Source organism: Marinilactibacillus kalidii (assembly GCF_017599325.1).
GTDB classification, from domain to species: domain Bacteria; phylum Bacillota; class Bacilli; order Lactobacillales; family Carnobacteriaceae_A; genus Marinilactibacillus; species Marinilactibacillus kalidii.
This window is the reverse complement of record NZ_JAGFVM010000037.1, coordinates 57672-107300: the sequence shown is the minus strand read 5'-3', so window position 1 is coordinate 107300 and position 49629 is coordinate 57672. Positions and strand designations below refer to the sequence as shown.

41 protein-coding genes (1 of these 41 cut by a window edge) are annotated in these 49629 nt (G+C 36.8%); 8 read left to right on the top strand and 33 right to left on the bottom strand.

Annotated elements, in window-relative coordinates:
• Nucleotides 1-142: 142 nt before the first annotated feature.
• The 4 genes from cbpB to racE all read right to left on the bottom strand — a co-directional run bounded on the left by cbpB (nucleotide 143) and on the right by racE (nucleotide 2809).
• Nucleotides 143-628, bottom strand: a complete 486-nt coding sequence (gene cbpB / locus J5J05_RS09425) for a cyclic-di-AMP-binding protein CbpB (protein WP_208560434.1) — start codon at nucleotides 626-628, stop codon at nucleotides 143-145.
• Nucleotides 629-841: 213 nt separating this feature from the next.
• Nucleotides 842-1354, bottom strand: a complete 513-nt coding sequence (locus J5J05_RS09420) for a metallophosphoesterase family protein (protein WP_208560433.1) — start codon at nucleotides 1352-1354, stop codon at nucleotides 842-844.
• 17 nt (nucleotides 1355-1371) lie between these two features.
• Nucleotides 1372-1986: an XTP/dITP diphosphatase gene (locus tag J5J05_RS09415; RefSeq protein ID WP_208560432.1), complete on the bottom strand. Its 615-nt coding sequence runs from the start codon at nucleotides 1984-1986 to the stop codon at nucleotides 1372-1374.
• Nucleotides 1973-2809, bottom strand: a complete 837-nt coding sequence (gene racE / locus J5J05_RS09410; RefSeq protein ID WP_208560431.1) for a glutamate racemase — start codon at nucleotides 2807-2809, stop codon at nucleotides 1973-1975. Before racE ends, J5J05_RS09415 begins: the two co-directional genes overlap by 14 nt.
• Before the next feature lie 280 nt (nucleotides 2810-3089).
• Here racE and J5J05_RS09405 point away from each other — a divergent pair, with 280 nt between their 5' ends.
• Nucleotides 3090-3518, top strand: coding sequence for a DUF2507 domain-containing protein (locus tag J5J05_RS09405; RefSeq protein WP_208560430.1), 429 nt, complete (start codon nucleotides 3090-3092; stop codon nucleotides 3516-3518).
• Between the two features lie 161 nt (nucleotides 3519-3679).
• Here J5J05_RS09405 and J5J05_RS09400 read toward each other — a convergent pair whose 3' ends face one another.
• From J5J05_RS09400 to J5J05_RS09330, 15 genes are all read right to left on the bottom strand, one after another.
• The gene (locus J5J05_RS09400; protein WP_208560429.1) at nucleotides 3680-3964 is read right to left on the bottom strand and encodes a hypothetical protein; all 285 of its coding nucleotides are present in this window, start codon (nucleotides 3962-3964) and stop codon (nucleotides 3680-3682) included.
• Between the two features lie 375 nt (nucleotides 3965-4339).
• The gene (gene trxA / locus J5J05_RS09395) at nucleotides 4340-4651 is read right to left on the bottom strand and encodes a thioredoxin (RefSeq protein ID WP_208560428.1); all 312 of its coding nucleotides are present in this window, start codon (nucleotides 4649-4651) and stop codon (nucleotides 4340-4342) included.
• 118 nt (nucleotides 4652-4769) lie between these two features.
• A complete protein-coding gene (locus tag J5J05_RS09390; protein ID WP_208560427.1) occupies nucleotides 4770-7157 on the bottom strand; it encodes an endonuclease MutS2 in 2388 nt (795 codons plus the stop codon).
• Nucleotides 7158-7287: 130 nt separating this feature from the next.
• Nucleotides 7288-7863, bottom strand: a complete 576-nt coding sequence (locus tag J5J05_RS09385; RefSeq protein WP_208560426.1) for a CvpA family protein — start codon at nucleotides 7861-7863, stop codon at nucleotides 7288-7290.
• A gap of 40 nt (nucleotides 7864-7903) precedes the next feature.
• Entirely contained in the window at nucleotides 7904-8170 is a 267-nt protein-coding gene (locus J5J05_RS09380) for a cell division protein ZapA (protein ID WP_208560425.1), read from the bottom strand.
• Nucleotides 8171-8391: 221 nt separating this feature from the next.
• Nucleotides 8392-10809, bottom strand: coding sequence for a phenylalanine--tRNA ligase subunit beta (gene pheT, locus J5J05_RS09375; protein WP_208560424.1), 2418 nt, complete (start codon nucleotides 10807-10809; stop codon nucleotides 8392-8394).
• 6 nt (nucleotides 10810-10815) lie between these two features.
• Nucleotides 10816-11862, bottom strand: a complete 1047-nt coding sequence (gene pheS / locus J5J05_RS09370; RefSeq protein ID WP_208560423.1) for a phenylalanine--tRNA ligase subunit alpha — start codon at nucleotides 11860-11862, stop codon at nucleotides 10816-10818.
• Between the two features lie 332 nt (nucleotides 11863-12194).
• Entirely contained in the window at nucleotides 12195-12545 is a 351-nt protein-coding gene (locus J5J05_RS09365; protein WP_341868519.1) for a winged helix-turn-helix transcriptional regulator, read from the bottom strand.
• 111 nt (nucleotides 12546-12656) lie between these two features.
• Nucleotides 12657-14021, bottom strand: coding sequence for a magnesium transporter (mgtE, locus tag J5J05_RS09360; RefSeq protein ID WP_208560421.1), 1365 nt, complete (start codon nucleotides 14019-14021; stop codon nucleotides 12657-12659).
• A 425-nt stretch (nucleotides 14022-14446) separates the two neighbouring features.
• Nucleotides 14447-14971: an HD domain-containing protein gene (locus tag J5J05_RS09355; RefSeq protein WP_208560420.1), complete on the bottom strand. Its 525-nt coding sequence runs from the start codon at nucleotides 14969-14971 to the stop codon at nucleotides 14447-14449.
• 191 nt (nucleotides 14972-15162) lie between these two features.
• Nucleotides 15163-15921 carry a TrmH family RNA methyltransferase gene (locus tag J5J05_RS09350; RefSeq protein WP_208560419.1) on the bottom strand — a complete coding sequence of 253 codons (759 nt, stop codon included), beginning with the start codon at nucleotides 15919-15921 and terminating at the stop codon, nucleotides 15163-15165.
• 140 nt (nucleotides 15922-16061) lie between these two features.
• Complete coding sequence (locus J5J05_RS09345) at nucleotides 16062-17510, bottom strand: peptidoglycan DD-metalloendopeptidase family protein (protein WP_208560418.1); 1449 nt, start codon at nucleotides 17508-17510, stop codon at nucleotides 16062-16064.
• Between the two features lie 348 nt (nucleotides 17511-17858).
• Nucleotides 17859-18683: a carbohydrate ABC transporter permease gene (locus J5J05_RS09340; protein WP_208560417.1), complete on the bottom strand. Its 825-nt coding sequence runs from the start codon at nucleotides 18681-18683 to the stop codon at nucleotides 17859-17861.
• Nucleotides 18683-19531, bottom strand: a complete 849-nt coding sequence (locus tag J5J05_RS09335) for a carbohydrate ABC transporter permease (protein ID WP_244244697.1) — start codon at nucleotides 19529-19531, stop codon at nucleotides 18683-18685. Before J5J05_RS09335 ends, J5J05_RS09340 begins: the two co-directional genes overlap by 1 nt.
• 22 nt (nucleotides 19532-19553) lie before the next feature.
• Complete coding sequence (locus J5J05_RS09330; RefSeq protein WP_208560415.1) at nucleotides 19554-20864, bottom strand: ABC transporter substrate-binding protein; 1311 nt, start codon at nucleotides 20862-20864, stop codon at nucleotides 19554-19556.
• A 503-nt stretch (nucleotides 20865-21367) separates the two neighbouring features.
• Here J5J05_RS09330 and J5J05_RS09325 point away from each other — a divergent pair.
• Nucleotides 21368-22132 (top strand): GNAT family N-acetyltransferase, encoded by a 765-nt coding sequence (locus J5J05_RS09325; RefSeq protein WP_208560414.1) that lies wholly within the window; start codon nucleotides 21368-21370, stop codon nucleotides 22130-22132.
• A 3-nt stretch (nucleotides 22133-22135) separates the two neighbouring features.
• Nucleotides 22136-23179: a GNAT family N-acetyltransferase gene (locus J5J05_RS09320; protein WP_208560413.1), complete on the top strand. Its 1044-nt coding sequence runs from the start codon at nucleotides 22136-22138 to the stop codon at nucleotides 23177-23179.
• A 62-nt stretch (nucleotides 23180-23241) separates the two neighbouring features.
• Here the strand turns inward: J5J05_RS09320 and J5J05_RS09315 are convergent, their stop codons facing one another.
• Nucleotides 23242-24939 carry a M3 family oligoendopeptidase gene (locus J5J05_RS09315; protein WP_208560412.1) on the bottom strand — a complete coding sequence of 566 codons (1698 nt, stop codon included), beginning with the start codon at nucleotides 24937-24939 and terminating at the stop codon, nucleotides 23242-23244.
• Between the two features lie 250 nt (nucleotides 24940-25189).
• Between J5J05_RS09315 and J5J05_RS09310 the strand changes: the two genes are divergently transcribed.
• Together J5J05_RS09310 and rpoN are read left to right on the top strand one after the other, a co-directional pair.
• Nucleotides 25190-26653: a PTS transporter subunit EIIC gene (locus tag J5J05_RS09310; RefSeq protein WP_208560411.1), complete on the top strand. Its 1464-nt coding sequence runs from the start codon at nucleotides 25190-25192 to the stop codon at nucleotides 26651-26653.
• A gap of 156 nt (nucleotides 26654-26809) precedes the next feature.
• The gene (rpoN, locus tag J5J05_RS09305; RefSeq protein WP_208560410.1) at nucleotides 26810-28093 is read left to right on the top strand and encodes an RNA polymerase factor sigma-54; all 1284 of its coding nucleotides are present in this window, start codon (nucleotides 26810-26812) and stop codon (nucleotides 28091-28093) included.
• A gap of 53 nt (nucleotides 28094-28146) precedes the next feature.
• On the opposite strand, the gene J5J05_RS09300 is transcribed toward rpoN, so the two are convergent.
• The 13 genes from J5J05_RS09300 to J5J05_RS09240 all read right to left on the bottom strand — a co-directional run bounded on the left by J5J05_RS09300 (nucleotide 28147) and on the right by J5J05_RS09240 (nucleotide 43979).
• Nucleotides 28147-29100 (bottom strand): PTS system mannose/fructose/sorbose family transporter subunit IID, encoded by a 954-nt coding sequence (locus tag J5J05_RS09300; RefSeq protein ID WP_208560409.1) that lies wholly within the window; start codon nucleotides 29098-29100, stop codon nucleotides 28147-28149.
• 19 nt (nucleotides 29101-29119) lie between these two features.
• Nucleotides 29120-29917 (bottom strand): PTS mannose/fructose/sorbose transporter subunit IIC, encoded by a 798-nt coding sequence (locus J5J05_RS09295; protein WP_208560408.1) that lies wholly within the window; start codon nucleotides 29915-29917, stop codon nucleotides 29120-29122.
• Nucleotides 29918-29940: 23 nt separating this feature from the next.
• Entirely contained in the window at nucleotides 29941-30921 is a 981-nt protein-coding gene (locus tag J5J05_RS09290) for a mannose/fructose/sorbose PTS transporter subunit IIB (RefSeq protein WP_208560407.1), read from the bottom strand.
• Nucleotides 30922-31089: 168 nt separating this feature from the next.
• Nucleotides 31090-31575 carry a mannose/fructose/sorbose PTS transporter subunit IIB gene (locus tag J5J05_RS09285; protein ID WP_208560438.1) on the bottom strand — a complete coding sequence of 162 codons (486 nt, stop codon included), beginning with the start codon at nucleotides 31573-31575 and terminating at the stop codon, nucleotides 31090-31092.
• A gap of 258 nt (nucleotides 31576-31833) precedes the next feature.
• Complete coding sequence (locus tag J5J05_RS09280) at nucleotides 31834-34689, bottom strand: sigma-54-dependent transcriptional regulator (protein WP_208560406.1); 2856 nt, start codon at nucleotides 34687-34689, stop codon at nucleotides 31834-31836.
• A 661-nt stretch (nucleotides 34690-35350) separates the two neighbouring features.
• Nucleotides 35351-36760 (bottom strand): cryptochrome/photolyase family protein, encoded by a 1410-nt coding sequence (locus J5J05_RS09275; protein WP_208560405.1) that lies wholly within the window; start codon nucleotides 36758-36760, stop codon nucleotides 35351-35353.
• Nucleotides 36761-36945: 185 nt separating this feature from the next.
• A complete protein-coding gene (locus J5J05_RS09270) occupies nucleotides 36946-37410 on the bottom strand; it encodes a glutathione peroxidase (protein ID WP_208560404.1) in 465 nt (154 codons plus the stop codon).
• A 51-nt stretch (nucleotides 37411-37461) separates the two neighbouring features.
• Nucleotides 37462-38325, bottom strand: a complete 864-nt coding sequence (locus J5J05_RS09265) for a VOC family protein (protein ID WP_208560403.1) — start codon at nucleotides 38323-38325, stop codon at nucleotides 37462-37464.
• Between the two features lie 70 nt (nucleotides 38326-38395).
• Nucleotides 38396-38896: a glycosyl-4,4'-diaponeurosporenoate acyltransferase CrtO family protein gene (locus J5J05_RS09260; protein ID WP_208560402.1), complete on the bottom strand. Its 501-nt coding sequence runs from the start codon at nucleotides 38894-38896 to the stop codon at nucleotides 38396-38398.
• A 14-nt stretch (nucleotides 38897-38910) separates the two neighbouring features.
• Entirely contained in the window at nucleotides 38911-40038 is a 1128-nt protein-coding gene (locus J5J05_RS09255; protein ID WP_208560401.1) for a glycosyltransferase family 2 protein, read from the bottom strand.
• A 70-nt stretch (nucleotides 40039-40108) separates the two neighbouring features.
• Entirely contained in the window at nucleotides 40109-41620 is a 1512-nt protein-coding gene (locus J5J05_RS09250; RefSeq protein WP_208560400.1) for a phytoene desaturase family protein, read from the bottom strand.
• A gap of 25 nt (nucleotides 41621-41645) precedes the next feature.
• On the bottom strand, nucleotides 41646-42470 hold the full coding sequence (locus J5J05_RS09245; RefSeq protein ID WP_341868518.1) for a phytoene/squalene synthase family protein: 825 nt from the start codon (nucleotides 42468-42470) through the stop codon (nucleotides 41646-41648).
• A 315-nt stretch (nucleotides 42471-42785) separates the two neighbouring features.
• Entirely contained in the window at nucleotides 42786-43979 is a 1194-nt protein-coding gene (locus J5J05_RS09240; RefSeq protein WP_208560399.1) for an L-lactate MFS transporter, read from the bottom strand.
• A gap of 594 nt (nucleotides 43980-44573) precedes the next feature.
• Here J5J05_RS09240 and J5J05_RS09235 point away from each other — a divergent pair.
• The 3 genes from J5J05_RS09235 to J5J05_RS09225 all read left to right on the top strand — a co-directional run.
• Complete coding sequence (locus tag J5J05_RS09235; RefSeq protein WP_208560398.1) at nucleotides 44574-46337, top strand: methyl-accepting chemotaxis protein; 1764 nt, start codon at nucleotides 44574-44576, stop codon at nucleotides 46335-46337.
• A 425-nt stretch (nucleotides 46338-46762) separates the two neighbouring features.
• Nucleotides 46763-48511 carry a methyl-accepting chemotaxis protein gene (locus tag J5J05_RS09230; RefSeq protein WP_208560397.1) on the top strand — a complete coding sequence of 583 codons (1749 nt, stop codon included), beginning with the start codon at nucleotides 46763-46765 and terminating at the stop codon, nucleotides 48509-48511.
• Nucleotides 48512-48898: 387 nt separating this feature from the next.
• Nucleotides 48899-49629 carry the 5' portion of a methyl-accepting chemotaxis protein gene (locus J5J05_RS09225; RefSeq protein WP_208560396.1) on the top strand. The gene runs 1027 nt beyond the window's last position, so the window shows 731 of its 1758 coding nt (coding positions 1-731); it begins with the start codon at nucleotides 48899-48901; its stop codon lies beyond the right edge, outside the window.

Here is a 49629-nt window from a genome sequence, read left to right as displayed (position 1 = left end):
AAAATGAAACCTAAAAAAAGAAGACCTATCGAATGAAACCGATAGATCTTCTTAAGGGTAACTAATGTTACCAACACCAGTTGACACAGAGCCAATAATCAAAAAGAGGAAAAATCGTTTTAAACGATTTTTCCTCTTTTTTTTAGCTTGTTGCTTCTGATGGCGATTTTTCTTTTACATCATATATTCTTTCAAATTCGTGGGCAATTCGATTAGTACCTTTTAATATCTCGCTTCTCGTAATAATTCCTTTGAACGTTTTTTCTTCGTCGATTACTGTAATGAATGCATGATTAACTAGCATTCGCAATACATTTTCTAATTCGAAATCTTCATAGACAAATGGAAAGTCCGTTTCCATTATTTCTTCTACATTGATTTCTCCAAGCTTTTCAAAATGAACATCTTCAATTTCCATAATCGCGTGCATGATTGAAGGCATTGAGACGAGTCCCATCATTCTTGATTTTTCATCTATAACAGGAACTACTGAATATTTATCCGTTGTAAGTAAAAGTAAAGCATGGTTCAAACGATTTTTAGTGCCGACGACAGCAATTTGATCTGCCGGTTTGACGAGTTGATGATCTTGATCAATTAGTAAGGACTTTATTTTCTCACCAATCATAATTTCACTCCTTGTGAATTTTGTTATCCACACATTATTTTACGCTTATATACGCTAATCCCCTAATCATTCTTCGAATTAAAAGAATATTCTTAGATAAATTTAACATAATCAGCTTTTTCATATGCTACATAGTGATAGTTGTCTTCTATTCATCTACGCACATAAAAAGAGAGTAGACGGATCTACTCTCTTAAAGATTCCGTAAACAGCTTATAACGTTATCTTCTGTGACAGTTGAGGGATCGCATTGTGATCTGTGTCATAAAAATTGACCTCTCCTGTACTACCTTCAATATCCAGTATAGCATAGCTACCTTTGTTAATGGGCCCTCTTGGTTGTGTTAAGCTTCCTGGGTTAATAAAGTAAATATTATCAACCTTGTCTACTCTCGGAATATGTGTGTGACCATAAAACACAAATTGCGCATCTACTTTTTCTGCTTCTTTTTTCAGATCTTCAAATGACGACTTAACATTATGCAAATGTCCATGAGCAATCAATAGTTTATGATCATAAAATTGTTCAACTCTGGAATCTGGAAATGCATTTGTTCTATCCATATTTCCTTTTACGGTATAATAACTTTGCCATAAAGGGTTTTGTTCACTGAACTCCGAATCACCGCAATGAACCCATACGTTGATTTGTTCTGAATAAATAGATAAAATTTCTTCCATTAAGTAACTATCACCGTGATTGTCACTTACTGCTAATAATTTCATTGATTCCACTCCTCGAATTAATTTGAAATCCACTCACCTAAAACGTTTTCCAGTTTTCTAACAGCAATTGCTCGATGACTGATTTCATTCTTTTCAGATTGAGATAGTTCTGCTAGGCTTTTTTCTTTTTCTGGAACGTAAAACAACGAATCATAGCCAAATCCATTTTGACCTCTTGGAATCCCGAGAATGATACCTTCTAGTTCTCCCTCAATGGTCATGCTCTCTTTATTCGGCGCCGCTAAAGCTAGCGTACAATGGAACTGAGCTGTTCTTTCGCTCTCAGGTAATTCCGCCAATTCACCTAATAATTTAGCATTATTTCTAGCATCATTTTTATCTTCTCCAGCAAATCGTGCCGAATAAATCCCGGGCTGACCATGCAGTGCATCTACTTTAAGCCCAGAGTCATCTGCTAAAACCATCGTATTTAAAGACTCAGCGATACTTTCTGCTTTTAATAAGGCATTTTCAGCAAATGTTTCACCTGTTTCTTCTACACTTTCCAATGCCGGAAAATCGTGAAGCGTACGAATTTCTAATCCTTGTTTTTCAAATATTGACTTGAATTCTGCTGCTTTACCTTTATTTTCAGTCGCAATCACAATATATTTTTGTTTAGGTTCTTTCATTATCTATAATTCCTTTCAATCTAGCTATGGAGACCTGTTCCACTTCAAGCTCATTCAATTCCAACCAGTCAGATGCAATTTCTTTAAACATATTGACTGAACCAGTGGTATAAAATTTTCTTTCGTTGGGTTGTTCAGATTTTTCTTCTGCCATATCATAGTAATCCAGTAGTACACTCACTTCATTAACCGTTTCAGCACCAGAATCAATCAAAGTCACTGTATCTCCCATAACGTTCTGGATTAATGGTCTTAGTAATGGATAGTGCGTGCACCCCATTACAAGTGTATCCACTTTTTGCTTACGTAATCCTTGTAAACTTTCCGTAACCACCTTTTTAGCGATTGCGCTACTAAATTGGTTACTTTCAATCAAAGGGACGAATTTTGGGCATGCTTGACTAAATACAGACGTATTGGCTTGCTTTTTCGTGATAGCTTTCTTATATTCTCCAGAAAGGATTGTTCCCTCAGTTCCAATAATTCCTATACGATTCATTTGAGTCGTCTTGATCGCTGCGCGGCTACCCGGAAGAATAACGCCGATAACAGGAATATCGAGCACTTTCTTTAATTCGGGCAAAGCCGCAGCTGTAGCCGTATTACAAGCTATAATAAGCATTTTTATGTTTTTCTCTAATAGAAACTTGGTTAGATCCCAAGTAAATTCTTTCACTTGCTCTTTTGGTCTTGGTCCATATGGACATCTAGCTGTATCTCCGATATAGTAAAAAGATTCATTTGGTAGTTGCTTCATTGCTTCTTTCATTACGGTGAGTCCACCAACACCTGAATCTAGTAATCCGATTGCTTGCTTTTTCATATTCTGACAACCTTTTTAAACCATACGCTGATCAGTCAGGCGATCTCGTATCGTTTTGTTCTTAACTTCATTATCTAAATAAGTCATTTTAATGATACACTATATTTTCTCTTTTTTACATAAAAATCGCAAGCAGAACGATGTTTAAATTTAGATAAGTATCATAAAATTTAGATTAATAAATGATTTTCTCAGTGTATTTTTTGATTTTATTAGAAATGCTCAGGCATGTACGTTATAATACTGAAAGTAAAATAGTTTACGTTGAGGTGAAAGTATTTTGATAGAAGAGAATCAGATGAAAGAGATCAAGCCCTTGATGCTACTTAGAGAGCAATTACTTCCAAATCTATTAGGTGAAGAAATGGATGATATTTTATACTGGGCTGGAAAAGAATTAGCGAGAACATCAATTGTTGACGATGAACAGTCTCTTATTCAGCTGTTCGAGGATAACGGATTTGGCCATCTTTCTTTAGCTAATGAGAAGAAAAATAAAAAAGAATATGTCTTGTCGGGTCTAATTGTAACGGCAAGGTTAACAGATAGAAATGTCGCTTCATTTTCACTTGAAGCTGGGTTTCTTGCTCAACAACATCAAGAAATTCATCAAATCTTTACAGAGGCCATTTATGAAGTAAACGAAAAAAAAGATCAAGCTGTAATTTATGTACAAACTGATCCTAACGAACCACTTACGCATCATTAGTATCATGCCAATCCTTATCGTCCTTTGACGCATACAGGGATTGGTTTTTTTGTTTTGTCATTTAAGCAAAAAAAAAGTATTCAAAAATAAAGCTAAGGCGTTCATAGCTTAATTTTCAAAAACTCTTGATTATTATACTATTCAGTTTTTTTAATCAAGTCCTACAAGTTTACATTTAAACATACACTATTTAGAGTGATTTCAGTATGATTATCATCAAATTGGATGAACCTAACTTCTCTAGCATCCCAAGACATAAGATCTTGTAACGAATAGTCATTCTTTCTCAGTACAACATCCAAGGGACAATCAATCTCATCATCGGCGTTCCGGAAAACATCCCTTGCTTCTACTGAAAGATGCACGGTTTTATCTTTACATTCAACAACATAGCCATACTTCAACGCATCTTCTAGTTCGGTCTTAAGGGTTCTATTTTGGGTCATTATTGCTCACTCCGTTTCTTCCCTAAGTGGACATATTACGGACATCACTTGCTTAAAAATAACAAGTTGTATAAAATCGAAATCGGACTATATTAACTTTGTTATACTCCGGACGAATTTATCTCAATTTTCCAAGTACATATATCATTACATTCAGTTTAGCTCAAATCGTTTACAATTGATACCCATTGGGAGAAATTGACCTCATTTGTGAATTCGCTGTTGAAAAACTGACACATTTAAAATCGATAAATCTTTGAAATTTTAGCACTAAAAAAACAGTCCGTTATTTAATGTTTCTGGAACAGTGACTAGTTTACTAGCCAATCCAGGACAACACTTAAATAAGGACTGTTTCTCGGTAACGGTTAAGTCTTACTTATGTTTTGCTAGTGTAGACTCAATTTGTTCTTTACTGTGATAGCCAATTAATTTTTCCACAACTTCGCCGTCTTTTTTAACAAGTAGTGTAGGAATACTCATAATGCCAAATTTACTTGGTGTTTCTGGGTTAGCATCAACGTCCATTTTATAATAAGAAACGTCTCCAGTTGATTCTTCATCTAATTGATCGATAACTGGTGATTGCATGCGACAAGGTCCACACCAAGTAGCCCAAAAATCAACGAGTGTTAGTCCTGATTCTGTTTGATCTTCAAAAGTATTATCTGTTAATTCTTTTACCATAATAAAATCCTCCTAGTATCAACTTATAAAAAGTAAGTTTTATTGCAACAAAAACAGTATACCAAAGATTAGATAAAAAATCTAATCAATACGCCTTTTTTCATAAATCCGTATTTGTTTATTTGAAAGTAACGTTTGTTGCCCCACTACCACCTTGATTAGCAGGGGCATCCGAGTAGGTCTTCACTTGGGTATGCTTTTTAAGATACTCATGTACACCTTTTCTAACTGCACCAGTCCCCATTCCATGAATAATCGTTACCTTGGGATAATTAGAAAGGATAGCTTGATCAAGATACTGATCCAAGCGATTCAGTGCTGCTTCTACACGTTCTCCTCTCAAATCGATTTCCGTAGAAACCGAGCCAACCGAATGAGATCTCAGTGACGCACGACTTTGCTTAGGCTCTTTCTCTGCTTGTGTGAGGGTCAAATCACTTTCAGCTAATTTCATCTTCAGCATACCCATTTGTACGACCCACTGTTTGTTTCCGGCTTTCTCGACAATCGTTCCTTTTTGACCTAACGACTCTACTTGAACTGAATCACCTGTTTTCAATTCATTTTTGCGCTCATTTTTGCGTTTTTGTTTTTGAAGCACTTTATTTTTCTTAAGAGCTGCTTCTTCCGATCTTAAATTTGACAATTTAGTTTGCGCATCGATGAACTCATGCTCTTTAACATTCGCACCCGATTGTCCTTCAAGTTGTCTCTGTCTAAGGTCTTCAATGATTTTATTAGCATCTTTTTGAGCTTGTTCAACAATTTTATTGGCTTCTGCTTCTGCTTTTTCTTGGAGTCGTTCTTTTTCTGAAGCATAATCACTAAAAGCCGTTTTTAAATCATTGTGGATTTTTTGTGCATCTCTTAATTCTTTACGCGCATGCACAGTTTCTTGATCAGCCTGTTTGCGTTTAGCTTCGAGATCTTGAATCATCTCATCGACACTTTGACTTTCACCACTCATGAGTTGTCTAGCAGAATCGATAATCGGTTCTGCTAACCCTAAGCGTTTGGCGATTTCAAACGCGTTACTTCTCCCTGGAATCCCAATCAATAAACGATAAGTAGGACTTAATGTCTGAACGTCAAATTCCATACTTGCATTGATCGTTTGCGGTCGATTGTATCCATAGGCTTTTAGTTCAGGATAATGAGAAGTGATCAACACGTAACTTCCTTTAGCGGCTATTGCATCTAGCATCGCAATCGCTAAGGCTGCACCTTCTTGAGGATCGGTTCCGGCGCCAAGTTCATCTAGCAAAATCAAACTATTTTCATCAATTTTATTCAAAATATTAACGATATTTGTCATATGAGAAGAAAAAGTCGACAGACTCTGTTCAATGGACTGTTCATCTCCAATATCTGCAAATACACTAGAAAATACACCCATGACACTTTCTTCCTCTACCGGAAGCTGTAAGCCTGACTGTCCCATCAATTGAAGTAATCCAAGTGTTTTTAAAGCGACCGTTTTACCACCAGTATTCGGTCCAGTGATGATCATTGTTTTATAATTTTCTCCAAGAATCAAATCATTTGCAACAACATCTTTTTCTTCTAATAAAGGATGTCTCGCTTGCAAGAAAGAAACATGATTTTCTTTACTAATTAAAGGTCTGACACCTTTGACTTCTCTTGCATACTTCGCTTTTGCATTCACAAAATCCAAAAGCGTGAGTACCGTCATATTCTGTGCGATCTCCTCTGTATGCGGCATGATATCGTTCGTCAATTCTGCTAGAATTCTTTCCACTTCTGTACGTTCTTCACTTTGATATTGTTTTAATCGATTATTTAAATCGACAACACTCTGTGGCTCAATAAATAACGTCTGACCAGTCGAACTTTGGTCATGCACAACACCGCCAAAAGTTGTCCGATTTTCATGTTTAACAGGAATGACATAGCGGTCATTTCGCATGGTGATAATGGCATCTGTTAAAAACCTTGCTTGACTTCCTCTAACAATATTCTCAAGTTTTTGGCGCACACTACTCTCAGTTCGTTTAATCGCTGTTCGAATACTTCTTAACTGTGTACTAGCGTCATCCAAGACGTAGCCACCTTCATCCACCACGGCATCAATGGCTCTTTCAAGCGGTCTTAATGATACAAACTGATTCGTAACTTTGTAAAGTTGATTCAGCTCGATTTCATCTTCTTTGAGTTGCTCAAAAAACTGGCTGATTTCTCGAACACTGCGAATGACTTTCCCAATCTGAGCAATCTCTTGTCCGTTTAGTGAAGCACCTATATTGGCACGTTTTAAATGCGGTCTGACATCTATAAATGGCGAGAGTGGAATACCACCTCTCATTTTCATTATGCGAACACCATCGTCTGTTTCTTCTTGTCTTATCTTGACTTCCTCATAGTCCGAAGAAGGTGAGAGTGCCAGCACTTTATCTTTTCCTAAGCTTGAAACTGCATGTGTTGCAAGCTGGTTCATTACCTTAGGAAAATCGAGTGTCTTAAATGATTTTTCGATTTCCATCTTCATTCTATCAAGCCTTTCTATTTCATTTTCGTTCATTACCGACAAAAAAGGTGTTGATAGTTACACGTTAGAAACAACGCAAACTGGATCAACACCATTTTATTCAATTACCTGATGCTATTTCAATTTACAATTATTCAGTTACGATATCTTCTTCTAAGCCTTCCGTGACCCACCAATCGTATACGTTTCTCGATAATTCTGGTGTGTCAGAGACAATTTTTCTAGCAATTGGACTAGCGTCGAATTGATTTTGAATCATATCAAGAGGGACTACCGACAGTAAGAATAAGATTAGAAAGATTCCTACGTATTGCACGAGTACGCCAATAATCGCACCACCGATTGCATTCAGTTGCTTCAATATAGGGATTTCAGTAATAAACTTCAATAATCCCCCAATGAAGCGTGTGGCGATCCAGCCTACAAGCAATATCCCTACAAATCCTACTCCATTATAAAAGGCTTGATCTAAGTTGAAAACTATTTCCTTACCATACAAAACAAAGGGATTATCTGTAGCAGATACAGGACTAGGGTACGGGACAAGTAATTTTACATACTCACTGATTTCTTGATAGTACTTTAAGGCAAAATAAAAAGAAATCGAATAACCAATCGTTAAGACTAACTGAAGAATCAATCCTCTTCTTGCCCCACTATAAAGGGAAATGAGTAATAATAGAATGATGATTAATGTTAATACCATGATACTTTACGCTCCTTAATGGCCAAACGATCGAGTCACTTTATGAACGTTCATTTTCCAGTTCTTTTATTCTTTCTTCTAGCTTTAGCATTTTCTTTTTTGTTTCAAGCTGATCAGAAACAGCATTGATTGCCATTAGCATGGCTCTTTTTTCTGGATCGAGACCTTTCGTCATCTCTTTGAGTTGGGTCATCTGCTCATCTACTGTTTTCGCAACAGTTTTCATATGTTCTTCTGAGCGTGGACCAACGATTGTGTAGGTTTCACCAGCTATTTTCGCTTTGAATCTTCTCTTTTCTTCAGGCATAGACCTGCCTCCTAGATATACAAATTCTCTATTATAATAACATGAAAGCGACAATCTTGCACCAATTGCTTATTATTTACATCTTCTACTATTGGATTACTCATTTTTTGATGCTTTCAACGCTATCAGCTACTGAATTTCTAGTAGCTGATTTATAGAAAAAGAGTTGGTCCAATGTATCTCTACATAGGGCCAACTCTTTTTATTTCATTCAATGGTTATTAACGAATTTCTGCATTTAATTTTTCAATCAATGCTTGTTTTACTTTTTCAAAGTCTTTATTTACTTCTTCTTCTTTTAATGTTGCTTCTGGATTCAAGTAAGCTAGTGAATAAGCAATCGATTTCTTACCTGATTCAATATGCTCTCCTTGATATAGATCAAACAGTTTTACATTTCTTAACCATTTCCCACCATTTTCTTCAATGGTTTCAATTACTTGATTATGCGTAACTTCTTCTTTTACAAGCAAAGCGATATCGCGAGAAGTGCCTGGATATTTAGGAATCGATTGATAACGAACTGGATCTTTATCTGCATCAATTAATGCATCGATACTAACTTCAAAGGCATAAACATCTTCTAAGTCATTATTTTGTGCAATCGCTGGGTGAATTTGACCAATTACACCAATGATGTTTTCACCAATTTTAATTTGAGCTGTTCTACCAGGATGGAAGTCTTCTTGTGTTTGCGTCGCTACAAATTCGATAACTTGGTTAAAACCGATTGATTCTAGCCACTCTTCAACGATTCCTTTAAGCATAAAGAAATCAACGGGTTGTTTTTTGTTCGCCCAAGTCTCATTCATCAGTGATCCAGTGATCAATCCGGCTACATGTTCTTCTTCGATAGGAAGTGCAGATTCAGGATTGTGATAGAAAATATGTCCAACTTCGTAAAGGGCATTATCTTTTATTTGACGCGCTGTATTGTATGCAGCGTTATCAAGTAATCCACTAATTAAGCTCAGTCTTAGTGTTTTGTGTTCCTCACTCATTGGCCAATCCAAATCAGTTGTTTCAGAAGCTTTCAAACTAAATCGTTTGGCTTTTTCAGGTGTCGTCAGTGCATAGCTGATTGTTTGTGCTAATCCACTACCTTCAAGGAATCTACGTGTATAGCGAACAAGGCGCTGTTTATCGTCCAACTCGCCAGGTGTTGATTCCATTACTGGAAGCGTGGAAGGTATTTTGTTATAGCCATAAATACGTGCAACCTCTTCTAATAAATCAGCTTCAATAGCGATATCCCATCTTCTTAAAGGAACCGTAACGTTAAATTGGTCTTCAATCAGCTGATAATCAAACTGTAGACGTGTAAAAATAGAGGCTACTTCTTCAATTGAAAGATTTGTTCCTAAAGAATGATTGATCTTTTCAACCGTAATCGATACCGTTTTTTCAGTAGGTTCAGCAGAACCAGCGTCTGCGATACCAGAGACAATTGTTCCATTACTAATTTCAGCCATTAATGCTGCAGCATGATCTAGTGCAGTTTCAATCGTTCCCAAATTCAATCCTCGTTCAAATCTTGAGCTAGACTCGCTACGTAAATTTAATGATTGGGCAGTCTTACGAATGAGCGAAGATTCGAAAACAGCTGACTCCAAGACGACTGTTTTCGTCCCTTCCGTCACATGTGTGTTCTGACCACCCATGACACCTGCTAGCGCTACTGGTTTTTCACCGTTCGTTACAACAAGGTTATCAGTCGTTAAGCTTCTTTCATGTCCGTCTAAGGTAATCATTTGTTCTTCTTTTTTCGCTCTTCTGACATGCAGTGTTTTCGTGCCTATAGCATCATAGTCGAATGCGTGCATCGGTTGACCATATTCAAGCATGATATAGTTGGTTACGTCTACAACAGAATCAATTGGTCGGATACCAGCAGTCATCAATCTACGTTGTAACCACAACGGACTTTCTTGCACGGTCACTTCTTTGACAATACGTGTTTTATAGTAAGGGGAATCTGTCTTGTCAGCTACTGATACACTGATCCAATCAGCTATTTTACTCGATTGATCTTCAACGATCTCAACGGTTTCAAAAGTAGGTACTTGTGATAAAATTGCGCCCGCTTCAAATGCTACACCGCGCATACTCATTGCATCTGCTCTATTTGGTGTAATATCTAAGTCGATCAGTGCATCATCCAGTCCGATATAAGACAGGGCATTTTCACCGACTACAGCATCAGCCGGTAATAAATACACCCCATCTTCTGCTCGTTTAGGAATGACGGATTCTGAGAATCCTAATTCGTCCAACGCGCAAAGCATACCATTTGAAACATGTCCTCTAAGTTTGCTTTTCTTGATTTTAAAATTACCTGGTAATCTAGCTCCAGGTAAAGCTACAATTACTTTTAATCCTTTGTCTACGTTAGGTGCACCACAGACGATTTGATAGAGCTCAGCTTCCCCTACATCTACTTGTGTAATATTTAAGTGGTCAGAGTCTGCCATTTTCTCAATCGACTTCACTTCACCTACCACAAGATTTTTAAGTCCTTGACCCATTTCAGTGACACTATCAACTTCGATCCCCGTCAAAGTGATTTGGTTCGCTAACGCTTCAGGCGTTGTTTTTTCTAAATTCAAATAATCTGATAACCAGTTGTATGATACTTTCATTTTATCCTATCCTTTCACCTTGAATTGTTCTAAGAATCGTTGGTCGTTCAAATAGAAGTTTCTAATATCTTCTACACCGTACTTCAGCATAGCGATGCGGTCAGGTCCCATTCCAAAGGCGAATCCGCCGTATACTTCTGGATCTACTCCAGACATTCTCAGCACTTCTGGATGCGTCATACCTGCTCCTAATATTTCAATCCAGCCCGTTTGCTTACATACGCTACATCCTGCTCCGCCACATTTGAAGCAGCTAACGTCTACTTCTACAGAAGGCTCAGTAAATGGGAAATAACTAGGACGTAATCGAATTTCACGATCTTCTCCAAACATTTTCTTAGCTAACGCTTCTAATGCACCTTTTAAGTCTGCCATTGTAATGTGTTTGTCGATGACAAGTCCTTCAATTTGGTGGAACTGATGAGAGTGTGTCGCATCATCTGTATCTCGACGATACACTTTACCTGGACTGATCATTTTAAGTGGTCCTTTTGAGAAATCATGGGTCTCTAAAGCCCGCGCTTGAACAGGCGAAGTGTGTGTACGCATCAATACTTCATTCGTAATATAAAAAGTATCTTGCATATCGCGTGCTGGATGATTTTTCGGAAGATTAACACGCTCAAAGTTGTAATAGTCTTCTTCCACTTCATTTCCTTCAACGATTTGATAACCCATACCTAGGAACAAATCTTCAATTTCTTCCATGATTTGCGTGATAACGTGTCCTTGACCTTTTTTCGGTTTCACGCCTGGCAATGTCACGTCAATCGTTTCTTCAGACAAACGTTTATCCAAGGCTGCTTTTTCAAGTAGCGCTTTTTTCTCTGAAAGTTGACTAGTAATTTCATCTCTTACTTTATTTCCTAGTTGACCAATAACTGGACGCTCTTCAGCACTCAAGTCTTTCATACCTTTTAATACTTGTGTCAATTTACCTTTTTTCCCTAGATACGTTACTCTTAACGTTTCTAATTCTTCCATTGAGTGTGTGTTGGCAAACTCAGTAGAGGCTGTTTCTGCAATTTCTGATAATCTGTTCTTTAAATCCATCTTCTCTCTCCTTTAGTTATGTATCTATTTTTAGTCAAAAAAAAGACCCCTTCCCTAATAGGGACGAGGTCAACACGCGGTACCACCCTTGTTCAAAACTAACGATTGCTAGTTTTACACTCTGCATAACGGCGCATACCGAGATTTCTGTTAAACATCGAAATCTACTTCTTCAAAAAGACAAGAATCAAATTAAAATCCTTTTGAATGTCGGAAGTGAACTTCACACAGTTTATTATTCGAATGCTTACAGCCAATGACATTCGATCTCTGAGATAGTCTACTGTGTTACTCTTTTCCAACAAAAGCGTTCATTTATAAAATTTGTTCATTTATTTGTTTAATGTTTTTTGACATTCTTCTGCACTGATCCATTGATCTGCCCAGCCTTGTACTTCTCTCATCACATTTTCAAGCGCTAATCCTTTAGTTGTTAGACAATATCCGGATCTTAGCTCACAATCTTCGTCAAGATTCTTGGTAACGATGTCGGCTTGTTCGAGTTCTTTTAGTCTCTCTACTAGCACACGATCACTTACATCAGGAATCGATTCCGAAAGATCTTTGAAACGACGAGGTCCATCCAATAAAACATCAATAATAAGCCCTGTCCATTTCTTTCCAAGAATAGAAAAAGTTTGCTCAAACTTTGGACAAATAATTTTATTTTGTGTTGCTTCAATCATGTATGTTCACCTCTACTTTCAAACAACAACAGTATATCATCAATAGGAACTTTTTGTAAGTAAATCTACAAAAAAGTTGAAAAATTGACATATCCTTTTAACGATTCTTTACAGATGTTCTAAGAAAAGTGTTGCAATTGAAAAGTAAATAAACAAACCTAAAGAATCATTAATTGTTGTAATAAATGGGCCAGATGCAACTGCTGGATCAATTTTAAATTTATTGATAATTACCGGAATAACTGTTCCAATAACCGTTGATGCACTTACTGTTAACAACATAGAGGCACTAATAATCAAAGCTAATACAGCATTTCCGTGTAGAACGAATGCGATTCCGCTCACTACAACTGCTGCTAAAATACCAATTAATATACCTGCACCGAGCTCGTTTTTGATTGTTTGAAATAAACTCACTTTATCTTGCTCATCTTCAATCGTCAAATTACGCACTGCTACAGCTAGTGCTTGTGTTCCTACATTCCCAGCAGTATCCATAATCATTGGAATAAAGGCTGCAAGCAATACAACTGATTGTAGGGTTTCTTCGAAGAAACTGATCAAACTTCCTGTAATCATTCCTAAGAATAATAAGATGACGATCCAAGGCGCTCTCGCTTTAGCAGTTTTGAAAGGTGTTAATTTCCTATCGTCTGTACCTTTTTTTATCGCCGCAAAATCATTAAAATCCTCTGTTACTTCGTCTTCTAAAATATCCATGATATCATCAACGGTAACAATTCCTAACATTGATCCATCATGAGCTAAAACAGGTAGTGCTAATAAATCGTAGTCTTGAATGACTCTAGCTACATTTTCTTGATCCTCATCTACTTTGACAGAGACAACCTGGCTGAACATGATATTCTCAACAGTTTCCGTTTCTTGCGAAAGCAGCAAGTCTCTAAGAGATAAAACGCCCATCAATCGATCTTTTTCATCTACAACATAAAGATAGTAAATCGTTTCTGCTTTCTTTCCAATACTTCTTAGCTTCTCGATGACTTCTTTAACGTGTAACTTATAATTTATTTTAATAAATTCTTTCGTCATGATCGATCCAGCTGTTTCTGGAGCATATGACAGAATTTCTCTAACACGTTCACTTTCACGGCTATCCATCATCGATAATAATGTCTGATTGTCTGTATCTTCACTTTCTGTTAAAAAGTTCGCGACATCGTCTGCGGCCATGTGATTAAATACTTTAGCCATATACTCATCAGGTAGATATTGGACTGCTGCTTCTTGGTCTTCCGTTTCCATCCATTCGAAAATTTCGGAAAATTCTTCTGGATCTAGAAAATGAGAAATCTTACTTTTTTTTTCTGGATAAAGTAAATGAAAAATTTCATGTTGATCACGGTCATGCAGTTTCAAAAATAAATCTCTAAATGCTTCACGGTCATCTCGCTTAGCTGCAGAAAAAATCTGCTCATAGTGTTCTTTTTTACTATTCTTAATAAATTCCATTCTTAATCATCCTTGTCTGTGTATACCTTTGGAGGCATCTTTTTTTCGTATGCTTTTACTTATTGACAAGAAACTGGGACTGGCATCCATTTGCCTCACCTCCAAATTCACTAGATCGGATACTACCTTAAAGACATGCTGTTAGCATGTCATTCAATCATTTTTATTCATTGAACGATCAGATTGCCATCGACAATTTATCATAGCCGATTACGTCATCTATTTCAAGACAGTAGTCACATTTAACGATACCTTATCCTTTTTTTATTTTCAACCGTTATCGCTTATTTCAGGGCATAAGTGCACTTCAGTGAGAAACCTGCAAAAGTATTGATAAAAGAAAAAGACATGATTGTTTTGGACTGTTGAGTGAATAAATACAAAATAAGAGCAAAAGCCAATGGCTTTTGCTCTTATTTTGTATTTTATGCATGCACTAATCGGATTTTAGAAATCCAAACTGCAAATTTAGCTTTCGTTTTTTCGCGTAATGGCTGAGAGACTTCGTTGATTGCGCAATATTTATCCACGCAAGTCACAATCATACTTTCTTTATAGCGAGGCAAACCAACTTTAGAGCATAAGAACATATGCTTCAAGATGATATCCTTTTCTAGCTCGCTCAGTGGTGTTATTTTTGCTGCATTCTCTACAGCGATTTTTGGATGCACGCAGTTATGTGAGCCCATTTCCATTGCAGCAATCTCTTCTCTATCTTCGTGGAAGAAATCGTGAAGGAGTCCTGCTCTCGCAACTGCTCTTACATCTAGATTCATTTTTTTTGCTATACGGTAACTAACATAAGAAACAAAAATAGAATGAGTCAGGCGTGTCGTGTAGTGATGGTGTGTAATGGCTTCAAGTTTAAGTAATTCTTCATTTTTAATTAAATCTTCAATTAAAGCTACATATTCTAGATCTTGCTCCCAGATAGATTGAACAAATTCCATGAAACGTCTCCTTTGTGCCGTACTTTAAAGTTACCCTCAAAGTTTGATCAGCGTCTTCTTACTTACGCTGTTTTCAGCTTATGTTCCATATTTTACTCCTAAACAATCCCAATTAAAAGGTTTTACACCTTTAAAAAGAGCTTAAAACTTAAAATAACGAAAATTGTCAAATTTCCGTTATAATTGGTTGTTTATTGATAGAGAGAAAACATCAAAATACTACCCGCAATAGCAACATTTAGCGATTCAGCTTGCCCTTTAATGGGAATATAAAGATTTTTGTCTGTCAGCTCTAATAACGCCGCTCTTACACCGGCACCTTCGTTACCAACGATTAACCCAAAGGGTTGATGTTGCTTTTCTCCAAGATAACTGACAGCTCGCTCATCTAGAGCCGTACCATATACACTGTACTCAGCGGTCTGGAAGTGATTGATCCATTCTTCAATTATCCCAGTGTACATTGCTATATGAAAGTGACTACCTTGTGTAGACCTCAGCGTTTTTGGATTATAGAGATCTGCGGAACCTTCTCCTAGCACGACGCCACCAAAACCTGCAGCATCTGCCGAACGAATCAAAGTACCCACATTTCCTGGATCTTGAACACCATCTAAAAATAAGTAGGGTTTATCGATTACTATTCGAGCTTCTTCAGGGATACCCACTACTGCAAAAACACCTTGAGTCGTTCCAGTCTCTGATAAAGCCATAGCAACATTTTCAGATACTTCAAAATACTCATTTGTTTCGATTTGTTTCATCCATTCAGTCAATTCAACATGATCGCTGATAATCAAACACTCAATGGACGCACCCGATTTGAATGCTTCTTCTATCAAGTGATGACCCTCTATAATGTACTGTTTTGCTTTCGTTCTACCCTTTTTTGTCAATAATTTTTTCCATTGTTTAACTTTTGTATTTTTTGTTGATTCAATTTTTTCCATTATTTTATCCTCTCACTCACTGATAATTTCAGTTTACCATAATTTAAGACTAGCATGACCGCCTATTTCAATTGGCTGTTATTCAAAAAAAGCGTGGACTACTTTGGTAGTCACACGCTTTTGCTCACTATTGAATGAAATTATCCACCAATATAAGATTTAGGATCCACTAATTGTCCACCAACTGTGATTTCAAAGTGTAAATGAACACCCGTTGAGCCACCTGTCGAACCCATCACACCAATCTGTTGCCCTTGTGATACGTTTTGACCAGGAGCTACTTTTAAGCCAGCAAGCATATGTGCATAAAGTGAAGTTGTTCCATCACCGTGATCGATTTTCACGTAGTAACCGTAGCTACTATTGAATGCAGCCGTCACAACTTTACCTGATTTTGCTGCAACGATCGGTCCGCCTCCAGCAATATCGATCCCTCTGTGAAGCTTGCGTTGACCGCTGATTGGATGGATACGATAACCGAATGGAGAAGAAATTCGTCCACTAGCTGGTCTAGTCCAACCACCGTTTGTACTTGGTGCAGCCGGAGCTGGTGCACTTGGTTTTGAAGGCGCTGGCGTGCTTGCTTTATTAGAAGATGAAGTTTGAACTTGATCTGCTTGATTTTGTTCAGCTTCTGCTCGAGCTGCAGCTCTTTGACTTGCCGCATTTTCTTCTGCAGCTTTATCAGCAGCGGCTTGTTCAGAAGCTACTCGTTCTGCTTCAGCTAGTTGGTATGCTTCTTCTTCTTCTCTCTGACGTTTTTCTTCTGCAAGACGCTCTTCTTCTTGAATTCTTCTTTGTTCTTCTATAATCCGCGCTTGTTCTTCTTGCATTTCAGCACTTAACGTACTTGTACGTTGAGCTACTTGTGATTGTTCTGATACAAAAGAAGCCTTTTCTTCTTCTGTCATATCGAAGCGTTCTGCTACTTGGATAATTTTATCATCAAGTTCTACTCGCTGTGCTATTAGATTATTTTGATCAACTTCTAATTGCGCTTTGACTGTTTGCACTTGTTCTTGTTCTTCTTTAATTGAAGCTTCGGCAGATTCTAAAGCTTCTTGATCATCGATTTGAGCTTGCATAATCGTTTTGTTAGCAGAAACGATTTGAGAGACCATTCCGATACGGCCAATTAAATCTGAGAAGTCCTCAGCTGAAACAACCATATCGATAATATCTGAAGCATTACCTTCTGTCTGAACAGATCTTGCTTGATTTTCTAACTGTTCATTTCTTTGTTCGATTTGCTTTTCTAATTTTTCAATATTAGCTTGCAGTTTTTCGATTTCTTTTTCAATTCGTTCAATTTCTTTTTCTTGTTCATCAATATTGATGACTAATTCATCAATGTTTTTTTGAAGACCACTGACTTCTTCTTCTAATCGTGTACGTTCTTCTTGGAGATTTCCCATTTGCTCATCTTTTGATTGAATTTCTTGATCTAAAGAACTATTTTTTTCATTTAACTCACGTTGCTCTTTTTTTAATTCTTCCATACGTTCAGATGCAGCTACATGGGTAGGTGCGAAGGCTGGTAATGTTAAGCATGATGCAGCTACTACGGCAAACAATTTCTTTTTAATCATTTTAACGACTCCTGTAATTTTTTTTAGTATGTGACTTGGTCACGTCTTGCTCTCTTGATGTCTGAATCAATCGTATCATGTTTCTGGGATTTTTAAGATTTTATTCTTGTGACAAATAACTAGGTATTTTGTTATATAATTGTATTGTTTGTCGAAAATTTGAACAAGGACTTCTCTTAAAAAGCCCTTTATGTAAGGATATACAGGGTACATGTATCATTTCTTTTAGGATTAAATGAAAATATAACCGTGAACACTTTTTGACAGAATCTTCATAGACCTTAATAGATTGAAAGATAAAACAACACAATGCAAGTTTCTGCATTGTGTTGTTTGTTTGAGTATTTATTAAGATTTCGTCGCACCTTCCGTAACGCCTTCGACGATATATCTTTGAAGAAAGATATAAAGAATAATGATTGGGATGATCGCAAGCACTAATCCTGCGAGTGCAAGCTCCCACTGAACTGTATATTCACCAAAGAAATAATACATTCTCAATGGAATCGTACGCATGCCATCTTTATTAACAACCAGTGATGGTAACAAGAAATCATTCCAGAGCCTAATGGCATTCAAGATAATCACGGTTACTGTCGTTGGTTTCAATATCGGGAAGATCACTTGCCAGAATATTTGAATAGGATTTCCACCATCAAGATAGGCTGCTTCATCTAGCGATATAGAGATTGATCTCATCGCACCATAATAGAGGAAAATTGACATACTTGTTGCAAAGCCCCAATTCATAATGACAAGCCCAAATCTATTTAACAAGTCAACTTGTCCAAACATGCTGACTAGTGGAATCATGACAGACTGGAAAGGAATCAACATCGTCAGTGCGCACATAAAATAGATTATGTTACTAGTTTTACTTTTTTTTCTAGCTAACGCATAAGCAGCCATTGAAGAAAAAATAACAATGATAATGATGCTGACTGTTGTGATGAGCAAGGAATTAAAGAAACTACTGGCAAATTCCAAACTATCATAAGCTTTTGGATAATTTTCTGTAATGACATCTTTTGGAATCCATAATGTATTCGTGAAAATTTCAGATCTGTTTTTGAATGATCCAAAAAGAATAATCACAAATGGATAGATCCAAGTCAATGATAAAATTGTTCCCATTAATAATACAAGTGATTTATGTCTTTTTACTGAACTCATTATAGGTCAACCTCTTTTCTCCGTGTAATCATGATTTGAGTTAAGGAGATCGCAGCTATAAGGAGTAAGAACACGATTGCTTTAGACTGTGCGTATCCTTGTTGATACTGGTAAAACGCTGTGTTATAAATATTCATCGCAACCATCTCAGTTGATCCATAAGGCGCGCCATTTGTCAGAGCCAAGTTTACATCATATATTTTAAAAGCGTTCGCTAATGTTAAAAATAAACTGATCGTAAAGGCTGGTGCTAGCATCGGAAACTTGATACTCCAGAATGCTCTCCAGTTACTTGCGCCATCCATGTAACCAGCTTCAATGAGTTCTTTAGGGATATTGGCTAGAAACGAAATATAGATGATCATAATATAACCACTCATCTGCCATAAAAACACAATGATCATTCCCCAAAATCCCGTCGTTGAATCGGACAACCAAGCACTGAAAAAGCTGAATCCTGTAGCTGAAGCAATTCCTTCAAAAGCTCTGACAAAGATAAATTGCCAGATAAAACCTAGAATAATGCCGCCTATCAAGTTAGGCATAAAGAATATCGTTCTGAATAGTGTACTAAATTTTCCGAGTTTTTGTGTTACCAAAAGTGCTAATCCAAGTCCAATCGCATTGACGAGGATAACAGCAACAAATGAGAACCTTAGTGTAAACCATAAACTATTTAAAAATTGTCTATCTTTTAATAAATCAATATAATTACCAAGACCAACGAAGGTAGCCTCGTACCCATCTGAATTGGTTAATGATGTTCCAATCCCAAGTAAAAGTGGAATTAAAATAATGATTGATACTGCTAATACTGATGGTAAAATAAACAACCAGTAATAGGCCATATTATGCTTCCCTTGCATTTAATCACCGCATTTCTTTAAAAGCTTCCGCTGTATTATTTTCAAAATCTTCCCATGATTGTTCACCTGTCAGATATTTCTGATATTCTGGATAAAGAACTTGCTGAAACCATCCGTCAGGGTATTGTTTATGTGTCATAGCACCCGTCTCTCCATCAAGAAGTGCTTGATAAAGTTCACTGGATACTGGATCTTTAATATCGCTTGGTTCATAACCTTCTTGAGCTGGTACGAAAGCTAAGTCTCCAACAATCATTTCTCTACCTTCGTCGGATAAATACATCCAATCTAAAAAGTTTTTAGATTCTTCTACAACAGCTTCATCTAAATTTTTATTTATTCCTACATAAAACGGTGCACCAGCAATAATTTTACCTTCTGTATCATTTTCTCCATAAACTGGAAGCAATCCAAGTTTCTCTTTTGCAAATGCTGGATCAATATCATTCAATGTCGGTACGATCCAAATCCCTTGATGCACCATAGCTACTTTATCATTAACAAACATTTCTTCAACCGAACGACTATAGTCTACCGTTAAAATTGGTTGAACATTATGTTCATTGAAAAGATCGGTATATTTTTTCATTTGATCGCCGTAGGTCCAATCCAATTCAGTCGCTTCATAAGATTCGATGATACTGTCATTAAATTCTGGACTCGTGAAATTGGCTGAGAACTGATTGACAATATAATTTTCCCCACCACTAAATCCAAATACAGCTTCTAATCCTAAAGCTTCTTTTTGACTTTCTAAAGTATCTACTGCTTCAGCAAAATCGTCGTAGGATTTAATCGCTTCTGGGTCAATACCCGCTTCTTCAAAAATCTCACGATTATACATCCATCCAAAACCTTCAATATTTAAAGGAACACCTAGTGGAACATCATCAATCGTCCCCCCTTCTAACATACCGTCAATAATCGTGTCGGAAACCTCAAGGTCTGTTACATCGAGTAGTGAATCGCTATAACGTTCAACCTCTGGTAGCCCCCCCAACATCATCATCGCTGGTTCTTCCCCAGAAGAAAAGCGTGCTTGTAAAGCAGCTGATCCTTCTCCACTACCGACAGTTGTGATGGTTACTTCTGTATTCCCATCAGATTGTTCTTCATACATCGCTGCTAGTTCTTCAAGTTGTGCAGTTATTTCTGGTTTTTGATTAAAAAAATCAATGGTAACTACGCCACCTTCAACTCCACTATCTGAATCAGTAGGTGCTGAGCTTGATTCTGATCCACCTGTTCCACATCCCGCTAATAATGTAGGGACTGTTAGTAACGAAAGCCACAAGATTGATGATCTTATTTTCATTCTATTTCACTCCTTAGAATAAATTTGTAAAATATTATCATAAATATGCAATTATGTATATTTAATCTGATAATCATTTTTTCTTTTTTAATTCTAACATAATGAACTGTAAAAGTAGTACTAGATAGACTCGGTAAGTCCGACATAACAACCAAAATATTTGAAAATGCTTATAGAATAAAGGCTTTTCATAACTGTCATGAAAGTTTTCCATCATTTATTTCAATAGCATAACCATCATTTGTTTAATACATCTTATGAAAAGCTCGCTTATCAGCTATAAACCGACCCAAATATTCGATTGAATAAGAATGTAATTAGATTACATACGTTATATAAATGGTTATTTAAGCATATAAGTTCATGAATATACAACTTTTACTTAATCTCTTTATGAAAAGATAGAATTCACGTATACTGTAACTTGTTCTATCCTTATTTAGTCGGCTGATAACGTTAAACAAAGGATAAACGTCTACTTTATTCAAGAAAGGGTGATGGTTTTGTTTACTTTCGACCATATTAACCACTATAGTCATTTAATTGATGAAAATGAATTTTTCAAACAGTACTTCAATCCTTTACTTCCTGGCCGGTATAACTCAAATTTCTTCTTACTCTCTTATCAGCCTTCTCTAGCAGAATTTGAGCTCATTGAAGAAATGCAATTGACTTTTCACGAAGATGAAGGACTTCAGCATCTAAAATTCTTCTGGCCACAAGATAAAGGATTCACACCTGAAATCGTTAGCTATTTCGAGCAAGAAGGCTATGAAATCGAAATGCTAGAGCTACTTGAAATTGATCCACGTGATTTCAAGGGAAGTCCTGTCTCTTCTATAGAAGTCATCACTATCGATCAAACAACGTTAGATGATTTCAAGCGATTAAATTATCCTCAGGACTTGAACTATGGCACAGCATTCGCAGAAACGAAGCAGCAATTATTTGATATGGTGCTGGATGATCAAAATAGCCATCTACTACTTGCTTATATCGATGGCGTACCTGCGGGTTCTTTGATTGCCATTGTCGGTTCTAAACATATAGAAATTGATGATTTATTCGTTAAAGAGTCCTTTAGACATCAAGGCGTCGCTACGAAACTTCAATCAGCAGTCATGCAATTAGCGATCCAACAGGAAAAGCACGTCATTCTTGTGGCTGACGGTGATGACACACCTAAAAATATGTATTTAAAGCAAGGATATCAACAATCTGGATATCAGCTTGCCGCGCAAAAACGTTTGGACAATCAGGAGGCATAGCTGGTGAATAAAGAGATTAGACAATTAAATAAATCGGACTTGGCTCAGTACAAGTCGATGCAAACAGGACTTGAAGAAGATTATATGCTTCCAATATTTCCTAGTTTAACTGATGGTGAAAATAGGTTGTATGGATTATTTGTTGACGGACAATTAGTCAGCACCGCCGGTTACAGCGTATTTTCTCATCACTTTGTCATGCTAGGGCGTTTAAGAAGCGATAAACGCTACCGTGGACAAAATCATGCGACCACTATTCTTGATTACACCAAGCAACAAGCTTTACAGGTTCCAAATGTAGAATTTGTCGGTGCTAATACTGAAAAACATAACAAACCTGCACAAAAGGTACTCAGCAAAATTGGGCTTCCTCATGTGGTGACACTCTATGGTGCAAAAGCGGTAGATCTCTCCTCTTTTCTATCAGAAGAAGCTGAAGAGTGGTATCTCTTAAGCGACCTGGGCCGTAAACGAGAATGGTTAAAACGGACGTACCTAAACGAAACATTTCCAAAGAAAGTCTTCCCTTTTGAAGCATACTATCCTTTCCCAATATCAGAAAATCTGTTTACTGATGCTTTATTAACAAAATGGTCGTTTTATGAAAACAAAGACCAAACACGCTTTGTTATCTTAACCGAAGAAGATAAAGGCGACCATTATTTACACGTGATCTATCCATGGCGTGACTTTATTGAACAGCCTAATTTATGGAAGACGATTGACTCTTTTTTTGAAGCGGTCAAGGAGACACTACCTGATACCGTTATATGGATGGATTTTACCAATGAGGAAGCAGCTTTTCTGCCGGCAACACATCCATTTGAACTATCCTCACCTTGGATGTTACATGGTATAAGCTCAGAAGCTACGAATGAATCCATTGACACTGCAAGTGTCGAATCTAAATTATCCGAAGCTTATCGCTCAATCGATGATTTAGAAGAAGAGTTAGCAGCACTTCATACTGAACTGGATCAAAAGTTGAATAAAACAACTACTCTTGAGGAAACCTTATCTCATATCGATTCGGATTTAGAAAAGTAAGAAAAGCGTAGAACGATTTCCCTTTTTTGGAAAACGTTCTACGCTTTTTATGTTTACTTATACTAAAGTGCTTTATCGTCTACTTGATCTAATACTACTTCAATCGCTTGAATCACGTCACTCAAAGAGCCTTCTTCAAATGGTGAACGCAAATTTGCTGTGTTGACGATTTCTAAAAAGCTTTGCGTTCCCCCTACTTTACAAATTGCCATATAGTCATCCCAAGCGGTATCATCTTGATCGATCAATGCTCGTTTCCAGAACTGTAATGCACAAATTTGTGCTAACGTGTAATCGATATAGTAGAAAGGCGATTCAAAAATATGACCTTGACGGTACCAGAAAGTTCCCTTATCCAAGAAGTCACTCTCTGAAAAATCACGTTCAGGTAAATACATTTTTTCAAGTTTTCGCCAAACTGCTTTTCTTTCTTCAATCGTGAATTCAGGATTCTCATATACTTCATGTTGGAAGTGATCCACGAGGACACCATAAGGTAAGAAACGAAGCGCACTACTTAAATGATCAAATTTGTATTTTTCAGTTTGCTCTTTAAAGAACAGTTCCATCCATGGGTAAGTAAAGAATTCCATACTCATTGAATGAATTTCGCAACTTTCATAGGTAGGAAAAACAATTTCAGGTTGTTTAATCCAACGTGATTCAAAAACCTGTAACGCATGCCCTGCTTCGTGTGTCAATACATCAATATCGGCAGAAGTACCGTTAAAGTTAGCAAAGATAAATGGTGAGGCATAATCCGGAATATACGTACAGTAGCCTCCGCCTGCTTTACCTTCTTTTGATAGCAAATCGACTAGTTCTTTATCAAACATAAAGTTAATAAAAGCCCCTGTTTCCTCTGATAATTCATGATACATTTTCTTACCCTGTTCAATAATATATTCCGGATCCCCTTGTGGAACAGGATTTCCACTTAAAAATTGAAGCGGTGTATCATAATGTTTCATTTCCGCGATACCGATGCGGTCTGCTTGTCGTTCAGATAACTTAGTCGTTACTGGTACAACATAATCAAGCACTTGTTTACGGTAAACTTCTACCATTTCACGATCGTAATCGTATCGTTTCATTCTAACGTAGGATAAAGCGACAAAGTCTTTAAACCCTAATTTTTTCGCGATTTGATCTCTTACTTTGACAAGCTGATCGTAAATGTCATCAAAGGTTTTTTCGTTTTCTTCGAAAAATCCCCACTGTGCATCAGAAGCCGTTTTACGAGTCGAGCGATTTGTATCTTGGAGATACGGTCCAAATTGAGAGAGATTCAGTTGCTTACCATCATAGGCAATATCTGCTGAAGCAATCAGTTTTTGATAATCACTACTCAACTGATTTTCTTTTTGCAGCAAGGCAATCACAGATGAATCAAAAGCGTCCAATTCAAACTGCATATTTTGAATAAATGTCTTAGGAAAATGTTCTTTGATTGCTTCATAATAAGAAGAATCAATGACAGCTTTATAAAATGCTGTATCTATTTCTTGGAAAAGCGGTGACTGCTCATTCCAGTACTTGTCTTCTTTTTCATAATAGTCATCTTTTGTGTTAATAGAATAGCGAATGGATGCAATATTCATCATTGTTTCGATTGAAGACATCTGTGCTGACATTTTCTCTATTGCTTCAATTACCTGCTCTACGGTCTCAGCTTCTTGAATAGTACGAATAATTTTCTGAGCATTCATTTTATAAGATTCAAAATTTGGACGCTCATATTGATATTCATTAAACTTCAAAGTTTTCTCCCCCAACAATCCTTTTTTATTAAAGATAGTATAGCATAGTCCTATTCGTTTCACACTGAAGATTCTAACCTTCAACCCCTACTTCACTTTAGAAAGTATCGTTAAAAGCTTATATCGTTTCGAAATTTTATTTCATTAAACATATATAAAAATGAAATAATTTTCATTGATTTTATTGTCAAATCTGATACGATTGTATTGTAGAGGTAATACATACAATTAACATAAGGAGGAGATACACATGGCAAAACACGATGAGAAGAAAATCGCTACTGAAATATACGAGCAAATTGGTGGCATGCAAAACGTCAATACACTGATCAACTGTATGACACGTGTCCGTATCGACATCAAAGACTATGCTAAAGTCGATGATGAGAAAGTCAAACAAATAAATGGTGTTCTCGGAACAGTGGAAGAGGATACTTATCAGATCATACTTGGACCTGGTCTTGCAGCAAAGGTCGCTAACGAAATGGGTGAAATGGCTAATCTATCTGTAGGTGAAGAATCTACTCCCTCTGAAGATCAAGCTTTATTTTCAAAAGATACACAGAATTTGGATCAATTAGCTGCCGAAAATAAAGCGGCTCAAAAAGGAAAACACAATCCTCAATCTCTCTTCAAAAAAATATTACGAACCATTGCGAGTATTTTCATTCCACTAATTCCTGCTTTTGTGGGTGCAGGGATTATCGGCGGTATTGCATCGGTCTTTTCAAATATGTTAGAAGCAGAAACCATTTCAGGCAATCATTGGGAATACCTTGTTTTAGTGGCTGGAATTATCCAAAGAGGACTTTTTGCTTATTTAAATATTTATGTCGGAATCAATGCAGCTAAAGTATTTAAAGGTACAGAAGGATTAGGCGGTATCATTGGTGGAGTTGTTTATTTAACTGGCGTAACCCCTGAGCTTCCATTACCAAATATCTTTACCGGTGAACCGCTAATAGCCAATCAGGGTGGGATTATCGGTGTTATTTTGGCAGTTTGGCTAATGTCCTTGCTCGAAAGACAACTACGTAAAGTCATCCCAAATTCGATCGATATTATCGTAACACCAACCATTTCCTTATTGATCATTGGGTTGGCGACTATTTTCTTAATCATGCCATTGGCTGGATTTGTTTCTATTAATCTTGTTGGTATGATCAATTGGATATTAGGTGTCGGAGGTGCTTTTGCAGGATTTGTTCTTGGGTCTCTCTTTTTACCAATGGTTATGTTTGGACTACATCAAGTCCTTACGCCTATTCATGTAACAATGATCGAACAAACAGGTTCGACTCAATTACTACCTATTCTTGCGATGGCGGGTGCTGGGCAAGTAGGTGCAGCACTTGCTTTACTTGTCAGAGCACGTAAAAACAAACAGCTTGTTACCATGATTAAAGGCGCTTTACCGGTTGGTATTCTTGGTATTGGTGAACCGTTGATTTATGCCGTAACCTTACCACTTGGTAAACCCTTTATCACTGCTTGTATTGGTGGCGGAATCGGTGGTGCTGTCATTGGTTTATTTGGCGGTGTTGGAGCCAGTGCGATTGGACCTAGTGGTGTTGCCCTAATTCCGTTGATCGTCAATAACTTATGGTGGGTTTATGTACTCGGTCTACTAGCAGCTTATACTGGCGGCTTCATTGCTACCTACTTCTTTGGCGTTCCAAAAGAAGCTATGGAACCATCTGTCGTTTCGCTATAATCAATTTTGTAAATGCACTGTTTCTATTTAGAAACAGTGCATTTTTGCTGTACTCGTTTCTAAGAGTCTTTGTTTTCTATTCGCTCTTTTGTGGTAAACTAGAGTGACGTATTAAAAATAAGATCGTGAACAGACACCTAAAAAGGAGTGAGCAAAATGGACTTGAATCAACATCTGAATCTTTCTCAACGACAGCAACTCAGTCCAGTTCTACTACAAAGAATACAAATGCTCAGTTTTAATCAGGAGGACTTACTTTCTTTTTTGAATAAAACAGCATTAGAAAATCCTTTTATAGAAGTTAACATACCCTATACTTCATCACATTCTATATCTGGTGAACAAGATATGAGTTGGATTCCAGATAACAAAACCTCTTTAAGAGATTATTTAATTGAACAAGTTTTACTGACCTATAGAGATACTTTGATTCGAGAAATGATTTTTTGGTGGATCAATCAGCTTGATCAAAAAGGTTATGTAAAGCAATCGCTCGAAGGCGCCATTGCCGAAACAAAAGTTGATGAGACTTTATTACTTGACGCACTTGTCTTGCTTCAACAACTTGAACCGGCTGGTATTGCAGCAAGATCACTTCAAGAGTCACTGATGTTACAGACAGAACGAGACGAAAATGCCCCCGAGACCGCTTATATCATTTTGGAAGAATCCTTTGAAGCATTAGTAGACCGAAAATGGCAATCAATTGCTGAGCAGTATAGAATATCGTTGCAAGACGTTCAGACTGTGTTCGATTATATTAAGCGCTTGGATCCTGCTCCCGGAGAGAGATTCCAGACTAGTCTGGACATGACGATTCGCCCAGATTTGATCGTTCAAATTGAAAATGAGCAGTTGATCGTTCAAGAAGCTAAACTAAATACACCTCTCTTATCATTTGATCAAGCGTATGTTACGGAGCTATCTCAGACCAAAGATGAGGAAGTCACTGCATATGTTAAAGAAAAAAAGCAAGAATATGATGCCCTTCAAACTAGCCTTCAGCAGCGCAATCAAACGATTCTCCGTGTCGGCACAGCCATTGTAAACAAGCAAAAAGATTTTTTCTTTGATCAGACACGCCCACTAAAACCATTGCAGTTAAAGGAGTTAGCTGAGAACCTTGATCTTCATGAATCGACGATCAGTCGTACTGTTAATGGGAAATTTATTCAGACAGCTACTGGAACATATGAATTCAAATTCTTCTTGTCTAGAAGTTTATCGAATGAGAACGAAGAGACTTTATCTACACATTCTGTACAACAAAAACTAAAAAAACTTGTTGATCAAGAAAACAAAGCAAAACCACTATCTGATCAAAAGATCGTTGATTTACTGGCTCAAGATAACATCCACATCTCTAGAAGAGCCGTCACAAAATATCGTAAACAGCTCAATATCCCAGCTTCATCTAAACGAAAACGATTTGATTCATAAAAAAATACGACCCTTCTTCAAAACGAAGAAGGGTCGTATTTTTATTTTTATGATTATTGTCCGAAGATTCCTAAAACGAAACCAATAATACCGACAACGAATAATCCGAAGATAATAGTGATTGGGCTAACTTTTCTACGAAGTAACCACACACAACCTAGTGTTAATAGTAACGGTGCAATACCAGGAAGCAATTGATCTAAAGTATCTTGAAGTGTTGTTACGTCCACTGGAGAAGTACTTAATCCTCCACGAACTTTTTCTGCGAAATCTCTTAAAACGTCCCCAGAAACTTCACCATTATTGAAGCGATCAGCCAATTCACCAAAATTGATAACATCATTAGGATCTAATTCAACTTCACTTAGTACTAACGGGAAGTTCATTGTAGTCCATCTAGGAACAAGAATCCCCATGATGAACATACCAAGAACTGAAGCACCTTGGGTCAATTTCTGCATCAAGCCACCACTCAAGTTTTGAGTAATGTTACCACCTTGTACATAACCTAATTCTTGTGTGTACCAAATGAATCCCATACGCAATAAGTTCCAAACCAAGAAGAAAATGATTGGCCCTAACCAGTTACCACCAAGAGCTAATGAAGCTGCAAAGGCACCAAGTACTGGACGAATCGTAGCCCAGAAAATAGGATCTCCAACACCAGCTAGAGGGCCCATCATACCGATTTTAACCCCTTGAATCGCAGCGTTATCGATGTCTCTACCCGCCGCTTTTTCTTCTTCCAACGTTAAGGTTACTCCTAAAATTGGTGAAGACAAGTAAGGGTGAGTATTGAAGAACTCTAAGTGACGTTTTAAAGCCAGTGCTCTATCTTCTTTTGAAGAATATAATTTTTTCAGTGCTGGAATCATCGCATATGCCCAACCAACGTTTTGCATACGTTCAAAGTTCCAAGAAGCTTGAAGGAATTGACTTCTCCATGCTACGTGCATACGATCTTTTTTCGTTAATTTATATTTACTTTTTTCAATATTATCTGCCATAATTTTCAACGCTCCTTTTCTAGTAGTCGTTCAAGATATCGTCTAGAGGATCTCCACCGCCGGAATTTCCTCCGCCTCCGCTACCTTGATTGAATTCAGGAGCGAATTGGATATAAAGTAATGCTAATACAGTTCCGATAATACCCATTGCAATTAAGTTTAACTCTGAAATTGCAGAAAGTGCAAAACCTAGTGCGAAGAAAATCCATACTTTAGGCGTTGCCATCATGTTGATAACCATTGCGTAACCTACGGCAACGATAAATCCACCACCGACTGCCATACCACCTGTTAACCATTCTGGAATGTTACCTAATGCGGTAGTTACTAATTCAGCTGGAACAGCTAAAATCAATCCTGCTGGAATTGCAATACGCAAACCTTGTAAGACTAAAGCTCCTAAGTGAAGCAATTCTACATTTCTAAACGATCCTTCTCTAGCCTGTCCATCAGCAGCATGCGCAATGGCTACAGTAGCTGTACGTACGAAGATTGTTAAAACTTGACCAGCGATTGCTAATGGAATTGCTAAAGCAATACCTTCAGAAACACTTGCGCCACGCATTGTTACTAAAATAGCTGAAGCGATTGATGCTAGTGCAGCATCTGGTGCTACGGCTGCTCCAATGTTCATCCAAGCTAAAGCAATAAACTGTAATGAACCTCCTAATAAAAGACCAGCACCGGGTTGACCAGTTGCTAATCCAATCAATGTACAAGCAATGATTGGTTGATGAAATTGGAATTCATCTAGAATACCTTCTACACCGGCAATAAATGCAATTAATAATACTAATACTATAGATATAATACCCATAATGATTCTTACCTCCTTATATTTTAAACCGTTCTAGTCATTTTAGACTTTTTGAGTAAATCCCACATGTTTTTACGTTGATCAGCTGGTACTTTACGTACATCAAACTTGATGCCGTGTTCTTTCAATTTTTCGAAAGCATCTACATCTTTTTGATCGACTGAAAGTACATTATTGATCATGACTTTACCTTCAGAGTGAGCCATAGATCCTACGTTCACTTCTTCAAGTTCTACGCCACCTTCAACAGCTCTAACAACATCTGTTGGGTTTTCAAACAATAATAATGCTTTTGTTTTACCGAATCTTGGGTCTTTAAAGACTTCAACCATCTTATCAACAGGTATAACATTCGCTTTTACTCCGGGTGGTGCAGCTTGAGTGATTAAAGATTTTCTCAGATCATCTTGTGCTACATCATCAGAAACAACGATGATACGTGTTGGATTAACATCTTTTGACCAAGCTGTTGCTACTTGTCCGTGTAACAGACGAGAGTCGATACGTGCAAGACCAATCTTAATTTTTCCATCACCGACAACTGTTCCTTCTGGTAAAGGCTGATTCGGTTCGCTACTTGTTGCTGCAGCAGTTGATGAAGCAGGTTGTAATTCTTCTGGTCTCACTTTAACGCTATCTTGTGCTACACCAATGATTGCTGATGCGATTTCGTGTGCTGATTCCATTGAGAATCTAGATGTATAAGCTTCGATAACCATTGGCAAGTTCATGCCGGCAACGATTGCCCACTTATCTTTATTGGCTTCAAACAAAGTGTTGGCTTGATTGAAAGGTGTGCCTCCCCATAAATCAACGATGAACAAAATTTCATCTGTATCAAATGAAGCAATTGCTTTTTCCATTTTTTTCCGAATATCGTCTGGTCCTTCACTCGGCATCAATGTAACAGCTGCTACATTTTCTTGTTCTCCGATGATCATTGATCCAGATTGCAATATTCCTTCTGCAAACTCTCCATGGCTTGCTAGGATTATTCCTACCATTGAGTTCCCTCCTACCTATAGCGATTGGTAGATACGCTATATTATTTTTAGTTTCTTTGATTGAGCCTTTTAAAAATCAACCAATTCCACTTTTATATTTTGAACACGGTTCATACACTATAATGCTGTCTTCTCAAGTACTTACTACATTTGGATAATGGCGCAAGCTTATTCTACTTTTTTGAGAATTTCAATTAAACTCTGCTTTCGATCACTTGGCACTTTTCTAATCTCTAGTTCAACACCCTGAAGACTCAGAAATTTAAAGGCCTCGATATCTTGATCATCAACAGAAATAAAATTCGTAATCATTTTTTTGCCTTGTGAAAATTTCATGCCGCCGATATTCACTGTTTCTAAATTGATACCGGCCTCAACCACTTCTGCTACATCTGTCGGGTTCGTAAATAAGAGCATGACTTTTACATTGTCTAATAATGTATGATCCGACACTTCGATGAGCTTACTGACTGTCATTACATTTGTTTTCACTTCTGGCGGAGCGGCTTGCATGAGTAAGAATTTTCTTAACTCACTACTTGCTACTTCATCGCTAACGACAAGTATTCTACTGATTCCCGTTATCCTCGTCCAAGTCGTTGCAACTTGTCCATGTACCAACCGATCGTCGATTCGGGCTAATTTGATATCCATCATACGTGATTACCCTCCATTATGATCTGATGGCATCCTCCTTTCGAAAGTCACTGAGAATGGAATGAAGTTCGCAACCTGTTTCGCTCGAGCGGCCACTTTTCCTATCCATTGACTGATTATCTGTGCTCACTATACTATAAGCAAGAAGCGTGCCAACTTTTTCGGCGTAAAAAAGCCCATTTAACAGCATTTTTGACAATACACTAAAAAAGACACACTACCGATACTGCTCGTTAGTGTGTCTTAGTGTTCTTCTTATTCTTCAAATAATGAATCAATTTGTTGGTCTTTCATATCATTTTGAGTACTTTCCAAGTAATGATATAAGTAAAAGTACTCACTATGGTCAATGGTGATATTTAGTTGCTGCTCTAATCTATGAACAATCACACGAACTTTTTGATATTTAGGATGTTCTTCGATAGCATCTGCATCCTTTTCAATCGTTAGTGCATCATTCAGTACTGCACGCTCAACAATCCCTGATAAGTGCATAATCAAATTGATATGGAAAGCATAATGGTCTTTCTCTTTGTTCGATAAAGCATAAAAATCTTGTGCAAACGTCCAAAGAGGTTCAATCACCTTAGCGGGATTGATAAACGTAAAACTTTCTTCTATAAAATTCTGACATAATTTCTTAGCACTTTGTTCGTCTAATTCTGGCTTAGCCTGTAATGCCTCATTATTCGTAAAAATATCTTTCAAGATTTGTTCGACGTCTCGTTCGATAAATTGTTCTAATGGAATAAAGGGTGCATCCATTTTCGGATTCAGTATACCTGTAGTTGCTACAACGGTGTATTCTTTCTTCAATTGTTCTCGTTTTTCTTTTAACTCCGCTACTGAGCAAGCAACCACGGACAAGTCAATCTCCATTTGTTGGTCAATGGCTTGTTCTACTAACTCTTTGATTTTTCTAGCCGTGCCTTCTCCACTTGCACAAACAGCTAAAATAATTTGCGGTTTTGAATCAATATAATTGAATGCGACCGGAGGTGATTGAACTGTATCCACATAACCCCTAAACTTTTTCAGCGAATCATATAAAGTAGTCAAGTCCGTATCAACAAGGGACGCTTTTCTAACAGCTTCTAAAACCACTGCCGTCGAGACCATATCGATGGTTTTAACTAACACGCCTGTCTCTTCTGTTAATTTCTCTCCAAAAGTAAATAATGATCCCATATCAACAAGCAGTAAAACACCATTTCCCTCATCAATATCGATCACGGCCTGCTTGACCCGTTCATAGGCAGTTTGTGGAGGCATATCTAGTGGCATATCAATCGCTTTAAGTTTCTCGATATCCAATAATTCTTCAACTACATTTGTCATACTACTAGCTGTAGAATGACCATGGGTAGCGACGATCACACCGACTTTCCCTTTAGCTTGCTCGTCTTTCAATGATACAAGCAACACCGTCAAGTAGTAAACTTCATTCTCTGGTATAGAGACATTTAATTCATTTGAAATAATTTCTCTGATTTCTGTAGCTACTTCGTATTCTTCCGGAAAGTCGATCGCCATTTCTTTTATATTATGGTTGATGTTTCGTTCTTCTCCTAAATAAATCTTCTTAAGAAATGAACTAATATGCAGACTCATCGCATAAATAAAATTTTGTTGAAATTCTGGACCAAGACGATCTCTGACTAAGTCATAAAGCATTCGTGTTAATTGAATCACTTCTACATTGACGAACTCTGCTAATTTAGATTCGGTATTGAATGAAAATCCATGATTGCGATAGTAAGATTTTAAATGCACGTTGATATCAGTCGATATATAATGGTTGATTGACTCTTGGTCTAAGCCTTCTGCTTTTAATAAAGCAGCTTTATCTCCAATAATGTCATAGAGATTGTAAGGCAATTCATAGGCATCTGCTTTCATTTTAACAAAGGACTCGTTTGGAGAAACAATAATTTCTGGTTCCAGATATTTAGATAATTCCGTATGTCCTTTTCTATCTGAAGACAATTGAATCAATCCAGATTTGATACCATCTGGTAAATCGATAACAGTTAAATTCACTTCATCTTTGTGCATCTGATGCATAAAACCTCTAGCACAAACTAGTTGAATATTCGACTTCAATTGTCCCACGTTTCCATAACCCACACTAGTAATCAACGCTTTAACCACGTCTTCTGTTAGACTGATTCGTCGTTGGATTCTATTCGCTTCAATCCCTGTCATCAGTTTAACAAGATCAATTTGTTCATTTGCTGGTCGTTGTTTAAATGAAGGTAAATGAATGTTGATTGGGATTCGTCTCATAAATGTATCTAATAATGTCGACCCAGGATCCTCTGTTGTTGCGCCAACAATTCGTACTTCCGCATCTCTTGTTTTACCGGTTTCACCCATACGGCTATACGTACCGTGATCCATAAAGTAGAAAATCATTTCCTGACCTTCTGGCGGTAATCTGTGAATCTCATCTAAAAAAAGCATACTTCCATCAGCTTGTTGAATCAATCCCTCTTTATCTGTTATCGCACCCGTGAAGGCCCCTTTCGAATAGCCAAATAAGTGACTCATCAATAACTCCGGATTATGTGCGTAATCTGCACAGTTGAAAACTACTAATTCTTTATCGGCATCTACCATACCATTCGACTGAGCAAAACGAAACATGGCATGCGCAAAAAACGTTTTTCCAGATCCGGTTGGCCCTGTAATCAGTGTGTTTAATCCTTTAGGGGGATATAATACGGCTGCTTTCGCTTGCTCAACAGCATTTTTCATACTGCCTGTTGCCCCAATCGTTGTTTGGAAAATATCTTCATCTGAAGAAAAATCAAAACTACGGACTCCGGTATCTGTTATTTTATCAGTTTCCTTGTAACTAGAAACATGTTTGGATAACGGTTTGTGTCTCATCAATCGAATATCGATGTATTTCACTGGTCTACCTTCGATTTTGTATAATTTCCCTTCACGTACGAGTGCGTTCAAATCTTTAGATACATTACTTCTCAATATATCTAAGTCATCAGAAAGCTCTTTAGTTGTGATGCCTTCTTTCATTTCTAATTCTTTTTTAGTGTATCCTTTTGTTCTAGATACAACGTAATCAAGTATACGATCTTTTCTTTTCATCGTTACGCTCCTTCCAAGGTGCGGTTATTCGAACGAAACTCCCCAGATAGTATACACCACAACACACAAAAATAAAACACACTAACCGAGATAAAGCACAATTATTGTGCTTTATCTCGGTTAGTGTGTCGTTTTCATGACATATGGCTCCCAACACTCTTATAAGAGCATTTTCAAATAATATGAAGATACACTAAGTAAAAAGAGTGCAGAGAGAAAAAGGGGCCACACCCTTTTTCTCTACTGTCACCCGGTAAGGGATACCCGTCATTAATTATACTGTCGCAGAGGATTCAACGACCGTACGTGTAGTAGTTGCTAACCAGGCACTAGGTTCGCTATATTGAACACTGCCTTGCTTAGCGATTCTGTAAATAAAAGGGAAGAAGGAGAGAATGCAAGATAGGATATTTCTTCCCTATTTTCTTTACAAATTCAACTATAAACTAAGTATGTGAAATAGTCAACAATATTTGTGAATAAAATTCAATCTTTTCATATTTATGAATGACTATTCTTTTATAATTGCATCTTTAGTAGAACTTGATGCTGTCGTTTTTTCACATAGAGGGGTTTTCTAATATGATGAAAATCGGTAACTATACAAAGTGAACGCGTTAATCATAAAAAAAAGAAACGCATTTAGCGTTTCTTTTTTTAATTAATGCTTGATATCTTTACTTTCTTCATAAACAGAAATCGCACGCTTTCTCGCATATGAGTGGTTGACGATTGGGTGCGGATAGTCTTCACCGATGATAACACCGACTTCTTTTTGTTCTTCTTGACTCATTTTTTCAGGTGCATGAATGTATTTATTTTTAACAGCTTTCAATTCCGGAACAAATTCTCGAATAAAATCACCGGATTTATCATATTTTTCAGACTGAGTTGTGGGGTTAAAAATTCTAAAGTATGGCACTGCATCTGTTCCAGTTGAAGCCGCCCATTGCCATCCACCGATGTTATTGGAAGGATCGTAGTCAGTCAGCATCTGCTGGAAATATTGTTCACCTTTTCGCCAGTCAATCAGTAAATCTTTCGTCAAGAAAGAAGCAACGATCATTCTTAATCGATTATGCATCCATCCGAGTGTATTCAATTGACGCATCGCTGCATCGACGATTGGGTAACCCGTTTTTCCTTGTGTCCATTTTTCAAATTGTTCTTCGTCATTATCCCATTGAATATGTGCAAACTGTTCTTTGATCGGTTTGTCTTTTTGCTCAGGGTTCGCTGCGTATACCATATGATAAAAGTCTCTCCAACCTAATTCCTTTAAGAAGGTTTGTTGGCTTTCATTGCTTGTCTCAGCCTTAACAGCAGCCCATACTGTTCGAATCCCAATTTCTCCTGTACGCAAATGTTGAGAAAGTCTACTGGTTTTGTCTTGATTAGGAAAATCTCTACCAATTTTATAATCATCTAGTCTTTCTTCAATAAAGATTTTCAACTGTTCTTTAGCAGCTTCGGTACCAGGATTATAATCAATATTCAATTGTGCATCTTCTACTAGCTTCTCTAGTTTTTGCTCGTTTTCTTCAAATAGTTTTTCTTTTACAACTTTCTGTGAATCAATCTCTACTTTTATCGGTGTTGGCTTGTCTAATTCAATCCATTTATTGTAGTAAGGTGTAAATACCTTGTAGAGATCTCCAGCATTATTTTGGATTTCATAAGCCCCATGAAGATAATGGTCTAAGTATGAATGTACTTGAATTTGGTTATCTTTAAAAAAGGCTCTCATTTCGTCATCTCTTTTTTTACCATAGCCTTTTTCATCTTGATTAAAGTAAATGGCAGACCAATCTGATACAGTTTCTTTTAACTGTTCAAAACTTTCTTTGACATCGCCAAACAGAATTTGCAGGTGCATCCCTTCTTCTTCAATCACTTTTTTTAAATGGAGAACACTTGTAAAAAAAGCTGCGTGGTTCATACTATTATTTAAAAATTGTTCTGGATTAACTTGAAACAATAAAATTAATTTTTCAGACTTTTCAAATGCTTGCGATAGTGCTATATTATCTTCTATTCTTAAATCTCTTCTAAACCACATTACGGATGTCATATCATTTCCCCTTACGCTTTATATAAAAATTATGTCATATTCTCTTAAGAGATACAACGATAAGATCTCATTCGTTATCTAACCACTCTAAACCTATAGTGAAACATAAAAGACCTATCTTATTTTCTGGCAGTTAAAAACCGACAGTATATAAGATAGGTCTTGTTGTGATAGATTATTAAACGTTAAATGATTGTAACAAGATCTTCGATCACTTTTGCAGGTTTTGTCGTAGGCGCATAGCGGTTAACGACTTCTCCATTTTGATCTACCAAAAACTTCGTGTAGTTCCATTTAATCATTTTGTTTCCTGTTTCTTCTTTTAAGTATTTGAAAAGTGGATGTGCTTCTCCAACATTGACCTTTACTTTTTCAAACATAGGAAAGGAAACATTATAATTTAATTGACAAAATTCTGCGATTTCGCCACTATCTAATGGTTCTTGGTTCATAAACTGATTACAAGGAAATCCAAGTACAACGAATCCTTTATCTTTGTAGTCTTGGTAAATTTCTTCTAGGTCTTTCAATTGAGAAGCTAATCCACATTGGCTGGCTGTGTTCACGATTAACATCGGTTTACCAATGTAATCTGATAATTGAACGTCCTCACCATTTAAATCCTTAACCGTGTAATCTGCTACAGTCATCTTCTTTTCAATCCTCTCTCGTTTTTATTCTGTTGAAAGATACAGATACTGTTACCCGATAGATTTGAATTGGATAGTAATACCATTGGGGTCTAATATAGACAAACTCACATTAGTATCTTCTAATATAGTTATACCACAATTCTGGATAGTTTGTTTTAATTTCAATAGAGATTCTGTCGAAGGTAGCAAGATAGAGAACGATTCCAAACCAGCATCTTTTTCTGTTAACGCAGGTAAGTTATTTCCCATCCAGATATTTGTTCCAATATGATGATGGTAACCACCCGCAGAAAAGAATCTTGCCTGATCTCCAAATTGATCTGTTAAGTCAAATCCTATCTTCTGGTAAAATGATTGTGTATCCTCAAGATTTCTAACCGATAAGTGGACATGTCCAACGGTTGTTGACGCTGGAAAGGTTTCAATTGTACTTTCAGGATCTCGGCTAGCTAATACACCATCTGCATCCATTTCGATTGTGATTCCAGCAATACGACCATCTTCTCTTATATCCCAGTCACTTCTTGGTTTATCACGATAAATCTCAATGCCATTACCTTCAGGGTCTTGCAAGTAGATCGCTTCACTGTATCCATGATCCGATGCACCATCAATTGGTATTTTTTTAACTAGTAATCGATAGAGTGTGTCACCTAAATCTTTTCTCGTCGGTAATAAAAATGCTGTATGAAATAGTCCCGCAGCTTTTCGTTCTAATGGTTGTTGAATTTTATGAAGTTCCAATAAAGGCATTTCATTTCCGCTGACGCCCAGTGATGCTTTTTCTGTCGTTAAACTAAATAAAACTAAGCCTATTGCTTGATAATAGTTTGCTAATTTTTCTACATCTCTTACTTTAAGTACAACTGTTCCAATGCTAGAAGCCGCATCCAATTTAAACCGTTCATTCATATATAGTCTCCTTACTTACTTTTAATAAGTTATCTAATATCATCATACACTTATCTTTTGTAAGATTCCACTATTTTTTTCTATTTTCTATTCTCTGTTTCAATATTTGAATTCTCTCTAGTCGTGGTCGATTATATCTTTGGATAATAATAAAAGGAACGTTAACAATCACTGCATAGATAATATTCAACCAGGCAGCACCTAGAGGATTCCAAAAAAAGAATAAGGGTGCTGGCAGTAAAATAAGCCAATGCGTTAGTTCGGCTCTTTTTGTTTCTAATATAAATCGATCATAATCAACCTCACTGATTGATTGAAGATGCTTTTTTTTATATCCTAGCCCGATTAAAGAAGCACCGTCAGGAAGTTTGTCTTTCCAATTTTTAACAGCGGTATAACTTTCCCAAAATTGTCCCTCTTTTTCCCATTTGCGAGTAGCGAAAAGCTTTTTCAAGTATTCATTTCGCTCAAAAAAGTGATTCGGTGCTTTAAGAAGGATAAGCGACATGCCTAAGTGAATCACGAACCAGACAACGACGTTGATGACGATCAGTGTTACTACTTGAATCATAATTTCCTCCTTATTCAGACATCAATTTTACGGTCACGCCAAGATACTGAATGTAAAACATGCACTTGAATAAAAGACCAAGTAAAGACAATGACAAAAGCTACTAGTAATATCGGATAAATGATAAACAACCATAGAGGAAATTTCCCTACTTTTCTTGAAAGCCAAGCAAATTGGGATGCATATGCAAAATAGGTCACCAAGCTAATGATCAGTCCTATCCACCATTGGGATAAACTCGTCAATAATAAAATAAATAAAGCAATAAATCCGCCCGCAATCCACAAACTCACGGCTGCCATAACAGAAGGATGTGTGTTACTCGAGCCGTTAGCTACACTTTTAGACCATCCTTGCAGCCATTGTTTTGGTCCTTCTGGATACATACGCAACGATAATACACCTTTCCCGCCAAAATTAAAGATTGGTAAGCCGTTTGATTGAAAGAGTTTTGTCATCGCAATATTATCCATATGTGAGTCTAGTGTCTTTTCATGTCCCCCTGTTTTTTCGTAATCTTTAGTTGAACACATGAGAAATGGACCAAACGCCCCGCCTACTTCATAGCGTTCTTTAAATGGGGTGAATGCATTTATACCAGCAACGACGATCATATTTAATGGCGCCGATAAATGTTCATAGAGCTTTTTTGTACGATGGTAAGGTTGAATAGTGAATAAACCTTTGCCTTCTACTTTTCTATATGCTTCGCAGATAGCCAACAGGCTATTCTCATGATCGAAAGTTGTATCAGCGTCTATAAAAATCAGCCAATCCCCCGTAGCCTCTTTCGCACCTCGGTAACATGCGACTGTTTTACCAACTAATGTCGTATCGTCTACATTGTTGTCTCTATGTTTGATCTTCACAGGATAGTGTGAAAGTATCTCGACCGTTCTATCTGTTGAATCATCATCTACGACAATAATCTCTTTAGGCTGTAGCGTTTGCTTTTTTAATGAATCAAGGAGATGCGGAATATTCTTTTCTTCGTTTCGCACAGGAATGATGACCGACAGCTCCGGGTAAACGTGTTGCTGTTTTTTTGCTTTTGGAATATAAGGTAGATTCCACAATAGAAAGAATCCACTTAATAAGGCTAGTGCAATGAGTATCACACTCAAAATAAGGGCTATTTGCATCAAATTCTCCTCACCTAGAAGGGACTTTTTCTTACGCAAAAAGGAGCCTATAGCTCCCTTCAACTGTCTCTTATTTTGCGTCTCTTCTAACGATCATATCTCTTACTTGTTGTCCACTTAATGTAACCATTGGCATACCGCCACCAGGATTTACAGAACCACCCACAAAATACAAGTTATCATAACGATCACTATGTTTAGGATGCTTAAATCCTTTATTTCCTTTTTTATCCGATAATACACCATAAATAGCGCCACGATTTGAATAATACGTTTGTTGAATATCTTCAGGTAGCCACATATCTTCGAACACAATATGTTCACGTAGATTTGTCAGTCCCATATTTTCTAATTTGATCAGAACACGTTCTCTCAAATCAGCATATTGCTGATCAGTAAACGGTTCGTCTTGGATGTATGGAATATGTGGTAATACTTTTATATTCTCATGCCCAACAGGTGCTTGTTCAGCATCCGTTTTATTAACATTCACTAAATAAATCGTAGGATCTTCTGGCAATTCGTGACGATGAAAAACAGTTTCATAATTTTTTTTAGAGTCATTAGAGAAAAAGAAATTATGATGAGCGAGTTGCGGATACAATTTGTCTACTCCAAGGTGCAAAACCATTCCTGAAGCTGCTGGTTCAAATTTTTCCTCTAGTTTTTTCAAGTCTTGCTTATCTTCATCTAATAAATATCGATAAGTCGGAATCACTTCCATATTAGAAATAAAATAGTCTGACTGCACGCGTTGACCATCCGTCAGTATAGCTGCTGTAATATTCTTTTTGCTATCTTTTTCCAAACGAATCACTTCTTGCCCGTTATGGATCACAACACCCTCTTCAAGCGCTAACCGTTTTAATGCTTCACCTAGTTTGTGCATCCCACCGGGTACATACCATAACCCCAGATCATGTTGCATGTAAGCAAGCATATTTAAAATTGCTGGTGCATCCTCAGCTGAAGAACCAACATATTTGATATAGTATTTCAACATATCTGCAAGATGAGGGTTACTGATTCTTTTTTCAATCGCACTAGCCATTGTCGAAAGTAAGTCAAACCCTTTAAACGCCTTAATCGGTCCATGGAATTTCATCACGTCAACTGTATTGTCCAACCCTTTATCGAAGTACCCCTTTTCCGTGATCTCATAAAGCGATTGGGAATAATCCAAAAAGTTTTTATACTCCTTTAAATCCTGCTTGCTTAATGAAGTGTTGTTTTGATCCATGTCAGCTAGTTGTTCATATAGATCGATGGTTGTACCATCTGTAAAAAACGAACGCCACTGTAGATCAAGTTTTTCTATCGTAACGTAATCCGACATTTTCTTATCACTGACTAAGAAAAATCGCTCGAATATAAATGGCATCGTTAAGATGGATGGACCAAGATCAAAGCCATAGCCTTCTACCTCAAGGCGATTTAACTTTCCGCCGATGTGATCATTTTTTTCATACAAATTAACTTGGTAGCCACTTTGAGTAAGCGCAATCGCCGCTGAGATTCCACCTAGTCCACCGCCAATGATGGTTACTGATTTTTGTTCATTTGATCTTACCGCTTCGCTCATCTTCAACTCTCCTTCATTTCGTTACTTAATTTGATACTTTCAAAACTGCTTTCGCATCTCTATAAATACATAATTTTTTTATCAATGACGTCTTGTTTCTTTTACTGAAACAGTCATAGCCGTTTTTGCGGACAGCTTCCAATATTCCTGCATAAACATTAGCCGATACTAACACGGGCAATTGACTATCTTGGTCGAATTTAGTCAAGTCTTGCTTAACGATTTGGTACAACTGCTCAGACCGCTTAGCCAACCTTTCCCACAAAGCAATAAATGATGGATTGATCATTTGATTTTTTAAATCTCGATCAGAATAATTCATTTCATCCATCAATTCACGTGGTAGATAAATTCGTCCGATTTCACGTCGATCTTCTCCTACATCTCTTAAAATATTAGTGATCTGCATGGCAATACCTAAAGATATGGCTGTTTCAGTTAATTCTTGATGATGTTTAATAGCCAAAATAGGCAATAGCATTAGCCCAACTGATCCTGCCACAAAATAGCTATACTGTTCAAGATCCTTTAATGTTTCGGGTTGTTTGAAGTGATAGTCCATCGTTTGTCCTTCAAGTTGATCATAAAATGGCTGAAGCGATAAATCGAATGTATCAAAGACATCTTTTAGTGCACGCCAAACTGGAAGGTCTGGTACATGACCACTTTCAAATTCTTCAAGTAATCCTTTGATTTTTTTTAAGGCTTGCTGTTGCTCTTGAGCTGTACTTGCTTCGTCTATACTATCATCTGCTTGTCTACAAAATGCATAAATCGCGTAGACAGCTTTTGCCTTTGCTTCTGGCAATCTGGAAAATGCAAAATAAAAGCTTTTCGAGTGTTTTTTTATAATTTCTTCGCAATAGTCATAGTCTTTTTCCAGACTAGATTGCTTATGCTTTTCTTTTTCGATTTCACTTCCTCCTCGAAATGATTTAGATAGTCAGCACAAATCGATTTTTGTGACATTATTTATCTAATTTTATAGTAAATAAGCATTTTTTCCTATTATAAATGTTTTGATCACTTATTTTTCAGAAACTTTACTCCATTTTAACATATTACTTGTTATCAATTGGGCTACAATGAATGAATTCATAAAAAAATCATTTTTAAATACCCTTATCTCTAACTTCAAACGCTAGAAATAAGGGTATGATAGTCACTATACTATTTTCTTTTCTAATTTTAAAAGTGGCGGTCTAACAAAGAAGGTTAACGTCAATCCTATAATCGACATAACTGCTGCCACCATAAAAGCTGACTTAAACCCACCAACAACAGAAATCAATGCAGGTCCAACAAGCGCTGCGATGCCGTATGCTTGATAAACCAATCCGTAATTTGCACCTAAGTTGTTTGTACCATAGTAATCACTTGTAAGAGGCGGAATGACTGCTAAAAAACCGCCAAAACAAAAAGCAATGACTGCTACACTGATAAAAAACATCCACGCATTCAAGTCGAGTAGACTCATCATTCCAACGGCAAGCGTTGTTAAAATGAATAGCGCTGTAATAATTCTTAATCTACCAAATTTGTCGGATAATATTCCCCAAGATATTCTGCCAGTTGCGTTAAAAATAGCCGCTAATGCTACCGCATTTGCCGCAACGCTAGGATTCAATCCTGCTACGTCAATACCGATGTCTCTTGCCAATCCAATCACCATCAATCCAGTGATGGTACCCGTTAAGTAGATAACCCATATTAAATAGAAAGATTTTGTTTTCAACATTTGACCAACAGTAAACTCATTATCATTGATAATTTTATCAGATATTTCATCGGTTCCTTTTTCTGGTTGTCTCAATAACTGTGCACCGAGTAAGCCGATCACGCAGTATATGATTCCCTGATATAAAAAGGCGGTCGATACACCAACAGATGCAATAAATGATTGAATAAAGGTATTAAATAAGAATCCTCCTAATCCAAATGATCCTACTGCAATCCCGGTAATAAACCCTTTTTTGTCTGGAAACCATTTTACACAAGTAGATAATGGACAAACATATACAAAACCGATCCCAATACCCGAAATCACGCTATAGTATAGATATAATTGCCATAATGAAGAGGCCGTTGATGTCAGCATCAGTCCTGCACTATATAAGATGATTCCAACAGTCGCCACTTTTCTAGGACCTATCTTATCTTGTAAACGGCCTGAAAGAATCGTAGCGAATGCAAATATAAAAATAATCATAGAATACGCTAAATAGGTCTCGTTTGTTTCCCAACCATATGCTTCTGCTAGCGGTTGGTTAAATAAACTCCACGTATAAACGCCACCGATACATAGTTGAACCAGTACGGCACCGAGTACGACCCACCATCTGTTTTTTAGGCTTTTCAATTTTAGTCCTCCTTCGTGTTCTATTTATCATTATATTGTACGGATAAGCAAAAGCAATATTTGAAAAACAAGTTTAGTCAATTCCCTTTCAATCTTCATAAAAACAAAAGGTGTTTACGCTCTATATCGGTTTTATATTAAGAAAGAGCCGTTAAAAGAGATAAAACGTTCAATCTTTCTTCTCTATCACTTTAATATATTAACTTTGATATTCAAACTATTCAACACTTAAACGAATGCCTTTTTTCGTTCACAAATTTTTTTACTGCTATTTTCTTCTGTTTTATTCTTTCGCTAATCTCCATTCATTATTCTTGTTATATTTTGAGATTACTCGACCATTCATTTTAAAATATGGATGAATAATCAAATAAAATATTTTTATGCACAATTAAATTGTTCAATCTTTCTTCAATATAAAACCATTATTATATTATAGATTTTTCTTTCAGCTTTTATTTTTATACATATTTAACATTTTCATCTACAAAAAACGCTTACATCAATCATACTTTTTACAAACCCTATTGATCTCATTGATTAATATTTGTTTTCTTTTTACCGATAGTATCTGAGAAGGAGTGGTTGCATATTATGGAAACTACAGCTAACAAAGTTAACTCAAAAAATAGAGTTAAAAAAGATAAAAAGAAGAAGAATAACCGTTTAAGTTTCAAAAGTATACAAAGTAAAATATTATTTGGATTTGGTCTTGTCGTCATTCTTGTTATTGGATTAATTATTGAGAGTAGTATTATGAGTATGAAGACTAATAATGAATCCAATCATTTAATTGAAAAAGATGTGCCCTTAATGATCGCTGATGAGCGTGTTGGCTTTTCTATTGCGAGGCGTTCAACAAATGTCCGTGCTTACTTAATGACTGGTAGAGAAAATTATATCGATATGTTCATTGAGAGTTCAGAAGCGGTCACACCTTATATGGACACCTTAGTAGAATTGTCAGATTCTGAGACGATTTCCAACCTTTCTGAAAAACACGAAGTTTGGACAGAAGCTATGCTTAATGATGTGCTCTATGTCTACCAGAATGGTGACGAGGAACAAGCACTTGCCAACTTAGATAGTATGTCTGCTACAACAACAGAGATGCTTGATGGTTTCGCTGCAGCTGCTCGAGAGAGAGAACAATTAATCGATGAAGCGGGACAAAATATCGTTAATATCAGCAACCAATCATTTATCATCAATATTATTATTGCAGTGGTTGTTATCATCCTAGCAATTTTAGTCGCTTTCTTGACGGCAAGATCTATTTCAATTCCAATCAACAAGGTTATGCAAAAAGTTGGTGAGATTACTAGTGGAAACCTTACAGGTGCACCACTATCAATTGATAGCCGTGATGAAACTGGTAAATTAGCTGCGGCTGCTAATGGTATGCAAGAAAAACTAAAAGAAATTTTGTCGAATATTTCAGAAGTCTCTTACTTGCTCACTTACAATAGTAAAGAGTTATCTGAAACCTCTTCTGAGGTAATGTCTGGAACAGATCAGGTCGCGATGACCATGCAAGAATTGTCTGAAGGATCTGAGAATCAAGCTAATACTGCTAGCAAGCTGGCAAGTATCATGGAAGCATTCGCTGAAAAAGTTGCTTCTACTAACGAAAATGGGCAAAATATCAGTCGCCTTTCAGGTAGAGTGATCGAAGAAACTGCAAACGGCTCGACAATGATGGCCTCTTCTGAAGCACAAATGCAAAAAATTCATGAAATTGTGAGTCAATCGGTTGCTAAAGTTGATCAACTCGATAATCAAACTCAAGAAATTTCTAAACTTGTAGAAATAATCCAAAATGTTGCCAATCAAACGAATTTATTGGCTTTGAATGCTGCTATAGAAGCTGCCAGAGCTGGTGAACATGGTAAAGGCTTTGCTGTCGTAGCCGATGAAGTGAGAAAACTAGCGGAACAAGTTGAAGTATCTGTGAATGAAATCACCGGATTCGTTCAAGCTATTCAACAAGATTCAAAAGCTGTTAGTGAATCCTTGAAAGCTGGTTACGATGAAGTAGAAAGTGGCACTTCTCAAATCAAGTCAACCGCTCATTCATTTGATCAAATCAGTAAATCTTTAAGTGATGTGGCTAATAGTGTTATTATCGTCAATTCAAACTTAACGGAAATTAAGCATCATACAGATGAGATGAATGCATCAATTGAAGAAGTTGCATCCGTATCTGAAGAATCCGCGGCTGGAGTAGAAGAAACTTCTGCGGCTACTCAGCAAATCAATAGTTCTATGGAAGAAATTGCTGGAGACGGCGGAAAAGTTTCGCAACTAGTGGAACTAGCACAAAATATGGATAATTTAATAAAAGGGTTTCAAATTTAAATCTTCAAAATAGAAATCACTATAGACGACTGTAAGCAAGTCAGTTGTCTATAGTGATTTTTTTATTTACATATTTTTCAAATTAATGTTCTAAGATTCAACAGCAAAACCAAAAGACACATTTTGTTCACAAGTTAATCTTGTACTAATTATCTTTTTCATTGCTTTTTTTTATTTTTTTATAACAATTGTTACTATAACGTTTAATAAAGTTTGAAAGTATTAAGCTTACTTTATATTAGTCTTTATACGGTTTTCTTTTTAATCTTGAAATAAATGTTCTAATCAAAATCAATATTGCATATTGAGATTTTTATACACAATTACATCAAGTCATATCACTTGACAAGGCTAATCTAACAACAATTTTTTCAAGATATTAAATGTATAAAACATATGTCGACTTTATAAAGAGAGGTGAAAAAATGGAAAATATAGACAATAGTCATGTAAGAAAAACAGTTAGTTCAAAAAAAGGATCACTACTTAGATTTAAAAGTTTAAAATTGAAAATTCTTTTTGGATTTTCAATCGTTATTTTGATGGTTATCGCAGCTATTATCTTCATAGGTATTTCTACTGTGAAGAAAAATAATACAGTTAATGAGATTCTTGAAAATGACCTACCTATCTTAATCGCTGATGAACGCATTACCTACTCTCTCGCAGCAAGAGATTCAGCAGCACGTGCTTATTTGATGACTGGTAATGAATCTTATCGAGAAACATTCGAACAACTTTCTACAGATGTTATGCCCCATATCCAAACACTACTTGAACTCTCTGATCGCGACTTAACGAGTTTTACTTCATCGCATGAGGAATGGACCTCAAGTATTCGCTCAGATGTCATGGACATCTATGCAAACGGTGACGAAGAACGCGCAGCCGAAAATTTACAAACCCTCTCTTCTATATCTGAAAGTATGTCAGCTGAAATGGTGGGCATCGCAGGAGAACGAGAAGATAGCATCGAAGATAATGGTCAAGAAATTATTACGATGAGCACTAGAGGGTTCATTACAAATATTATTTCCGGCATCCTTGTGGTTGTATTTTCTGTTATCATATCTTTCATTACTGCACGATCTATTTCTAAACCAATCAACATGGTTATTGAAAGATTAGATAAAATCGAACAAGGAAATCTTAATAACGATTATCTCGTGATCGACACAAAAGATGAAACTGGACGTCTAGCTACAGCTACCAATGCTATGCAAGATAAGCTAAAAGAGATCTTAACAAGTATTTCAGAAGTCTCTTACCTTCTATCTTATAACAGTAAGGAATTATCCGAGACTTCTTCTGAAGTGATGTCCGGAACTGAACAAGTCGCCATGACGATGCAAGAATTATCAGAAGGATCCGAAAATCAGGCAAATACTGCTAGTAAACTCGCTAGCATTATGGAAAGTTTTGCTGGAAAAGTTGATTCGACTAATGAAAATGGTCAGAAAATCGAACAACTCTCTACTAAAGTTATGGAAGAAACTGCTCAGGGAACAGCGATGATGGCTTCTTCAGAAGAACAAATGAGAAAAATCCACGCTATTGTCGAGCAGTCTGTTACGAAAGTCGACCAATTAGATCATCAAACACAAGAAATTTCTAAACTGGTTGAAATCATCCAGAATGTTGCCAATCAAACAAACTTATTAGCATTAAACGCTGCTATAGAAGCGGCTCGCGCTGGAGAACATGGAAAAGGCTTTGCTGTTGTAGCTGATGAGGTTAGAAAACTAGCTGAACAAGTAGAAATATCCGTCAAGGAAATTACTGGTTTTGTTCAAGCCATTCAACATGACTCAAAAGAAGTTAGTGAATCATTAAAAGATGGCTATAATGAAGTAGAAAGTGGCACTTCTCAAATCCAATCGACTGCACAAACGTTTGAACAAATCAGCCATTCATTGAAAAACGTAGCGAGTAGCGTAGGTATCGTCAATACAAACCTTTCAGAAATCAAACAATATACGGATGATATGAATGTTTCTATCGAAGAAGTTGCATCTGTATCAGAAGAATCGGCTGCTGGCGTTGAACAGACCTCTGCTGCCACTCAGCAAATCAATAGTTCAATGGAAGAAATCGCTGGAGACAGTGGTAAAATTTCTCAACTAGTAGAAATTGCACAGAACATGGACAACTTGCTTAAAGGATTTCAACTTTAATTCACAAAGATGCTGTTTCTCATTTAGAGGAATAGCATTTTTTGTTGTTTTCAATTTTCTAAAACTTCCAAGTGAAAAGAATGTTGCTCAAATGTAAGCTTAATTTTATATAACTTGTTCCGATAATGATAAACGAAGCGTGAAATGAAGAGATGCCTTATAAAGAGCCCTTTAGAAGATGCGCAATAAACACCCATATTGCAATCAAACTACATCTGTAGTTTTTCAGAGTAGTCGCTCCTTCAAGGTATCTCTTCTTCATTTCTTATGCTACAAACATACCAGACGATTGATACTGTTTTCACACTTCGTGAGTAAATTCCTATCACATACATATAGACATATTCAAGAATCCGGTTGTACTAATCATTAAAAGGAGACGGAAAAATGGCAGCAGCAGAAAAAAAAGAAAAAAAGAAACAGCGTAAAGAAAAGGTAGAAAAGAAAAGATGGATAAAATTTAAGAGTATACAGTCCAGAATATTATTTGGATTTGGTTTAGTCCTTCTATTGGTTATCGCTTTAGTGACTGCTACGACTATTTCCAGCCAGAAGATTCAAGACGATACAGAAATGATGGTCGACTACGAAGTTCCATTGATGATTGCTGATGAACGTGCCGCTTTTTCTGTTACCAGACGTGCGTATAATGTCAGAAGCTACCTTGCTACAGGAGATCCTTTTTATAAAAGTAGAGTCGGTGATAACACAGCAGCCGCAATGCCCTACTTTGAAAGAATTGGAGAATTATCTACTTCTGATACCGCAAAAGCTTTAGTTGTTACCCACCAAGAATGGTCAGATGCACTTATCAATGATGTTATTTCAGTATATGATAGTGGTGATACGGAACAAGCCTTGGCGAATATGAATGCTTTAGCTCCTACTACCACTGCTATGATCGAAGAATTATCAAATGCTTCCATTGCTAGAGAAGAAATAATTGAGAAAGCTGGTTCTGACGTCTTAACGATGACTAAGTCTACATCACTCACTAATATTATTAGTGCAGTGATTGTAGTGACTTTAGGCCTAATCATTGCCATTTACACTGCCCGTGTCATCTCTAAACCGATAAAAGCTGTCATGAATCGCATGGATATCGTCCGTAGAGGAAA

Excerpts from the sequence above, each read along its gene's own strand:
- cbpB (WP_208560434.1), bottom strand. The coding sequence starts at position 628 with ATGATTGGTGAGAAAATAAAGTCCTTACTAATTGATCAAGATCATCAA.
- J5J05_RS09420 (WP_208560433.1), bottom strand. The coding sequence starts at position 1,354 with ATGAAATTATTAGCAGTAAGTGACAATCACGGTGATAGTTACTTAATG.
- J5J05_RS09415 (WP_208560432.1), bottom strand. The coding sequence starts at position 1,986 with ATGAAAGAACCTAAACAAAAATATATTGTGATTGCGACTGAAAATAAA.
- racE (WP_208560431.1), bottom strand. The coding sequence starts at position 2,809 with ATGAAAAAGCAAGCAATCGGATTACTAGATTCAGGTGTTGGTGGACTC.
- J5J05_RS09400 (WP_208560429.1), bottom strand. The coding sequence starts at position 3,964 with ATGACCCAAAATAGAACCCTTAAGACCGAACTAGAAGATGCGTTGAAG.
- trxA (WP_208560428.1), bottom strand. The coding sequence starts at position 4,651 with ATGGTAAAAGAATTAACAGATAATACTTTTGAAGATCAAACAGAATCA.
- J5J05_RS09390 (WP_208560427.1), bottom strand. The coding sequence starts at position 7,157 with ATGAAGATGGAAATCGAAAAATCATTTAAGACACTCGATTTTCCTAAG.
- J5J05_RS09385 (WP_208560426.1), bottom strand. The coding sequence starts at position 7,863 with ATGGTATTAACATTAATCATCATTCTATTATTACTCATTTCCCTTTAT.
- J5J05_RS09380 (WP_208560425.1), bottom strand. The coding sequence starts at position 8,170 with ATGCCTGAAGAAAAGAGAAGATTCAAAGCGAAAATAGCTGGTGAAACC.
- pheT (WP_208560424.1), bottom strand. The coding sequence starts at position 10,809 with ATGAAAGTATCATACAACTGGTTATCAGATTATTTGAATTTAGAAAAA.
- pheS (WP_208560423.1), bottom strand. The coding sequence starts at position 11,862 with ATGGATTTAAAGAACAGATTATCAGAAATTGCAGAAACAGCCTCTACT.
- mgtE (WP_208560421.1), bottom strand. The coding sequence starts at position 14,021 with ATGGAATTTATTAAGAATAGTAAAAAAGAACACTATGAGCAGATTTTT.
- J5J05_RS09355 (WP_208560420.1), bottom strand. The coding sequence starts at position 14,971 with ATGGAATTTGTTCAATCTATCTGGGAGCAAGATCTAGAATATGTAGCT.
- J5J05_RS09350 (WP_208560419.1), bottom strand. The coding sequence starts at position 15,921 with ATGGAAAAAATTGAATCAACAAAAAATACAAAAGTTAAACAATGGAAA.
- J5J05_RS09345 (WP_208560418.1), bottom strand. The coding sequence starts at position 17,510 with ATGATTAAAAAGAAATTGTTTGCCGTAGTAGCTGCATCATGCTTAACA.
- J5J05_RS09340 (WP_208560417.1), bottom strand. The coding sequence starts at position 18,683 with ATGAGTTCAGTAAAAAGACATAAATCACTTGTATTATTAATGGGAACA.
- J5J05_RS09335 (WP_244244697.1), bottom strand. The coding sequence starts at position 19,531 with ATGGCCTATTACTGGTTGTTTATTTTACCATCAGTATTAGCAGTATCA.
- J5J05_RS09330 (WP_208560415.1), bottom strand. The coding sequence starts at position 20,864 with ATGAAAATAAGATCATCAATCTTGTGGCTTTCGTTACTAACAGTCCCT.
- J5J05_RS09310 (WP_208560411.1), top strand. The coding sequence starts at position 25,190 with ATGGCAAAACACGATGAGAAGAAAATCGCTACTGAAATATACGAGCAA.
- rpoN (WP_208560410.1), top strand. The coding sequence starts at position 26,810 with ATGGACTTGAATCAACATCTGAATCTTTCTCAACGACAGCAACTCAGT.
- J5J05_RS09300 (WP_208560409.1), bottom strand. The coding sequence starts at position 29,100 with ATGGCAGATAATATTGAAAAAAGTAAATATAAATTAACGAAAAAAGAT.
- J5J05_RS09295 (WP_208560408.1), bottom strand. The coding sequence starts at position 29,917 with ATGGGTATTATATCTATAGTATTAGTATTATTAATTGCATTTATTGCC.
- J5J05_RS09290 (WP_208560407.1), bottom strand. The coding sequence starts at position 30,921 with ATGGTAGGAATAATCCTAGCAAGCCATGGAGAGTTTGCAGAAGGAATA.
- J5J05_RS09285 (WP_208560438.1), bottom strand. The coding sequence starts at position 31,575 with ATGGATATCAAATTAGCCCGAATCGACGATCGGTTGGTACATGGACAA.
- J5J05_RS09280 (WP_208560406.1), bottom strand. The coding sequence starts at position 34,689 with ATGAAAAGAAAAGATCGTATACTTGATTACGTTGTATCTAGAACAAAA.
- J5J05_RS09275 (WP_208560405.1), bottom strand. The coding sequence starts at position 36,760 with ATGACATCCGTAATGTGGTTTAGAAGAGATTTAAGAATAGAAGATAAT.
- J5J05_RS09270 (WP_208560404.1), bottom strand. The coding sequence starts at position 37,410 with ATGACTGTAGCAGATTACACGGTTAAGGATTTAAATGGTGAGGACGTT.
- J5J05_RS09265 (WP_208560403.1), bottom strand. The coding sequence starts at position 38,325 with ATGAATGAACGGTTTAAATTGGATGCGGCTTCTAGCATTGGAACAGTT.
- J5J05_RS09260 (WP_208560402.1), bottom strand. The coding sequence starts at position 38,896 with ATGATTCAAGTAGTAACACTGATCGTCATCAACGTCGTTGTCTGGTTC.
- J5J05_RS09255 (WP_208560401.1), bottom strand. The coding sequence starts at position 40,038 with ATGCAAATAGCCCTTATTTTGAGTGTGATACTCATTGCACTAGCCTTA.
- J5J05_RS09250 (WP_208560400.1), bottom strand. The coding sequence starts at position 41,620 with ATGAGCGAAGCGGTAAGATCAAATGAACAAAAATCAGTAACCATCATT.
- J5J05_RS09235 (WP_208560398.1), top strand. The coding sequence starts at position 44,574 with ATGGAAACTACAGCTAACAAAGTTAACTCAAAAAATAGAGTTAAAAAA.
- J5J05_RS09230 (WP_208560397.1), top strand. The coding sequence starts at position 46,763 with ATGGAAAATATAGACAATAGTCATGTAAGAAAAACAGTTAGTTCAAAA.